At 65.8% G+C, this 56,122-nt stretch carries 57 protein-coding genes (2 of these 57 only partly in view); 29 read left to right on the top strand and 28 right to left on the bottom strand.

The genetic code is table 11. From position 1 onward, the window contains the following. Positions 1–1,393 carry the 5' portion of a phosphoglucomutase (alpha-D-glucose-1,6-bisphosphate-dependent) gene (gene pgm / locus PT015_RS00590; protein ID WP_285188077.1) on the bottom strand. The gene continues 239 nt to the left of window position 1, outside the view, so only the first 1,393 of its 1,632 coding nucleotides appear in the window; the start codon lies at positions 1,391–1,393; its stop codon lies beyond the left edge, outside the window. A 61-nt stretch (positions 1,394–1,454) separates the two neighbouring features. On the opposite strand from pgm, the gene crcB (PT015_RS00585) reads away from it, so the two are divergent. Genes crcB (PT015_RS00585) through PT015_RS00575 form a run of 3 tightly spaced genes read left to right on the top strand, consistent with a single transcriptional unit; the run spans position 1,455 to position 3,297 of the window. Continuing rightward, the gene (gene crcB / locus PT015_RS00585) at positions 1,455–1,862 is read left to right on the top strand and encodes a fluoride efflux transporter CrcB (RefSeq protein WP_285188076.1); all 408 of its coding nucleotides are present in this window, start codon (positions 1,455–1,457) and stop codon (positions 1,860–1,862) included. After that, positions 1,859–2,215 carry a fluoride efflux transporter CrcB gene (gene crcB / locus PT015_RS00580; protein ID WP_285188075.1) on the top strand — a complete coding sequence of 119 codons (357 nt, stop codon included), beginning with the start codon at positions 1,859–1,861 and terminating at the stop codon, positions 2,213–2,215. Before crcB (PT015_RS00585) ends, crcB (PT015_RS00580) begins: the two co-directional genes overlap by 4 nt. Next, positions 2,212–3,297, top strand: coding sequence for a DUF190 domain-containing protein (locus PT015_RS00575; RefSeq protein ID WP_285188071.1), 1,086 nt, complete (start codon positions 2,212–2,214; stop codon positions 3,295–3,297). The genes crcB (PT015_RS00580) and PT015_RS00575 overlap by 4 nt, the downstream gene beginning before the upstream one ends. Here PT015_RS00575 and PT015_RS00570 read toward each other — a convergent pair. Genes PT015_RS00570 through PT015_RS00550 form a run of 5 tightly spaced genes read right to left on the bottom strand, consistent with a single transcriptional unit; the run spans position 3,291 to position 7,995 of the window. After that, entirely contained in the window at positions 3,291–4,241 is a 951-nt protein-coding gene (locus PT015_RS00570) for an LLM class flavin-dependent oxidoreductase (protein WP_285188070.1), read from the bottom strand. The genes PT015_RS00575 and PT015_RS00570 overlap by 7 nt on opposite strands. 14 nt (positions 4,242–4,255) lie before the next feature. Further along, positions 4,256–4,735, bottom strand: a complete 480-nt coding sequence (locus PT015_RS00565) for a VOC family protein (protein WP_285188069.1) — start codon at positions 4,733–4,735, stop codon at positions 4,256–4,258. A 16-nt stretch (positions 4,736–4,751) separates the two neighbouring features. Beyond that, positions 4,752–5,501 (bottom strand): SDR family NAD(P)-dependent oxidoreductase, encoded by a 750-nt coding sequence (locus tag PT015_RS00560; RefSeq protein ID WP_285188067.1) that lies wholly within the window; start codon positions 5,499–5,501, stop codon positions 4,752–4,754. Next, positions 5,498–6,736, bottom strand: coding sequence for an MBL fold metallo-hydrolase (locus PT015_RS00555; RefSeq protein WP_285190846.1), 1,239 nt, complete (start codon positions 6,734–6,736; stop codon positions 5,498–5,500). Before PT015_RS00555 ends, PT015_RS00560 begins: the two co-directional genes overlap by 4 nt. Continuing rightward, entirely contained in the window at positions 6,736–7,995 is a 1,260-nt protein-coding gene (locus tag PT015_RS00550) for a sulfotransferase family protein (protein WP_285188066.1), read from the bottom strand. The genes PT015_RS00555 and PT015_RS00550 overlap by 1 nt, the downstream gene beginning before the upstream one ends. Positions 7,996–8,147: 152 nt before the next feature. Between PT015_RS00550 and PT015_RS00545 the strand changes: the two genes are divergently transcribed. Beyond that, complete coding sequence (locus PT015_RS00545; protein ID WP_390887904.1) at positions 8,148–8,705, top strand: hemerythrin domain-containing protein; 558 nt, start codon at positions 8,148–8,150, stop codon at positions 8,703–8,705. Here the strand turns inward: PT015_RS00545 and PT015_RS00540 are convergent. Beyond that, positions 8,702–10,342, bottom strand: a complete 1,641-nt coding sequence (locus PT015_RS00540; protein WP_285188063.1) for a glutamate--tRNA ligase — start codon at positions 10,340–10,342, stop codon at positions 8,702–8,704. The genes PT015_RS00545 and PT015_RS00540 overlap by 4 nt on opposite strands. Before the next feature lie 252 nt (positions 10,343–10,594). On the opposite strand from PT015_RS00540, the gene PT015_RS00535 reads away from it, so the two are divergent. Continuing rightward, positions 10,595–12,031, top strand: a complete 1,437-nt coding sequence (locus PT015_RS00535) for a protein adenylyltransferase SelO (protein ID WP_285188061.1) — start codon at positions 10,595–10,597, stop codon at positions 12,029–12,031. On the opposite strand, the gene PT015_RS00530 is transcribed toward PT015_RS00535, so the two are convergent. Next, entirely contained in the window at positions 12,007–12,459 is a 453-nt protein-coding gene (locus PT015_RS00530) for a DUF5994 family protein (RefSeq protein ID WP_285188060.1), read from the bottom strand. The genes PT015_RS00535 and PT015_RS00530 overlap by 25 nt on opposite strands. 265 nt (positions 12,460–12,724) lie before the next feature. Here PT015_RS00530 and PT015_RS00525 point away from each other — a divergent pair, with 265 nt between their 5' ends. Then, complete coding sequence (locus PT015_RS00525; RefSeq protein ID WP_285188059.1) at positions 12,725–12,958, top strand: hypothetical protein; 234 nt, start codon at positions 12,725–12,727, stop codon at positions 12,956–12,958. Here PT015_RS00525 and PT015_RS00520 read toward each other — a convergent pair. Continuing rightward, positions 12,901–13,770: an oxidoreductase gene (locus PT015_RS00520; protein ID WP_285188058.1), complete on the bottom strand. Its 870-nt coding sequence runs from the start codon at positions 13,768–13,770 to the stop codon at positions 12,901–12,903. The two genes, PT015_RS00525 and PT015_RS00520, sit on opposite strands and share 58 nt — an antisense overlap. 91 nt (positions 13,771–13,861) lie before the next feature. Between PT015_RS00520 and PT015_RS00515 the strand changes: the two genes are divergently transcribed. After that, entirely contained in the window at positions 13,862–14,440 is a 579-nt protein-coding gene (locus PT015_RS00515) for a TetR/AcrR family transcriptional regulator (RefSeq protein WP_285188057.1), read from the top strand. A 129-nt stretch (positions 14,441–14,569) separates the two neighbouring features. Here PT015_RS00515 and PT015_RS00510 read toward each other — a convergent pair whose 3' ends face one another. Further along, positions 14,570–16,330 (bottom strand): N-acyl-D-amino-acid deacylase family protein, encoded by a 1,761-nt coding sequence (locus PT015_RS00510; protein WP_285188056.1) that lies wholly within the window; start codon positions 16,328–16,330, stop codon positions 14,570–14,572. Between the two features lie 88 nt (positions 16,331–16,418). On the opposite strand from PT015_RS00510, the gene PT015_RS00505 reads away from it, so the two are divergent. The 4 genes from PT015_RS00505 (at position 16,419) to PT015_RS00490 (ending at position 20,112) form a co-directional block, all read left to right on the top strand. Next, positions 16,419–17,744: an aromatic ring-hydroxylating oxygenase subunit alpha gene (locus tag PT015_RS00505; protein ID WP_285188054.1), complete on the top strand. Its 1,326-nt coding sequence runs from the start codon at positions 16,419–16,421 to the stop codon at positions 17,742–17,744. Continuing rightward, positions 17,728–18,333, top strand: a complete 606-nt coding sequence (locus tag PT015_RS00500) for a TetR family transcriptional regulator (protein WP_285188053.1) — start codon at positions 17,728–17,730, stop codon at positions 18,331–18,333. The genes PT015_RS00505 and PT015_RS00500 overlap by 17 nt, the downstream gene beginning before the upstream one ends. A gap of 122 nt (positions 18,334–18,455) precedes the next feature. After that, positions 18,456–19,319, top strand: coding sequence for a fructose bisphosphate aldolase (locus PT015_RS00495; RefSeq protein ID WP_285190845.1), 864 nt, complete (start codon positions 18,456–18,458; stop codon positions 19,317–19,319). Positions 19,320–19,353: 34 nt separating this feature from the next. Continuing rightward, complete coding sequence (locus PT015_RS00490) at positions 19,354–20,112, top strand: AraC family transcriptional regulator (protein ID WP_285188050.1); 759 nt, start codon at positions 19,354–19,356, stop codon at positions 20,110–20,112. 11 nt (positions 20,113–20,123) lie between these two features. Here PT015_RS00490 and PT015_RS00485 read toward each other — a convergent pair whose 3' ends face one another. Then, positions 20,124–20,690: a class I SAM-dependent methyltransferase gene (locus tag PT015_RS00485; RefSeq protein WP_285188048.1), complete on the bottom strand. Its 567-nt coding sequence runs from the start codon at positions 20,688–20,690 to the stop codon at positions 20,124–20,126. A gap of 196 nt (positions 20,691–20,886) precedes the next feature. Between PT015_RS00485 and PT015_RS00480 the strand changes: the two genes are divergently transcribed. After that, positions 20,887–21,402, top strand: a complete 516-nt coding sequence (locus tag PT015_RS00480; RefSeq protein ID WP_285188046.1) for a hypothetical protein — start codon at positions 20,887–20,889, stop codon at positions 21,400–21,402. Between the two features lie 5 nt (positions 21,403–21,407). Here the strand turns inward: PT015_RS00480 and PT015_RS00475 are convergent, their stop codons facing one another. Further along, complete coding sequence (locus tag PT015_RS00475; protein ID WP_285188044.1) at positions 21,408–23,135, bottom strand: N-acyl-D-amino-acid deacylase family protein; 1,728 nt, start codon at positions 23,133–23,135, stop codon at positions 21,408–21,410. 50 nt (positions 23,136–23,185) lie between these two features. Between PT015_RS00475 and PT015_RS00470 the strand changes: the two genes are divergently transcribed. From PT015_RS00470 to PT015_RS00455, 4 genes are all read left to right on the top strand, one after another. Continuing rightward, a complete protein-coding gene (locus PT015_RS00470) occupies positions 23,186–23,812 on the top strand; it encodes a TetR/AcrR family transcriptional regulator (RefSeq protein ID WP_285188043.1) in 627 nt (208 codons plus the stop codon). A gap of 9 nt (positions 23,813–23,821) precedes the next feature. Then, positions 23,822–24,496, top strand: a complete 675-nt coding sequence (locus PT015_RS00465; protein WP_285188041.1) for a P-loop NTPase family protein — start codon at positions 23,822–23,824, stop codon at positions 24,494–24,496. Positions 24,497–24,498: 2 nt separating this feature from the next. After that, entirely contained in the window at positions 24,499–26,403 is a 1,905-nt protein-coding gene (locus PT015_RS00460; RefSeq protein ID WP_285188039.1) for a YhgE/Pip family protein, read from the top strand. A gap of 149 nt (positions 26,404–26,552) precedes the next feature. Continuing rightward, on the top strand, positions 26,553–29,054 hold the full coding sequence (locus PT015_RS00455; RefSeq protein WP_285188038.1) for a glycogen/starch/alpha-glucan phosphorylase: 2,502 nt from the start codon (positions 26,553–26,555) through the stop codon (positions 29,052–29,054). On the opposite strand, the gene PT015_RS00450 is transcribed toward PT015_RS00455, so the two are convergent. From PT015_RS00450 to PT015_RS00430, 5 genes are read right to left on the bottom strand one after another with little or no spacing between them, the layout of a single operon-like run. Beyond that, positions 29,044–29,601 carry a carboxymuconolactone decarboxylase family protein gene (locus PT015_RS00450; RefSeq protein WP_285188036.1) on the bottom strand — a complete coding sequence of 186 codons (558 nt, stop codon included), beginning with the start codon at positions 29,599–29,601 and terminating at the stop codon, positions 29,044–29,046. The genes PT015_RS00455 and PT015_RS00450 overlap by 11 nt on opposite strands. Beyond that, a complete protein-coding gene (locus PT015_RS00445; protein ID WP_285188034.1) occupies positions 29,598–30,008 on the bottom strand; it encodes a carboxymuconolactone decarboxylase family protein in 411 nt (136 codons plus the stop codon). Before PT015_RS00445 ends, PT015_RS00450 begins: the two co-directional genes overlap by 4 nt. 17 nt (positions 30,009–30,025) lie before the next feature. Continuing rightward, positions 30,026–30,901: a dioxygenase family protein gene (locus PT015_RS00440; RefSeq protein ID WP_285188032.1), complete on the bottom strand. Its 876-nt coding sequence runs from the start codon at positions 30,899–30,901 to the stop codon at positions 30,026–30,028. Positions 30,902–30,923: 22 nt separating this feature from the next. Then, positions 30,924–31,853 carry a quinone oxidoreductase family protein gene (locus PT015_RS00435; protein ID WP_285188031.1) on the bottom strand — a complete coding sequence of 310 codons (930 nt, stop codon included), beginning with the start codon at positions 31,851–31,853 and terminating at the stop codon, positions 30,924–30,926. Between the two features lie 11 nt (positions 31,854–31,864). After that, positions 31,865–32,260 carry a DUF4267 domain-containing protein gene (locus PT015_RS00430; RefSeq protein WP_285188030.1) on the bottom strand — a complete coding sequence of 132 codons (396 nt, stop codon included), beginning with the start codon at positions 32,258–32,260 and terminating at the stop codon, positions 31,865–31,867. A gap of 72 nt (positions 32,261–32,332) precedes the next feature. Between PT015_RS00430 and PT015_RS00425 the strand changes: the two genes are divergently transcribed. Beyond that, a complete protein-coding gene (locus tag PT015_RS00425; protein WP_285188028.1) occupies positions 32,333–32,992 on the top strand; it encodes a hypothetical protein in 660 nt (219 codons plus the stop codon). Then, positions 32,989–34,167 (top strand): PrsW family intramembrane metalloprotease, encoded by a 1,179-nt coding sequence (locus PT015_RS00420; RefSeq protein ID WP_285188026.1) that lies wholly within the window; start codon positions 32,989–32,991, stop codon positions 34,165–34,167. Before PT015_RS00425 ends, PT015_RS00420 begins: the two co-directional genes overlap by 4 nt. Positions 34,168–34,185: 18 nt before the next feature. On the opposite strand, the gene ngg is transcribed toward PT015_RS00420, so the two are convergent. From ngg to PT015_RS00405, 3 genes are all read right to left on the bottom strand, one after another. Next, complete coding sequence (gene ngg / locus PT015_RS00415) at positions 34,186–35,997, bottom strand: N-acetylglutaminylglutamine synthetase (RefSeq protein ID WP_285188024.1); 1,812 nt, start codon at positions 35,995–35,997, stop codon at positions 34,186–34,188. Further along, positions 35,994–37,799: an N-acetylglutaminylglutamine amidotransferase gene (locus PT015_RS00410; RefSeq protein WP_285188022.1), complete on the bottom strand. Its 1,806-nt coding sequence runs from the start codon at positions 37,797–37,799 to the stop codon at positions 35,994–35,996. Before PT015_RS00410 ends, ngg begins: the two co-directional genes overlap by 4 nt. 99 nt (positions 37,800–37,898) lie before the next feature. Beyond that, positions 37,899–40,037, bottom strand: coding sequence for a hypothetical protein (locus PT015_RS00405; protein ID WP_285188020.1), 2,139 nt, complete (start codon positions 40,035–40,037; stop codon positions 37,899–37,901). Positions 40,038–40,105: 68 nt separating this feature from the next. Between PT015_RS00405 and PT015_RS00400 the strand changes: the two genes are divergently transcribed. After that, positions 40,106–40,480 (top strand): SdpI family protein, encoded by a 375-nt coding sequence (locus tag PT015_RS00400; protein ID WP_285188018.1) that lies wholly within the window; start codon positions 40,106–40,108, stop codon positions 40,478–40,480. A gap of 6 nt (positions 40,481–40,486) precedes the next feature. On the opposite strand, the gene PT015_RS00395 is transcribed toward PT015_RS00400, so the two are convergent. Beyond that, positions 40,487–40,930 carry a hypothetical protein gene (locus tag PT015_RS00395; protein ID WP_285188017.1) on the bottom strand — a complete coding sequence of 148 codons (444 nt, stop codon included), beginning with the start codon at positions 40,928–40,930 and terminating at the stop codon, positions 40,487–40,489. A gap of 451 nt (positions 40,931–41,381) precedes the next feature. On the opposite strand from PT015_RS00395, the gene PT015_RS00390 reads away from it, so the two are divergent. Together PT015_RS00390 and PT015_RS00385 are read left to right on the top strand one after the other, a co-directional pair. Further along, positions 41,382–42,041, top strand: a complete 660-nt coding sequence (locus tag PT015_RS00390) for a superantigen-like protein SSL4 (RefSeq protein ID WP_285188016.1) — start codon at positions 41,382–41,384, stop codon at positions 42,039–42,041. 805 nt (positions 42,042–42,846) lie between these two features. Next, on the top strand, positions 42,847–43,350 hold the full coding sequence (locus PT015_RS00385; RefSeq protein WP_285188015.1) for a hypothetical protein: 504 nt from the start codon (positions 42,847–42,849) through the stop codon (positions 43,348–43,350). 2 nt (positions 43,351–43,352) lie between these two features. Here the strand turns inward: PT015_RS00385 and PT015_RS00380 are convergent, their stop codons facing one another. Together PT015_RS00380 and PT015_RS00375 are read right to left on the bottom strand one after the other, a co-directional pair. Further along, positions 43,353–45,620 (bottom strand): SpoIIE family protein phosphatase, encoded by a 2,268-nt coding sequence (locus PT015_RS00380; RefSeq protein ID WP_285188013.1) that lies wholly within the window; start codon positions 45,618–45,620, stop codon positions 43,353–43,355. Next, positions 45,610–46,224 (bottom strand): biliverdin-producing heme oxygenase, encoded by a 615-nt coding sequence (locus PT015_RS00375; RefSeq protein WP_285190844.1) that lies wholly within the window; start codon positions 46,222–46,224, stop codon positions 45,610–45,612. Before PT015_RS00375 ends, PT015_RS00380 begins: the two co-directional genes overlap by 11 nt. Positions 46,225–46,564: 340 nt before the next feature. Here PT015_RS00375 and PT015_RS00370 point away from each other — a divergent pair, with 340 nt between their 5' ends. Next, positions 46,565–47,029 (top strand): hypothetical protein, encoded by a 465-nt coding sequence (locus PT015_RS00370; protein WP_285188012.1) that lies wholly within the window; start codon positions 46,565–46,567, stop codon positions 47,027–47,029. A gap of 25 nt (positions 47,030–47,054) precedes the next feature. Beyond that, the gene (locus tag PT015_RS00365) at positions 47,055–47,771 is read left to right on the top strand and encodes an N-acetylmuramoyl-L-alanine amidase (protein ID WP_285188010.1); all 717 of its coding nucleotides are present in this window, start codon (positions 47,055–47,057) and stop codon (positions 47,769–47,771) included. Positions 47,772–47,777: 6 nt separating this feature from the next. On the opposite strand, the gene PT015_RS00360 is transcribed toward PT015_RS00365, so the two are convergent. Then, positions 47,778–48,014, bottom strand: a complete 237-nt coding sequence (locus tag PT015_RS00360; protein WP_390887903.1) for an excalibur calcium-binding domain-containing protein — start codon at positions 48,012–48,014, stop codon at positions 47,778–47,780. Between the two features lie 213 nt (positions 48,015–48,227). Between PT015_RS00360 and PT015_RS00355 the strand changes: the two genes are divergently transcribed. The 3 genes from PT015_RS00355 to PT015_RS00345 all read left to right on the top strand — a co-directional run bounded on the left by PT015_RS00355 (position 48,228) and on the right by PT015_RS00345 (position 50,123). Next, positions 48,228–49,064, top strand: coding sequence for a CDP-diacylglycerol diphosphatase (locus PT015_RS00355; RefSeq protein WP_285188009.1), 837 nt, complete (start codon positions 48,228–48,230; stop codon positions 49,062–49,064). Between the two features lie 120 nt (positions 49,065–49,184). Beyond that, positions 49,185–49,547: a hypothetical protein gene (locus tag PT015_RS00350; RefSeq protein ID WP_285188008.1), complete on the top strand. Its 363-nt coding sequence runs from the start codon at positions 49,185–49,187 to the stop codon at positions 49,545–49,547. A 90-nt stretch (positions 49,548–49,637) separates the two neighbouring features. Further along, positions 49,638–50,123 carry a universal stress protein gene (locus tag PT015_RS00345; RefSeq protein ID WP_285188007.1) on the top strand — a complete coding sequence of 162 codons (486 nt, stop codon included), beginning with the start codon at positions 49,638–49,640 and terminating at the stop codon, positions 50,121–50,123. Between the two features lie 5 nt (positions 50,124–50,128). On the opposite strand, the gene PT015_RS00340 is transcribed toward PT015_RS00345, so the two are convergent. Further along, complete coding sequence (locus PT015_RS00340; protein ID WP_285188006.1) at positions 50,129–51,547, bottom strand: SDR family oxidoreductase; 1,419 nt, start codon at positions 51,545–51,547, stop codon at positions 50,129–50,131. A 135-nt stretch (positions 51,548–51,682) separates the two neighbouring features. On the opposite strand from PT015_RS00340, the gene PT015_RS00335 reads away from it, so the two are divergent. Continuing rightward, entirely contained in the window at positions 51,683–51,922 is a 240-nt protein-coding gene (locus PT015_RS00335) for a hypothetical protein (RefSeq protein WP_285188005.1), read from the top strand. A gap of 5 nt (positions 51,923–51,927) precedes the next feature. On the opposite strand, the gene PT015_RS00330 is transcribed toward PT015_RS00335, so the two are convergent. Beyond that, the gene (locus PT015_RS00330) at positions 51,928–52,602 is read right to left on the bottom strand and encodes a hypothetical protein (protein ID WP_285188003.1); all 675 of its coding nucleotides are present in this window, start codon (positions 52,600–52,602) and stop codon (positions 51,928–51,930) included. Between the two features lie 312 nt (positions 52,603–52,914). On the opposite strand from PT015_RS00330, the gene PT015_RS00325 reads away from it, so the two are divergent. Next, positions 52,915–54,036, top strand: coding sequence for a spore photoproduct lyase family protein (locus PT015_RS00325; protein WP_390887902.1), 1,122 nt, complete (start codon positions 52,915–52,917; stop codon positions 54,034–54,036). 350 nt (positions 54,037–54,386) lie between these two features. Here the strand turns inward: PT015_RS00325 and PT015_RS00320 are convergent, their stop codons facing one another. After that, a complete protein-coding gene (locus PT015_RS00320; protein WP_285188000.1) occupies positions 54,387–54,593 on the bottom strand; it encodes a hypothetical protein in 207 nt (68 codons plus the stop codon). Between the two features lie 69 nt (positions 54,594–54,662). On the opposite strand from PT015_RS00320, the gene PT015_RS00315 reads away from it, so the two are divergent. Beyond that, on the top strand, positions 54,663–55,709 hold the full coding sequence (locus PT015_RS00315) for a glycosyltransferase (RefSeq protein ID WP_285187998.1): 1,047 nt from the start codon (positions 54,663–54,665) through the stop codon (positions 55,707–55,709). Here the strand turns inward: PT015_RS00315 and PT015_RS00310 are convergent. Then, a protein-coding gene (locus PT015_RS00310) for an alpha/beta hydrolase (RefSeq protein WP_285187996.1) crosses the window boundary here: on the bottom strand, positions 55,706–56,122 show its 3' end. 825 nt of this gene lie beyond the right edge of the window; 417 of the gene's 1,242 nt are visible here — the last part of the coding sequence; its start codon lies beyond the right edge, outside the window; its stop codon occupies positions 55,706–55,708. The genes PT015_RS00315 and PT015_RS00310 overlap by 4 nt on opposite strands.

Below are 56,122 nucleotides of genomic sequence, written 5' to 3'. Positions count from 1 at the left end.
CCGGCGACAGCTTCGACAGCCGGGCCTTCTGGTCGCGGTTGGCTGGCGCGTCGAGCCGCGCGTAGGTCGGTGCCCCGTACTTCTCCGTCAGCTCCCAGTAGCGCTGCGACGGGCTCGAGCCGGTCACGGCGAGGATCTCGCTGGCGAGCAGCGCCAGGATGATGCCGTCCTTGTCGGTGGTCCACACCGAGCCGTCCCGGCGCAGGAACGATGCCCCGGCCGACTCCTCGCCGCCGAAGCCGATGGTGCCGCCAATCAGGCCGTCGACGAACCACTTGAAGCCGACAGGTACCTCGACAAGCTTGCGCCCAAGTCCGGCGACCGCGCGGTCGATGATCGACGAGCTGACCGCGGTCTTGCCGACGGCCACGCCGTCGGGCCAGTTCGGGCGGTGGGTGTAGAGGTAGTCGATGGCGACCGCGAGGTAGTGGTTCGGGTTCATCAGCCCGCCGTCGGGCGTGACGATGCCGTGCCGGTCGGAGTCGGCGTCGTTGCCCGTCGCGATCTGGTAGCGGTCCCGGTTGGCGATCAGGGAGGCCATCGCGTTCGGTGAGCTGCAGTCCATTCGGATCTTGCCGTCATGGTCGAGCGTCATGAACCGCCACGTCGCGTCGACCAGCGGGTTGACCACGCTGAGGTCCAGGCGGTGCCGCTCGGCGATCGCGGCCCAGTAGTCGACGCTGGCGCCGCCGAGGGGATCCGCGCCAATGCGGATGCCTTCTTTTCGGATGATGTCGATGTCGACGACGTTCGGCAGGTCGGCCACGTACGCGTCCATATAGTCGTGCCGCTGGACGGTCTGCAGCGCGCGGGCCAGCGGAATCCGTTTGACGGTGTCGCCACTGCGAAGAATCTCGTTGGCGCGCGCGGCAATTGCATTGGTCGCGTCGGTATCGGCCGGGCCACCGTTGGGCGGGTTGTACTTGAAGCCCCCGTCGTAGGGCGGGTTGTGCGAGGGCGTCACCACGATCCCGTCGGCCAGTGCGTCGCTTCGGCCGCGGTTGTAGGTGAGAATCGCGTGGCTGACCGCCGGGGTGGGCGTGTACCGGTCGGCTGAGTCGACGGCCGTGACGACGTCGTTGGCGGCGAGCACCTCGAGCGCCGAGACCCACGCCGGCTCGGAGAGCCCGTGAGTGTCGCGGCCGATGAACAACGGTCCGGTCGTGCCGTGCGCGCCGCGGTATTCGACGATCGCCTGGGTAATGGCCAGGATGTGCGCCTCGTTGAACGCGCCATTCAGCGCCGAGCCGCGATGTCCGGAAGTCCCGAACGCCACCTGCTGAGCGACGTCGTCGGGATCAGGTGTGACCGAGTAGTAGGAGGTGATCAGATGGGGCAGATCGACGAGGTCTTCGGGCTGAGCCGGCTGACCGGCGCGAGGGTTGGCGACCATGACATCGATTCTGCCGAATAAGCTGCCCGAGCACCGCCTGCAACGGAAGGGATTTCGACGAGTGGCAAACTCTGCGTCGCCGCGCGACTACCGGGAGTTGGCCGCGGTGTTCGCCGGAGGCGCGCTCGGCACCGTTGCGCGCACCGGGTTGAGCCTGCTGATGACCGCCGACCCGTCTCGCTGGCCGTGGCCGACGTTCGCCGTCAACATCGTCGGGGCGTTCATGCTGGGCTATTTCACGACACGACTGCTGGAACGGTTGCCGCTGTCGAGCTACCGCCGGCCACTACTCGGCACCGGGGTGTGCGGCGGCCTGACGACGTTCTCCACCATGCAGGTCGAAACGCTGAAGATGGTCGAACATCATCACTACGGACTGGCGCTCGGATACACCTGCGCCAGCATCGTTTTGGGATTGCTCGCCGTGCATCTGGCGTCAGCACTGGTTCGACGGGCCGCGCTGCGATGATCTGGCTCGGCGTGATCCTCGCGGGTGGCATCGGTGCGGTGCTGCGATTCCTGCTCGACGGCGCGGTCGCGCGCCGGGCCGGAAGGTCTTTCCCGTTCGGGACGCTGGCCGTGAACCTCAGCGGGGCCACTCTGCTCGGCTTCATCGGCGCACTGGCGTTGGATCGCTACGCCGCGTTGATCGCCGGCACCGCGTTCGTCGGCTCGTACACCACGTTCTCCACGTGGATGCTGGAGACGCAGCGGCTCGGCGAGGAGCGTCAGGTGCGCAACGCCGCAGCCAACATCGTGGTCAGCGTCGTGCTGGGACTGGGCGCGGCGCTGCTCGGGCAGTGGATCGGCGGCCTGGTGTGAATCAGCCATCGCTCAAGCTCACCGCATATTTCGGCGAGCGCCAGCGCGTCGTGCGCGACGGTCGGCGACCGGGCTTTCTCGCCGACGCGATGCTCGACCTCTTCGACAACCGGGAGGTCGCGACGAGCGTCATGCTGCGCGGCATCGCAAGTTTCGGGCCGCGGCATGTGCTGCGCACCGACGAGTCACTGAGCCTGTCGGAAGATCCGCCGGTGGCGATCGCGGCGGTCGACGTGGAACCCAAGATCAGCGGCCTGGTCGACGACGTGGTTGCGATGACGGGACGCGGCCTGATCACCCTGGAGCGGGCGCGCCTGGTCGGTGACCACGACACCGTCGACGTCGGCGCCGACGACGCCGTCAAGCTCACGGTCTACATCGGCCGGCAGGAGCGGATCGGCGGTCTACCCGCCCATCGCGGGGTGTGCGAACTGCTGCACCGACACGGATTCTCCGGTGGCGCCGTGTTTCTCGGTGTCGACGGCACCGCGCACGGCGAGCGTTATCGGGCCGCCTTTTTCAGCCGCAACGTCAACGTCCCGCTGATGATCATCGCCGTCGGAACGCCGACGCAGGCGACCGCCGTCGTCGCCGAACTCAGCGAACTTGCCCCGCATGCGCTGATCACGGTCGAGCGGGTGCGGGTGTGTAAGCGCGGTGGCGAACTGTTCGACCGCCCACATCGCCTACCCGAGGTCGACGAACACGGCCGCCCGCTGTGGCAGAAGCTGATGGTGCACACCAGCGAGGCCACCCTCCACGACGGCGCCCCGATCCACCGGGCGCTGGTGCGCCGGCTACTCGATTCGGGAATGGCGCGCGGCTCGACGGCGCTGCGCGGCATCTGGGGTTTTCACGGCGACCATAAACCGCACGGCGACAAGCTCTTTCAGCTGACGCGACGGATGCCGGTCGTGACGATCATTGTCGACACCCCCGAGTGGATCGCACGCAGTTTCGAGATCGTCCACGAGTTGACCGCCGAGCACGGACTGGTGACCAGCGAGATGGTCCCGGCGGTGATCACTGTCGACGAAACCGACCGCGACGGTGACGGCGGATTGGCCCGGCACGACTACTGAGCCAGCGCCGGCAGCACCTCGTCGACCAGTAACTGCACCGACCTCCACGCCTCGTCGACCGGCATTCCGCCGACGAGCGGGTGCAGCACCAGCGGGCCGTAGTCCGACGCGCCGCGAATCTCGGCGACGAGGTCGTCGGGAGTGAGGAAGCGATAGCGCCCCGACGCGCGCACCTCGTCGAGGGTCTGCACGCCGGGCAGGTGCATGAGCGAGCGTTGATCGACCGACCATCCCCCGTAAGTGACTGCCTCCCAGAGGATGTGGTCACCGAGTTCGGCCCACGCCCGGTCGGGATCCTGGTGTAGGTAGATCATCCCCCGGTTGACCGGGCCCGGCATGATGACCAGCGGCGCCAGGTCGGCCTCGGCGCACAGGTCACGGTAGTAGGCCGCGACATCGGGCAGGTGATCGGCCAGGCTGAGCGGAAGGCGGAAGCGGGCCGCCCGCCGCGCGGTGACCCTGGCACCGCCACCGATATACAGGGGTGGATGGGGACGACTGTGCGTTCCGATCTGCGACCACACCGCGAGCATCCGCTCGATCACGGTGTCCATCAGCGGGCCGCGTTGGCTGAAATCCATTCCCAGCGAGTCATATTCGACCGTGCGGTAGCCCAGGCCCACCGTGGTGTGCAGGCGACCGCGACTCATATTGTCGACCAGAGCGATGTCCTCGGCGAGCCGCACCGGATTCCACAACGGACCAAGTGCACAATCCACGCTGGCGATCATCGTCGAGGTGCGGGCCAGAAACATGCCCGCGGCCAGGATCGGGTTACAACTCCAACCCTGGCCGGTGGCGTGATGCTCGTCGACGCTTACGGTCAGAACACCCCGCGACTCGCCCCAGTGTGCCAATTCGAGTGCGGCGCGCAGCAACTCGCCCTGAATACGCGGATCACCACCTGGCGACGCGAAGTTGAACCGCAGCACCGGCAACACCATATCGAGACCTCAGGTCACTCGCCGGGCGGCGTCACCGCCGACTTGAGGAATGCGGGAAAATCGGGAAAGAGCTTGCGGTCGACGATCTCGATGCGGGTGCCGAACGCGTCGATGTAGTAGGCGAACAACGCCAGATCCGGCGGGGAGACATCGGCGGTCGCTTCGAACGCGAAGCCGTTGGCCTCCAAATCTTTCGCGGTCGCAGCCAGGTCGTCGACGAAGTAGCCCAGGTGGTGCACCGAGTTACCGGCGGCGGCCGTCCACGGGCTTTCCGGTACCTGCTGGATGAGTTCGACGTGCGGCGCCTCCAGCGAGTACACGAATGTCGATGTGAGCTCACGGGTTCCGTTGACCGTGCGGAACGGCAGGGTGTACGTCAGCGGAGCGATCCAGGTGTAGCCCGCCACCGCGCTGAGCCGCTGCATCGCCACGTCGAGATCCGGTACCACGATGCCGGTGTGGTAGTAGTCCTCGGGCTTCAGTGCGAATGTCATTGTCTCCCTATCATTGTCAGACGCAGTCCGATGCGCCGTCGACGACGAATACTGCTCCGCTGGTGTAGCTGCATTGTTCGGTACACAGGAAGGCGATGGTGGGCGCGATCTCCGCGACGGACCCGAACCGGTGTAACGGGATGTGCGCCAACTCGGTGTCTAAGATCTCGGTGACGCCCTGCATGGGTGCGGTCATCGGGGTGTCGATCGCGCCGGGCGCGACGGCGTTGACGCGGATTCCCTTGCTCGCCCACTTGACCGCGAGATTTCGGGTGATGTTGATGACGCCGGACTTGGCGGCGCTGTAACCGGGCACCATGGCCACCGAGCGAAGGGCCGACATCGAGGCCAGGTTGACCACGCTGGCTCCCCCGCTCGCGGTGGATGCTTTCAACGCGCGATACAGGCCCACGGTCAACCGGTACGGCCCGGTGAGATTGACCGCGACCGACGCCTCGAATCCGTCGGGCTTCGATTCGTCCAGTCCGCCGGGGAAATTTGCGCCGGCGTTGTTCACCAACACGTCGAGTTGGCTGAACTCGGCGGCCAGCGCGTCGACCGACTCGTGGTCGGTGATGGCCAGCTGGTGATAGGCCATTCCGGCCAGGTCGGCATCGTAGTCGGCGGCAGCCGGCTTCGTGCCCGTGATGGCGACGTGCGCGCCCGCGTCGCGAAACAACGTCGCTGTCGCGTAACCGATTCCGCTGGTGCCGCCGGTCACCAGGACCGTGGTGCCGGTGAAGTCGAAACTGACCGTAGCCGTCATGCGTTCTTCTCGATCTGTTCGGTGAGCCAGGCTCGTTCCCAGAAGTTCGTACTCTCCCCCAGCAGCATTTCGTGGGCGCGCTTCAGCACGTCACGCGCCCCGGGGTGATCGGCACCCACCAACTCGGCGAGATGGATCGCGTGCAAGGGTCGTCCGGCGTCCAGGTGCTCGCCGGAGCGCGAGACGAGGGCGTCGGCTCCGGCCAGGTCGACCACGTCGGCGGTCACCTCGTCGAACCCGATCGGGTACAACTCGGTCGTCGAGCGGTGATGGAACCAGCCGGAGTAGTTCTCCCAGATCGCTCGAACATCCCAGGCGACCTTGCCATAGCCTTCGCCCACTTCGTATTCCGCGGGCAGAGCCACGTCGCGCATCAGCGTGCGAACATCCCTGCCGGCGTTCATGCCCTCGACCGTCCGGTCGTGGATGTAGCGCAGGGCGTCGCGCAGCCGACTCAGCTCGGCGTCGATGCGGTCGGCGCCGGTGACCGGAGCGAAGTGGCCGGTCACCAACGTCTCGGGTCGCAGCGCTCGGACGCGCTCGATCGAGTCGATCGCGGTCAGTGCGTCGCGATACCGGTCGCCCCGCATCGTCACCAGATTAGGGATATGCCCGAATATCGGGCCGAAGGTGTTGCCGCACAGACAGATTGCCTCGTCAGGCAGCCATACGACCAGCGAGTCGTTGGTCTCCCCGCCCGGCACGGCGATGAGTTCCATCCGCCGACCGCCCACCTCGAGCGTCAGCGTGTCGTCGAAGTCGAGGTCGACGACCGGCACGCTCTGGCCGGGTAGGCGTTTGGTACCGAGTCGACGCTGAATGGCCTGAATGCCGTCGGCCAAAGTGTGCTTGAAGGCGAATGCGCTGCGGTTGGCCCGGTACGGGATGAGCCGCTCGTTGTCATCGCGCCACAGCGTCCAGTTCGACTGTGCGACAACGGTTGTCTCGGGGTCGCGGACGCTGTCGAGGCCGCCGACATGGTCCACGTGGCCCTGCGTGAAGACGATGTAGCGCACCGGCGAGGAGTCGACGGCGTCGAAGTTCGCGCGGTGCACCGGCCCTTCGAAACCCATTCCGGTGTTGACGATCACCCGGCCGTCGTCGGTCGTCAGCAGGTAGGCGTTCGACAGTCCGGGCGAGCACCACAGCCCCGGGGCGATCTGCTCGGCCGCGTCGGCGGACGCCGGACGCAGGGCGTCCGCGCCCGGACGGCTGCGGTAGATCGGCTCGTCCATCATTCGGGCCGCACGTCAAAACGATCGAAGTAGAAGTCGAACCTGCGCCGCAACTCGTCCGGCGCGACGCCGAAGTGCCGTTCGAGGTTGTAGTTGATGCTGCCGTGCTTGCCACGCGGATTGCTCTCGAGGTACTGCTGGAACCGCTGGCGCACCTTGGGCGTCAACTCGGCGCCGCCACAGCCGTAAAGCTTGTCGAGCAAGGGCATTTCGTTGCCATTGAGGTGATGGAAGCCGATGTCGATGCTGCGGTCGGCCGGCACCAGTTCGCGGTCACGCACGCAGGCGCTGAGCAGTCGGTGTACCCGGTCGGCCCAATAGTCGAGCAACCACTCGGGGTCGATGCTGGTGCGACGCAGCCGATCCGAATAGGCCATCATCGTGATCGCCGACTGGATCACCGCGACGGGATCGCGGTGGGTGAAGGCCACCGTCGCATCGGGGAAGGTCGCCATCAGCGGACCGAGTTGCTCGCAGTGCTGCGGACTCTTCAGGATCCACGTCCGCGGGCCGCGCAGGAACGTCAATGCCTGCAACACCTTCTTCAGGTAGCCGTAGTGCCGATGCTGATCGAGGCCGAGGTAGTAGTCGCGCCAATCCGGCACGCGCGCATGCCATTCCAGGACGTAGCCGGCCAGGTCGAGGTCGAGGAGTTCGACCTCCTCCTCGATGGCCTCCGGGAAGCGGTCGTGCATCGCGGCGACCAGTGGGGCGCTGGCCATCAGTGCCTCGTGTTCGGCCTTCGCCCGCGCGTAGCGGGGGTCGACGCCGAAGGCGTCCGGTCCTTCGCCGATCGCGGGGATCGGATCCTGGCTCTCCCAGTACGGCAACGCGCGCCGGCGCGGGTCGGCGGCGATCAGGTTGACCAGATGCGTGGTGCCCGACCGCGGCATGCCGACCACGATGAACGGCTGCTCGATCGGGATCGACTCGATCTCGGGGTACCGCTTGAGCAGATCGGTCAACGACAGCCGGTTGCGCAACAGTCGAACGACGCGCTGCCGCAGCGACGAACGTGTGAGCTGCGTGAGGCTGGTATCAGACTCGATCGCGGCGACGTGCGCGGCCAGCCGGTCGCGAAAGCCGTCGGTGTCGTCGAGGTCGTCCACGCCGGCGTGTTCGACGGCCTCGGCGAGCATCGCGTCGAGGTCGAACTCGACGGGCCTGGCCTCGGTGTACTCGAGGATCTGCCGTTGGATGTCGGTGAGTCGAGGGGATGTCAGATCGTCGAGATCAAGATCGCGATCCGAAGAGCTCACGCGGCGGCCCCTCCTCGTCGACGTAGCGCCGCATGCAGATTAGCGCCATCGGGTAGTGCGTTTAGCGGCATTCTTCCTGGGTACGCCCAACTCGACTGGTCAACGGTCTTTATCCGTCGAAGTGCGAAGCGCTGGGGGTTGATGTGCCCGAGATGATCATCGCGTCGCCTGATGACGTCGTCGCCTTCCTCAAGGCGCAGCACAACGTCATCGAGGACATGTTCGACCAGGTCCTGCACGCGACGGACCCGCACGCGCGGGAGAAGCCATTCGTGCAGCTGCGGCAATTGCTCGCGGTGCACGAAACCGCGGAGGAAATGGTGGTGCATCCCCGAGCGCGACGCGACGTGGAGTCGTTCGACTCAATCGTCGACGCTCGGCTCGAGGAGGAGCACGACGCCAAGAAACTGCTGTCGCGAATCGAGAAGCTCGACATCACGTCGACCGAGTTCATCGACGAGCTCACGACTCTGCGAGATGCGGTGCTCGATCATGCGCTGCACGAGGAGACCTACGAGTTTCCGAAGCTAGAGAAGCAGCTCGATGACGATGAGTCCAAGCGGTTGACGGCGGCGGTGCGCGCGGCGGAAGCTATCGCCCCCACCCGTCCGCACGCGGGTGTGGAGTCGCCGCTGTTGAACTTCGCCGTCGGGCCGTTCGCGTCGATGCTCGACCGCGCCCGCGACCTGATCGAACACGGGCTCGACTAGACGGTCAGGGCACCGATCCGCCGTAATACCTCGTCGCGACCGAGGGTCCGCGCGATCTGGAACAGGTCGGGGCTCCTCGTCGAGCCGGTCAAGCCGACCCGGATCAGCTGAGACGCCTCGCGGATCGAGCCGGGGTACGCGTCCGGATTCTTCTTGTATTCCTTGGCGTTGGCGGCGAAGCCGAACTTCTCGGCCAGATCGCGGATCTGCTGGAACCACTGCGCCGGGTCGTCGATGTCTTGGTAGGAGGCGACAAAGTCGCCCGCGAACGAGCGGACCAGATCGACCGGCAGTCCGCCCAGTCGGTCGTCGTCTTCGCCGACCGGAGTGAACAACTCGGCGAAGAAGAAGCCGTAGGCGGGACGAAAGTCCGACCACTTGCGAAGGTCCTTGCGCGGATTCTCGGCGCCGTCGCGCTCGACGGCCAGCGCGGCCAGCGTGTGGTCCGGATGCGCCTCGATCACCGCATGCACCTCGGGATCGAACTCGGCCGCCCACGTCGTCAGCGCCGCGTAGATCTCCGCGCCGCCCAACGTCGCGACGTAGTCGGCGCTGATGTCTTCCAGCTTCACCAGATCCACCAGCGGGCCGGCCCCGCCGCAGTCGGCCAGCGAGATCGGCGCTGCCAGCGCCTCGGGCAGCGGCATCTCGGCCAGCCGCCCATTGGCCAGGCCGCGCAGGTAGTAGAGCACCGCGTCGGCGGGATAGCCGGAGCGGATGTAGAAGTCCACGTCGGCTTCGGGGTCTTTGCGCTTGGACAGCTTCCGCTTGCCGCCGGGGATCTGCTTCATCAGCAGCGCGATGTGCGCGTACACGGGCGGCTCGAAACCGAGCGCCTCGAACAGTTGCAGGTGCAGGGCCGTCGACGACAGCCATTCTTCGCCGCGGATCACCAGGTTGCAACGCATCAGGTGGTCGTCGACGGCGTGGGCGAAGTGATATGTCGGAAGCTGAACGGCCGCAGACGATTTCAGGATCACCACGTCGTTGTAGTTGTCTTCCATGGACACCTGGCCGCGGATCGCGTCGGTGAAGGTCGCCCGGTTCTCGGTGCGGCCGGGCGAGCGGAACCGCACCACGAAAGGCGTGCCCTGCTCCAACTGCTCGCGGACGGCCGCGTCGTCGGCGTCGCGCCACAGCGCCCACTCGCCGTAGTAACCCGTCGGCCGCTTGAGTTGCTGCTGCTTCGTGCGAATCTCGGTGAGCTGGTCGGCGGTGGCAAAGCACAGGTAGGCCTTGCCGGAGCGCAGGGCCTCGCGCGCGTAGCTCAGATAGATCGTCGACCGCTCCGACTGCCGGTACGGTCCGTGGTCGCCGCCCTCTCCGACGCCCTCGTCAGGGATGACCCGGAAGTAGTCGAAGGCACGGCTGAACTGTTCGTAGGCGCCCTCGACCTCGCGCGACTGGTCGGTGTCCTCGATCCGGACGAAATAGCGGCCGGCGGTCTCGCGGGCGACCGACAGGTCGATCATCGCGGTGTAGATGCCGCCGAGGTGGATGAAGCCCGTCGGCGACGGAGCCAGCCGGGTCACCTGCGCGTCAGCGGGCAGGTCCCGCGGCGGGTAGCGCCGTTCCCACTCGCCCACTTCGGGCAGGTCGGCGGGGAAGAGGCGATCGACCTCGTGCGGCTCGAGCATTCCGGTGACGGCTCCTTGTGACGACGGTTTGCCTGGTCGATGTTAGTCAGAAGCCGAATGTGCCGACCCGCTGCGCCCGGCTCCCGCCGCGCTGGCGATCGGCACGCGCCGAATGTGCCGACCCGCTGCGCCCGGCTCCCGCCGCGCTGGCGATCGGCACGCGCCGAATGTGCCGACCCGCTGCGCCCGGCTCCCGCCGCGCTGGCGATCGGCACGCCGGTTACGGGCCGTACCGCCCGTACGCTGGGTGAGATGAGCGTCGTCCCGGATACCACCGTTGCTCTGCAGGACCGCTTCGCCACGGACCTGCCCGAGCTGGTCGTCAGCTGGCAGGCCGAGACCTTCCCCGACCCGCGGCTGCTGGCGTTCAACGAGCCGCTGGCCGAGGAGTTGGGCCTCGACCCCGAATGGCTGCAGGGAGCCGAGGGCCGGCGCTTCCTCGTCGGCAACCACGTGCCCGACGGCGCCGCGCCAGTCGCGCAGGCCTACGCGGGCCACCAGTTCGGCGGATATATCCCGCGGTTGGGCGATGGGCGCGCGTTGTTGCTGGGCGAACTCGCCGACCCCGACGGGCGGCTGCGCGATATCCACCTCAAAGGTTCGGGACCGACTCCGTTCGCCCGCGGCGGCGACGGCTTGGCGGCGGTCGGGCCGATGCTGCGGGAGTACATCGTCAGCGAGGCGATGCACGCCCTCGGGGTGCCCACCACCCGCTCGCTGGCCGTCCTGTCGACCGGCCGCCTGGTACAGCGCGAGACGGCGCTGCCGGGTGCGGTGCTCACCCGCGTCGCGGCGAGCCACCTGCGGGTGGGCAGCTTCGAATTCGCGTCCTCGACCCGCGACCTCGACCTGCTGCGACGCCTGGCCGATCACGCGATCGCCCGCCACTACCCCGGCGCCGCGATGCTCGACAATCCCTACCTCGCGCTGTTTGAAGCGGTCGCCGCGGTGCAGGCGTCGCTGGTTGCGCAGTGGATGCTGGTCGGTTTCGTGCACGGCGTGATGAACACCGACAACATGACGATCTCCGGTGAGACGATCGACTACGGCCCGTGCGCCTTCATGGAGGCCTACAACCCCGACACGGTGTTCAGCTCGATCGACCAGTGGGGCCGCTACGCCTACGACAACCAGCCCACGATCGCCGGCTGGAACCTGGCCCGCTTCGCCGAGTCGTTGCTGCCGCTACTGGCGGACACCGTCGACGAAGGTGTTGCCCTCGCGCAGAGGGCTTTTCAGGTTTTCCGCGACCAGTACGACAGCACCTGGACCGACGGGATGCGCGCCAAGCTCGGCCTGCCCGAGGACGTCGAAGCCCCAGCCGTCGCCGAACTCTCTGAAGATCTGCTCACGCTATTGAAGGACGGCCGCGTCGACTACACGTCGTTCTTTCGGCAGTTGAGCACCGGTGCCGACCGCCTTGAGATCGCCGGCATCGACGCGTGGGTCGCGCGTTGGCGATCGCTGAATCCGGATGCGGCGCTGATGAACCGCAGCAACCCGATCTACATCCCGCGCAACCATCTCGTCGAAGAGGCGCTGTCCGCTGCAACCGCCGGCGACCTGGATCCGTTGCGGCAGTTGCTCATTGCGATCAGCGCCCCGTTCGACGAGCGGCCGGGCCTGGAGCGCTATGCCGCCGCCGCGCCGGAGGAGTTCGGCGACTACCGGACGTTCTGCGGCACCTGAGCGGCCGCGGCACACTGATTCAACGCGGCTTGCAGGATCGAGCCGGCGGTCACGAATGAAGGCTTGTCACGGTCGGCCGGGATGATCGTGAGACCGGCCGCGCGTCGCAACAGCATGAGCGCCAGGCCGCTGTTGGTGTTGTACGCGACGACCAGTAAATTCACCCGCGCCCGTTCGCCATTGACGGTGATCACGTGTTGCGGCTTGAGTTGCCAGGTCGGCCAATTCAAGTCCGGCGGCCGCTGCAGATGAGACCAGTTGACGTTGATAGAGGTCACGCTCCCCAGCAGCGGGGTGAGGGCCGACACGAGACCGGGCAACTCCATCGTCATGCGGTCGACTCGCGGCCACCAACCTCCGTCGATGGGCCCACCCAGTCGATCGGCAATCGCGACCCGGACGGGATTCGCCGACCGCCAGTCGTTCATCCGACGGCGGATCGTTGTGGCGCACAGGCATAGCTCGTCATCGGAAATTCCTCCCGGGCAGGCGTCGCTTCCCGCAGGCACAGAAAACGGAGGAATCTCATTGCTCGGCAATATTTCTCGTGCGCATGGCGGCACGCCTTGCCCACAACGAAACGGCTCGATGCAACAGTACGCCACAACAGGCGGTTTGTAACTTCACCGAGGTCGCGGCAGCGGTCGAGGCGCCGTCGAGAGCGTAGAGTTGCGGAAAAGACCGGGGGACTCAATGGCCATTCAGAACTGGTGCGACGCACCTGAGATCCATCCGTCCGAGATTCGCGTCGGTGACGTCATCGGGACGCGTCGCGAAACGACAGTCCGTTACACGGTCAAAATGATCAGCGTCCCGCAGAGCAGTCCGCGGCGGTGGACCTTTTTCGGCCGCGACGCCTCCGGTCACGACTATGCGAAGGCGTTCGGCGAAGAGGATTTCGTCCGGCGGTACGCGCAGGCATCCTGAGCGCGCAGATTGTTCGCCTTGCGAATTCCCTTGTCCAGCACGGCCGTCGGCGCGAACCGCTTCAGAAGCGTCAACTGACGGGCCAGCGGCCCGGCCGGGTAACGCAGCTTCGGCGTACGAGCCAACGCCGCGTTTAGCACAACTTGCGCCACCACCGACGGGTCGTCGCCGGCACGGACCGCCTTGATCAGCCCCTCCTTGACATGTTCGCGCAGGGCCAGGTAACTCTCGATCGGCGAATCGGGCTCACCGGCGTTGGTGTCGAAAGACGTGTCCGTGTAACCGGGTTCGACCACCGACACCCGCACCCCGAATTCGCGGGTTTCGTGATCCAGCGACTCCGAATAGCCCTCAACGGCGTGCTTGGAGGCCGAGTACAGCGCGCCGTAGGGCGCCGGCAGAAATCCCAGCACGGATCCGATGTTGATGATCCGGCCGTTGCGCTGAGCCCGCATGTGCGGCAGCACTTCGTTGGTCACCCGGATCAAGCCGAAGAAGTTGGTGTCGAAGAGTTCCTGCGCCTGTGCGACCGAACTCTCTTCCGCGGCACCGAAAATGCCGATGCCGGCGTTGTTGACCAGGACATCGATCCGGCCCGCGCGCTCGATGACGGTCGATACCGCAGCGCCGACTGAGGTCGGGTCGCTGACGTCCAGCGGCAGGAGTTCGACGCCAGTGATGGAATCGCTGTTGTGCGGGTTGCGGCTGGTGCCGAACACCTCGTAGCCCTTGGCCGCGAATGCGCCGGCGATGGCCCGCCCTATTCCCGACGAAGTGCCGGTGATCAGAACCACGGGCGATCGCTGTGTCATGCTCACTCCTAGTAAACCGATTGGTGTACGTGCGTCGGCGTCAGGCTACACACGCCCGCCCGGTATGTAAACCGTTCGGTATACTCGCGACATGAAGACAGTTGCGCCGACCAAGGGCGGTCGGGGCGCGCGTCAGCGCATCCTCGAGGCCGCTGCCGAATTGTTCTACCGCGACGGCATCAACGCGACCGGTGTCGAAAAGCTGGCCGCCGCTTCATCGGTGTCGAAACGCACGCTCTATCAACACTTCCCGAGCAAGACAGCGGTCGTTGAGGAATACCTGCGCGGCATGGAACGACGCGTCGACGAGTCCGTGATCCATTCTCACGAGGGTCAGGCACCGCGCGAGCGGATGCTTGCCGCATTCGACGGCCACACCGCCGGCGGCGAGACGTTTCGGGGCTGCCCGTTTCACAACGCGGCCGTCGAGTCGGCCGGGGCCATGCCGGGCGTTCAGGACATCGTGCGGACCGCCAAGCTCGGCTTCGCCGACTGGCTCGCCCAGCTGGCCGCCGAGGCGGGCGCCGCGAATCCGCGACAGCTCGGCGGCCAACTTGCCGTGCTCTACGAAGGTGCCGGCGCCCTGGCGACCTCGCTGGATGACCCCGAACCGTGGGCCCGCGCCAAAAGGGCAGCTGAGGTGCTGATCGACCACGCGCTGCCCGGCTGATCACCTCCGCGCGGAGCCGACACGCCATTTGCCCGCCTTCGAGCGAATTTCATGAGTCGGCGGATGAATTCGCTCGAAGGTGGGCACAACGGACACCCAGACCCGTGCAAACGGGCGTGACTGCAGGGCTCAGCGGGCGCCGCGGACCAATCGGCCGGGCCGCGCACCGGTATCGGCGCCGTGGCGCCGGGTCACCACGCCGTTGACGATCGTCGCGTCGTAACCCGACGCCCCCTGGATCAGCCGCTTTCCCCCGGCCGGCAGGTCGTAGGCCATCACCGGCCGATGCAGGGTGATCGCGTCCATGTCGATGATGTTGACGTCGGCGCGCTTGCCGATCTCGACCACGCCGCGGTCCGACAGCCCGAACAGTTGCGCGGTGTCGTAGGACTGCTTGCGAATGACGTACTCCAGCGGCAACTTCTCCCCGCGACGCCGGTCCCGCGACCAGTGCGTGAGCAGGAAGGTCGGGAACGACGCGTCGCAGATCATGCCGCAGTGCGCACCGCCGTCGGATAGACCCAGCACGCCCGCAGGGTGCAGCAGCATCTCGCGGATCGCGTCGTGATTCCCGTGGGCGTAGTTGTAGAACGGCAGCATCAGCATCGACGTCGCGTCGTGCTCGAGCATCAAGTCGTACAGCGTGGACAGCGGATCTTCGCCGCGCTCGGCCGCGATCTTCTCCACCGTGCGCTCGTCGGTGGGCTCGTAGTCCGGCGGATCACCCATCGCGTAGGTGCGACCGAGGGCGTACTGCGCCAGTGCGAACATGTTGTCGAACAACAGATTTGGATCCGGCGGCAGGTCGTCCTCGGCGAGTATCGCGGCCTTGACGGCGGGGTCGGCGAGTCGCTGTGCGAGCTCCTCGCGGCTGCACTCGCCCTTGAGCCGGATGAAGGTCGGGCGATGGGTGAAGGCATGGTGGCCGTCGAAACCGAACAACATCCCGAACGGTCGCGCGGCGATCTGCGGGTACAGCCGGCTCCCCGCGGCGTGGGCGGCCGCCGAGACCTCCAGCTGTTCGCGCCAGAGGTCGGGCGCGGCGTCGACCTGGATCATGCCGAACGAGATCGGGCGGTCGATCTCGGCACCCAGCCGCTGCATCCACTCCAGCTCTTTCTTCGGCGCGATGATGTCCTCGCCCGCAACGCCCTGCGGAGCAAGCTCGAACACCGCCTGTCCACCGGCGGCCATCGCGCGACCGAGCCCGAACAGCTCGTCCTCGGCGGCGTAGGTGCCCGGCACCGGCTCGCCGTCGATCGCGCGGTGACCGATCGTGCGTGACGTCGAAAAGCCCAGCGCCCCAGCCTCGATCGCTTCCCGGACCAGTCGCGCCATGGCCTCGATGTCGTCCGGCGACGCCGGCTCGTTGCGAGCGCCGCGATCCCCCATCGCGTAGGCGCGGACCGCGCCGTGCGCCACCTGGCTGCCCACGTCGACGGCGAACTCCTGGCGCCCGATGACGTCGAGATACTCGGGGTAGCTCTCCCAACCCCACGAGATGCCCTCGGTGAGCGCGGCGCCGGGGATGTCCTCGACGCCCTCCATCAGACCGATCAGCCAGTCCTCCTGGCCGGGGCGGACCGGGGCGAATCCGACCCCGCAGTTGCCGGTCACGACGGTGGTCACGCCGTGACCGCTGGAAGGCTCCAGCAGCGCGTCCCAACTGACCTGGCCGTCGTAATGGGTGTGAATGTCGACGAAACCGGGCGCGACGATCTTGCCGGTCGCGTCGATCGTCTCGGCAGCCTCGCCGTCGAGCGGCGCACTACCGGGACCACGCCGTCGCACCTCGACGATCTTGCCGTCCTTGACCGCGATGTCGGCGGCGAATCGGTCCGCGCCGGTCCCATCGACGACGGTGCCACCGGTGATTTTGAGATCGAACACGATTACTCCCTTGGCTGCGCTGCCGACTGGCTACAGTGACCTCTACAACGGAATGTAACACCGTTACAGAGACTTCGGGAGCACTTCGATGACCACCCACCCGACCAGCGACGTACGCCGCGAGGACGCGATCGGCACCCCGCCGCCGCGACCGACGCTGGTGCCGGCTGACCGGTACTACTCCCCGGACTTCGCCCGGTACGAGGTCGAGCGGATGTGGCCCAAGGTGTGGCAGGTCGCCTGCACCCTCGACCACGTCGCCGAGCCCGGCGACTATTTCGAATACCGTTGCGGCCCATACTCGGTGCTCATCGTCCGCGATCACGACGGCACGCTGCGAGCGTTTCAGAACGTGTGCCGGCACCGCGGCAACTCGCTGTGTGCGGGCTCGGGTTCGGAGCTCCGCGAGTTGCGCTGCGGCTATCACGGCTGGACGTGGGACCTGGCCGGCGCGCTCAAGCGCGTGCCCAACCGCAAGGGCTTCGGCGCGTTGTCGATGGCCGACTACCCGTTGCTTGCGGTCCGCGTCGACACCTGGGAGCGCCTGGTCTTTGTCAACCTCGACCTCGGCGCGCCGCCGCTGGCCGACTATCTGGAGGCGATGCCGGCCGACATTGCCTGGCTGGGAGTCGGCGACTTTCGCTGTTACGCAACCATGACCGTCGACGTCGAGGCGAACTGGAAGACCATCGCCGACGGGTTCAGCGAGACCTATCACATCCAGACGCTGCACCCCGAGTTGCACCGCTGCATGGACGACGTCTTTGCGCCACAGGTGATTTGGGGCCACACCGGCAAATCCGAGCAGCTGTACGGACTGCCGAGCCCACACCTCAAGCAGCCGGTGACCGACGCCGAGGTATGGGACGCCTACGTGACCACCCAGGGCGCGCTGATGGGTATCGCCGAGGGCACGCCGTTCCCGGACGGCGGCCCCGTGATGGAGGTTATCGTCGAGCGAATCAGGGCTTTCGCTGCATCCCGCGGCGTGGACATGAGCTGGGCGAGCACCGATCAACTGATGAAACTGCATCAGTACAACGTGTTTCCGAATTTGACGGTGCTGGCCAACGCCGACCACCTCACGGTGATGTGCGCTCGCCCCGGTCCCGACCCCGATCACGGCGAACTGGTGATGATGCTGTGGATGCGCATGCCGCCCAATGCGCCGCGCGGCACTCCGGCCGACGTTCGACTCGCCGCGAACCAGGCCGAGCCGGGTCTGGTTCTCACGCAGGACATTTCGGTCCTGGCCGGCCTGCAACGCGGTCTGCACCAACCCGGGCTCACTCATCTGACGCTGTCCGCGGAGGAACGCCGGGTGATCAACCTGCACCGCAACCTCGACCGGTATCTCGATCTGCCCGAGTCAGAACGGACAAGCGGAGGTGAGACCGATGCCGGAATCCCTTAATGCGGAGACGATCCTGGACACCGCCGCAGGCCTGATCGAAGGTCAGGGCGTCGAGTCGTTCACCATGCGGCGGCTCGCAGAGGAACTCGGCGTCGCGGTCACGTCCATCTATTGGCATGTCGGCGGCCGCGACAAACTCTTCGACAGCCTGGTCGACCGGTTACTGCGCGAGATGGCGCATCTGCCCTCGGTGGGTGACAGCGCGATGGAACGCATTGCCTCACTAGCCCGTTCGCAGCGCCGCGTCCTGATCGACCGGCAGCACCTGTTGGCCATTGCACACGAGCGCGACAGCACTCCGACGCTGTTCCTGCCCATTCAGCAGAAGCTGGCCGCGCTGCTCGCCGACGTGGGCGTGACCGGCACCGACGCAGCACTCATCCTGCGTGCGATTCAGGTCCACGTCATCTCCTCGGCGGTGATGCAGTTCTCGGCGGTGCGCGGCGCCAAGCACGACGAAGAGGATCCCTCCCTGTGGGACGACGACTGGCCCGACCGGGCTCTGGTGCAGGCGCTGCAGTCCCCCACCGACTACGACGCGGTGTTCGAGTACGGTCTCGACGCGCTGTTGGCGACGCTCCCCGTGTGACCGATGGTTTGCCGGATCACCGGAAGTGGTAGCCGCAACCCTAACGCTGCGCGATGCTGGATGCGGCGGGTCGGCAGACGGATGGTGGAGGAATCGCAGTGAACGACGAGCAACTCAACGAAATGGGCTCTGGACGTGGCTTCATCGCCGCGCTGGACCAGAGCGGCGGTAGCACCCCCAAGGCGCTGGCGCTCTACGGGATTCCCGAGGCCGCATACGGCAACGACGCGCAGATGTTCGACCTGATTCACCAGGCACGCGCCCGGCTGATCGAGAGCCCGAACTTCACCAACGAGAGAATCCTGGCCACCATTCTGTTCGAGCAGACGATGGACCGGACCATCAACGGCGAGGACACCGTTGCCTATCTGTGGAAGCAGAAGCACATCGTGCCGTTCGTCAAGGTCGACCAGGGGCTTGCCGACGCGCGGTACGGCGTGCAACTCATGAAGCCGATGACGAAGATCGACGACGTGCTCGAACGTGCCGTCGAGAAGGGCATTTTCGGCACCAAGATGCGCTCGTTCATCAAGGAGCCCAACGACGGCGGGATCAGGGCCGTCGTGCAGCAGCAGTTCGACTGCGCCGCGAAAATCGCGCGCCACGGATTGATTCCCATCATCGAGCCCGAAGTCAGCATCAAATGCCCCGACAAGCCCACTGCCGACCGGCTTTTGGTGACCGCGATCATGGAGAAGCTGGACGATCTCCCCGACGATCGACAGGTCATGCTCAAGCTGACGCTGCCCGACGAGGCCGACCTCTACGAACCGCTGATCGACCATCCGCGGGTGCTGCGCGTCGTCGCCCTGTCCGGTGGCTACACGCTGACGCAGAGCGCCGAGATCCTGGCCCGCAACCACCACCTGATCGCGAGCTTCTCCCGGGCGCTGACCGAAGGACTCACCGTCGACCAGACCGACGACGAGTTCAACGACAAGCTCAAGGCCAATATCGACGAGATCTACGCCGCGTCGGTGACCTGACACGACTGTCGGTCTTTCAATAGACTGACCCTCGATGTTGAAAGTCCGCCAACGGCCAGACGCCCCCACCAGCACGCTGCGGCTGGCATCCGGCGACCGCATCCCCGCCCACCGGCACCACGACCACCAGATCGTCTACGCCGGCCGCGGGGTGCTGGCCGTCACTACGGACAAGGGGTCGTGGGTCGCCCCGGCAACGAGAGCGATCTGGATTCCCGCGGGCACCTTCCATGCACATCGGGCCTACGGCGAACTCAAGCTGCACACCGTCGGGCTGGGGGCCGCCGACAACCCGCTCGGGCTCGATACGCCGACGGTACTGACCGTGGCGCCGCTGCTGCGCGAGCTGATCATCGCCTACACCCGCAGCGACGCAGACACCCCCGCACGTGATCGGCTGCGCGCGGTGTTGCTCGACGAGTTGCGCACCTCCCCGCAGCAGCCGCTCCATGTGCCCACACCGAGCACGCCGCTGCTCGCTGCGGTGTGCGACATCCTGCACGCCGACCCCGGTGACGGTCGCACGCTCGCCGAACTCGGCCGCGCAGTCGGAGCCAGCGAACGCAGCCTGTCTCGGCTGTTCCGTGAGGATCTCGGAATGACGTTCCCGCAGTGGAGAACCCAGTTACGCCTCCACCGCGCGCTCGTACTGCTGGCCGAGCGAACACCGGTGACCACCGTCGCGCACCAGTGTGGCTGGTCGTCGGCAAGCGCGTTCATTGAGGTGTTCCGGCGCAGCTTCGGCCACACACCCGGCGCATCACTCCGTTTCGACGAACTCGAAACCGATTGAATCCCAGCCCCTTAGGGCTTGGCAGCGCGCCACCGCAGCCGAGTCCCGGCCGTGTCGATGCGAATATCGTCGAAGCCGATCCGCCCCAGCCGCTGTCGCAACCCGTCCGGTTCGACCGGGTTGTAGGTGTCGCGAAGGTGAATCAACCTGAACAGCAACGAGCCCAGTCGGTCGCTGCCGGCGAACACGCCGCCCGGCCGTAGGACCCGAAAGGCCTCAGCGAACAGCCGGTCCTGCAACTGATCGGTCGGCACGTGGTGCAGCATCGTGAAACACACCACCGAGTCGAAAGCTTTGTCCGGCAGGCCCGTATCGCTACCGTCGCCGTGCAGCACGCGGGCCCGGTCGCCGTACAGGTGATTCAGCCGCTCGGCCATGGGCTCGTCGACCTCGACCGCGGTGACCGCCCCCGCGCGGTCGACAAGCGCACGCAGCGTTGCACCATAGCCGGGCCCGATTTCGAGTGTCTGCTCGCCCAAATCGACACCGGCGAGCGCCCACGGCAGTAAGTCCTCGCGAACCATGTTGGCCCAGCTCGCCGAACTACACCGCCGCTGATGCAGCACATTCATCGCCATGGTCTGACGCCTCTCTGTCGAAAACTCGTGCAGACAGGACGCTAATGGACGGTCGCGGTTGCCGGCTTCCGAAAATATGCCGCTTTATGTCGGAAAACCGCCATCGCCGCAAGCATCCTTCGAATCGACCGGAATATAAGTTCGCGCAGGTCCGTTGCGCCCCTCGTAGAACGATCCGGCAGTGAGAGGCGCGGCCATGACGACGACGGAACACACCCGGGAAAACTTGCTCGTGCAGGGACTCGGGAGGCCGGTGGCCCTGAACGCCGTCGACTGGAAGATCAAGCACGACAACCCTTCGGCGTCCGTGTCCGACATACAAGACGAGACGCTCGGGGTGATCCGCGCCCTGGTCGACGACGGCCTGTTCACGCTGGGCTCGGTGCGCAGACACCGATTTGTGTCGTCGAGGCGTTCGCTGAATCGCTCCATGCACCGCATCTCGCACCAGTACGTCGACCATTACGACGACCCCAAGCGCTGGATGTTTTCGGCGTGGATGAAGCTGACCAACAAAGGTCAGCGGCTGGCTCAGTCGCTGGAACAGCGGGCGATCGATTCCTACCGCGACAGCTGGGCCGGCAGTGACCGCTGCGAAAACGTGTTGCCGCATGACTTTTCGACGCACGACATCGCCGAGCTACGATACCTGCGCGCCGAGATCGCCCAATGGCAGACCGCGGGAGCAGGTCTGATTCGCGACGTGGCCTGAGGCCGTCAGCGGGTGCGGGCCTGCAAAAAGCGACCAACGTGCAGGTCAGTGCCGAAACCAGGCGCGAATTCGCCGTTGCGGTAGACGATCTGGCCTCCGACGACCGTCGCGCTGACGAGCTTGTCGTTGCGGTTGACCATCCGCTGCACGTCGGGCGCTCCCGGATAGGGCGCCTCGGCGTAGGCGGCGCTCGAGCCGTCGAACCCGGCGGGATCGAGGACGGTGATGTCGGCTCGCTTACCCGTCCTCAGGTAGCCGGCGTCCAGCCCGTACCAGTCGGCAAGCTCGCCGGTGAGGCGGTGCACCGCGGCCTCCACGGGCATCGACCGACGGTGGTGAACGCGTTCCAACATGCGGAGCCCGGAGTTGTAGAACGCCATATTGCGCAGGTGCGCACCGGAATCCGAGAAGCCGATCTGCACGTTGGGTGAGCGTTGCATGCGATCCAGGACGTCCTCGCGGTCGTTGGCGACGACGACCCGCCAGCGCAGGCGGTCGCCGTGCTCGACCGCCAGATCGAGCAATGCATCGGGGGCTTCGATGCCACGGCTCGCCGCGACGTCGGCGAACGACTTACCGACGACGGAATTGTCTGGGCAGGCAATGATTTCGGCGTCGCCGAGGTCGCGGCTCCACACCCGCGGGCCGAACTGCTTGGCCATGTCCTTGCGGAACTGGCGGCGATAGGACTCGTCGGCGAGCAGCTTTCCGCGACTCATCTCGTCGCGGAAGTTGAGTGCCGCAGAGCCGGAGCCGAATTCCTCGAACACGATGAGGTTGAACCCATCGGCGTACATCTCGAACGGCACCGGCAGGTGCTGCCAGCGGAAGTCGCCACCCGCCCGGTTGGTGAGGCCGGCGGCCAGCAGCGTCAGCCGCGCTGCCCGCCGGTCGGCCTTGACATCCGCGGCCGCGATCAGCGTGGTCTTGAGGGGTCGCCGGAATCCGCGGCCGATACTCTGCGCGAGGTAGCGCGACACCTCCGCCTGACGGGCCAGGTTCGGGGTGCTCTGGTGCACGCGCCCTCGTTGTCGCAGAACACTATTCAGCGCGGCGAACTCCGACCAGGTGGCGTAGGTCGAGGGCAGTTGACGCGCCGGGAAGCGGGTGCCCTCGAGCTTGGAGAAGGAACTGCGCAGCGTCGACAGCCCGACGAAGCCGGCGTCGAGCGCATCGGACAGCATCTGCTTCATCTGTCCGATCTGCGCGCGGGTGGGTCGATAGTCGGCGTCGACCGACTGGCCCAGGCCCAGCACAGCGGCGCGGATGTCGGAGTGGCCGATGAACGCGGCCACATTAGCCCCGAGCGGCAACGAGTCGATCGTCTTCGCGTATTCGGCTGGGCCACTCCAGGTTCTGGCCTCTTTGACCGAGTCGTGCACGATCTGCCAGGGCAGCGCCTCGACGCGGGCGAACATGTCGGCACAGTCGTCGGCCTCGCTGTACACCGTCGACAGCGAGCAGTTGCCGAGGATCACCGATGTCGTACCGTGCCGCACGGACTCCCCGAGCCCGGGGCTGAGCAGCACTTCGGCGTCGTAGTGAGTGTGTACATCGACAAGGCCCGGCATGACCCACCGGCCACCGGCTTCGACGGTGCGGGCGCCCTCCGGTAGACCCGGCGCAACCGCGGCTACTTTCCCGTCCCGGATCCCGACGTCGGCGGTGACGGGCGCCGCGCCGGTCCCGTCGAACACCGTGCCGCCACGGATGACCAGTTCAAAGTCCGCCATCGTTCACCCATCTTTCGATACTCTTCGGTATCCAGTCGATACCGGGGAGTATGCTCACCGGCATGTCGCCTGTCAAGCCGCAGCGGACCCGCCCCACCCGGAGCGAGGTCCGGGACCGGATTCTGGATGCAGCCTCGAAGGTTTTCGCTGCTGAGGGGTTCGCCGGCGCCACCATCGATGCGATCGGTCAAACCGCGGGATTCACCAAGGGCGCGGTCTACTCCAACTTCGGATCCAAGGACGAACTGTTCCTGGCCCTGCTCGATCGCGAGTTCGAGCTTCGCGGCGAGCAGATCGCCACCGCGCTGGAGGGCGGCGGCAACATCGCCGCCGCCGCGGACACCTTGAGCCGCTCGGTACTCGACTCGGTGCACGACCACGCCGACTACTACGTGCTGTTCGTCGAATACTGGCTGCGCGCGGTGCGTGACCCGGAACTGCGTGACCGGCTGATCGCACGGCGTCGGGCCGCCGCAGCCGACCAGGCCGACAACTTCGCCGAATCCGCGGCCGCGGTCGCGTCCGGCCGGCCGCTGACCGACCTCGCCCAGCTGGTGGTCACCATGAATCTCGGCATCGCGATGGAAGAAGTCCTGCGCCCTGGAACCATCACCCCCGACCTTCTCGCGCGGTTGATCACCGCACTGCTCGAATCCGTTGCAGTGCAGGGCGATTAGGAGCAGCACATGGACACACAAGACAACGCGGAGGCTCCCGCGGTGATCACCGCGGTCGGGTTGGGCGTGGATGGCGAACACGAGCCACTGTTCTCCGGAATCGACCTGGCGCTTACCAAGGGATTTCATGCCATTCAAATGCCGGGCGGTCCGGGCCAGACCGCGCTGCTGTTGACGTTGTCCGGTCGTTTCAAGCCGTCCCACGGCACCGTGGCGGTGCTCGGCGACAGCGCGCCGCGCGCCATTCGCCGGCACTGCGCGATCGCGGCCTTCCCCGATATCGACGAGCTGGAAGATTCGGTGACGGTACAGACGGTGCTGGCAGAACAACGGCGGTGGCTGGCCCCGTGGTACGCGCAGATTCCCCGCGAGGCCGGCAAACACAAGCTGACCGAGGTGTTCGGCGAGACTCCCCCGCCGTCCACCGACACCTACATCGTCGAATTGTCCGACCTGGAACTGTTTTTGCTACGCATCGCGCTAGCGACGATGTCCAACCGCCCGATTCTGGTGGTCGGCGACCTCGAGCAGGTGCGCGACAACGCACGCCGCGAGATCGCGGTGCAACGCCTGGGCGCACTCGCGGAGAACATCACCGTGGTGGTCGGCGTGACCAACCCGCTCGGCGCACAGGCGCCCGAGCATGAACTACATGATCACCGCATCCTGACCGAAGGGGACTGACGATGCTGGCTGGACTCGCATTCGGCTCGGAAATCAAACGTTTCGGCCGTAGCCGGATGACCCGAGTGGCGATCGTCGTGCTGATGCTCCTGCCGCTGGTATACGGGGCGCTGTACCTGTGGGCGTTCTGGGATCCCTTCGGCCATGTCAACAAAATGCCGGTGGCGCTGGTCAATTCGGACCGCGGCGCGGTCGTGTCCGGGCAGCAGTTCAACGCGGGCGCCGAGATATCGAAGAGCCTGACCGCCGACCACAGCCTGGACTGGCACGTCGTCAACGCCCAGGAAGCGCACGACGGCGTCGAGCACGGCAAGTACTACTTCATGGTCGAATTGCCCCCGGACTTCAGCGAGGCCATCGCCTCGCCGGTGACCGGACAACCCAAGAAGGCCAACCTGATCGCCGTCTACAACGACGCCAACAACTACATCTCGACCAGCATCGGCCGTACCGCTATCGGCCAGGTGCTCAACGCGGTGTCGTCGCGCATCTCCGGGCAAGCGGTGAATCAGATGCTCTCCGTGGTGGTTTCGTCCGGGTCGGGCATCAAGCAGGCCGCCGACGGGGCCGCTCGACTAGCCGACGGCACCGGTCAACTCACCGCCGGCCTCGACACCGCCCGGTCAGGCTCGGCCACGCTGACCACCGGCGCGCGGCAACTCTCCGACGGCATCAACTCGGCCACCGAACCGCTACTGGCGGTCAGTAAGGCGGTGTCGGCCATCGGGGGCAACACCGACCAGCTCCAGGCCGGCGCCAACGCGCTGCAACAGGCCAACGACCAGATCGGCGGCATTGCCACCGCCCAAGACGCCGCGGCCAATTCGCTGTCGACGGTGATCGATCAACTCTCGGCCCGCCAGGATCCGTTGGCGAACAACCTGCGCGGCATTCAAGATCAGCTTCGTCAGCATCAATTCACCCCCGAGATCCGGCAGCGCCTCACCGACGCCCGCAACGCGGCGATCAACATGACATCGGGACTGCGCTCGCCGGGCAGCCCGCTGGGATCTGCGCTCGACCAGGTGGGCAGCAAGGGACAAGAGCTGACGAACAAGCTCACCCAACTGCGGGACGGTGCCAAGCAGGTTGCCGACGGCAACGCCCAGTTGGCAAGCGGCATAGCCAAGCTCGATGATGGCGCCCAGCAACTCAAGGCAGGGTCCGCCGAGCTCGCGACCAAGCTGAGCGACGGCGCCAAGCAGGTGCCGGACTGGACCACCCAGCAGAAGGACGCCGTCGCCGACACCATCGGTGGTCCTGTGCAGCTGGAGACCTCGCACGAAAACGCGGCCCCGAACTTCGGCACCGGCATGGCGCCGTTCTTTCTGACGCTGGCGCTGTTCTTCGGCGCGTTGGTGTTGTGGATGGTGTTGCGGCCCCTGCAAAGTCGCGCGATCGCTGCGGAGGTGCTGCCGATCAGGGTCGCGCTGTCCAGCTACCTGCCCGCCGCGGTGATCGCCCTCTTCCAGGCGATCATCCTGTACGCCGTGGTGCGCTTCGGACTCGGCATGCACGTCGTGCATCCCGCCGCCATGCTCGGCTTCATGGTCCTGATCTCGTTCGCGTTCGTCGCGGCAACGCAGGCGATCAACGCGCTCGTCGGGCCGGCGGTGGGCCGGGTTCTGATCATGGCGCTGCTCATGTTGCAACTGGTCAGCGCCGGCGGGATGTATCCGGTGGAAACCACCTCGAGACCGTTCCAGATCCTGCACGGCTTCGACCCGATGACCTACGGCGTCAACGGTCTGCGGCAGCTCATCCTGGGCGGCATCGACAACCGGCTCTGGCAGGCGATCGTGGTGCTGGTAGGCATCTGGGTGGTGTCCATCCTGGTGTCCTGCCTGTCGGCCCGCCGCGACCAACTGTGGAATCTCGAGCGGCTGATCCCGGCGATCAAGATGTAGCCACGCCGGCCGGACAGGCGCTCGTAGCGAGCCTGTGAGCTTTCGTTAACGAGCCGGTCGTCAATTACGCGCCTGCCGTGCAGACGTCGCTGCCACAATGACGACCTGCGCGCCCGCCGGCGCGCGGTGCCGACCGAACAGGACTCCGAATGACCGAAGTCGAGCAGTCAGCCAGCGGCGTACGGGCCGACCTCGCCGAGCACTCCCGCACCGGCATGGGCGCCCCCGCGCTGCAGCGGGCGATCACCGATCACCTGCGCTACTCGATCGGCCGGCCCGCGGCCGCGTTGCGACCAGAACACTACTACCGCGCCTTGGCACTGGCCGTGCGCGACCGGATGCAGGACCGCCGGGTGGCGTCGACGCAGACCTCGCTCGACCTCGGCCGCAAGGTGACCTGCTACCTGTCCGCAGAATTCCTGATGGGCCCGCAACTGGGTAACAACCTGCTGAACCTGCGGCTGGAGCAGGCGGCCAAGACCGCGCTGGCGGCGATGGGCCAAGACCTCGACGAGGTGCTCGCCTGCGAAGCAGAGCCAGGCCTGGGCAACGGCGGCCTCGGCCGGCTCGCCGCCTGCTACCTGGATTCGCTGGCCACGCTCGAGCGTCCGGCGATCGGCTACGGGATCCGCTACGAGTTCGGCATTTTCAACCAGGAGATCCGCGACGGCTGGCAGGTCGAGAAGACCGACAACTGGCTGGTCAACGGAAACCCTTGGGAGATCGCCAAACCCGACGTCAACTACCTGGTGAAGTGGGGCGGCTACGTCGAGCACTACACCGACGACGCCGGCCATGACCGGGTGCGGTGGATTTCCGGGCGGCTGCTCAAGGGCGTCGCCTACGACACCCCCATCCAGGGCTACGGTGTCAACACCTGCAACGTGCTGACCCTGTGGAGCGCGCGGGCCGTCGAATCCTTTGCGCTGGAAGCGTTCAACACCGGCGACTACTACAAGGCCGTCGAAGACGAGGTGACCTCGGAGACGGTCACCAAGGTGCTCTACCCCAACGATGAGCCCGATGCGGGTAAGCGGCTGCGCCTGCTGCAGCAGTACTTCTTCGTGTCCTGCTCGCTGCAGCACGTGCTGCACATCATGGATGACCTCGCCGATGCCGGCGTCCGCGAGCTTCCCCAGCGATTCGCGTTGCAGCTCAACGACACTCACCCGTCCATCGGTGTCGCCGAACTGATGCGTCTGCTGATCGATGAGCGCCGCCTGGACTGGGATGAAGCGTGGGAGATCACCGTTGCGACGTTCGCCTACACCAACCACACCCTGCTGCCCGAGGCGCTGGAGAAGTGGCCGCTGACGCTGTTCGCCGAATCGCTGCCGCGCCACCTGGAGATCATCTACGAGATCAACCGGCGCTTCCTCGACGAGGTCCGCGCGAAGTTCCCCGGCGACGAGGAGCGGATCCGTCGCATGTCACTGATCGGTGAGGACGGCGGCAAGAACGTCCGGATGGCGCACCTGGCCACCGTCGGCAGCCACGCCGTCAACGGTGTCGCGGCGCTGCATTCGGAGTTGCTGAAAGACAGTGTGCTGAAAGACTTCTACGAGCTGTGGCCAGAGCGGTTCAGCAACAAGACCAACGGCGTGACGCCGCGACGCTTCCTCGCCCTGGCCAACCCGGGCCTGCGCGAACTGCTCGACCGGACCGTCGGCGACGGTTGGCTGACCGACCTGGGTCGTCTGCGCGGGCTGGAGCCCTTCGTCGACGACGCCTCGTTCCGGGCCCAGTGGCGCGACATCAAGCGCAGCAACAAGTCCCGACTGGCCAAGTACCTGCGCACCGCGACCGGGATCGAGCTCAACCCGGACTGGATGTTCGACATCCAGGTCAAGCGGATCCACGAGTACAAGCGTCAGCATCTCAGCGTGCTGCACATCGTCGCGCTCTACCACCGGCTCAAGCAAAATCCAGGTCTGTCGATTCCGCCGCGCGCCTTCATCTTCGGCGGCAAGGCAGCGCCGGGCTATTTCATGGCCAAGCGCATCATCAAGCTCATCAACGCCGTCGGCGAGACGATCAATGCCGATCCCGAGATCAACAAGGTCCTCAAGGTCGCGTTCGTGCCGAACTTCAGCGTCAAGAACGCGCAGCTGATCTACCCGGCCGCCGACCTGTCCGAGCAGATCTCCACCGCCGGGAAGGAGGCGTCGGGCACCGGGAACATGAAGTTCATGATCAACGGCGCGCTGACCATCGGCACGCTCGACGGAGCCAACGTCGAGATGCGCGACGAGGTCGGCGCCGAGAACTTCTTCCTGTTCGGCCTCACCGAGTCCGAGGTCGAGAGCGTCAAGGCGAACGGCTATCGTCCGGCCGATTACATCGACGGCAACGAGGAGCTGCGGGCGGTACTGGATCTCATTGCAGGGGGCCAGTTCTCGCACGGCGATACCGAGGTGTTCAAACCGCTGGTCGACAACCTGCGCTACGACGACCCGTTCCTGGTGTGTGCCGACTTCGCGTCCTACGTGGCCGGACAGGAGGAGGTCAGCGTGGCGTGGCAGGACAAGGACGGCTGGACGAAGAAGTCGATCCTGAACACCGCGCGCAGCGGCAAGTTCTCGTCGGATCGCGCGATCGCCGAATACTGCGACGACATCTGGAAGGTGTGGCCGCTCACCGTTACGATGTGACGTCGCGGTTGGGCGGGATCGGCAGTCGGGCCGTGGTGTCGAGGTCGACGTCGAGCGCGTTGAGCATCAGCGCCAGGCCGGCGTAACGGTTGATCACCATCAACACCTCGACGGTGGCCTCGGTACCGAGTTCGAGGTGCACGCGGTCGAAGGTGTCGGCCGCGACGGTGTGGGTGGTCAGCAATTCGGTCGCCAACTGCAGCACCGCAAGCTCGGCCTGGTCGAATTCGCTTGTCTGCCAGCCGCTCTCGGACAGGATCGCTTCGATCTCATCGCCGCTCACGCCGACGGTACGCGCGACGTCACGATGCTGGCCGAGTTCGTACGCGCTGCCTATCAGGTAGGCGGTGCGCAGCACGACGAGTTCACGCAACCGGGTCGGCAGCACCGGGCTGGTGAGCGCGGCATTGCCCGCCTCCATCCAGCCGGTGAATACCTTCTCGGCGTTGGCCAGCACCCGGTAGACGTTGAGATTGCCTCGTGCAGCGGTCAATTCACGGGCGCGCGGCGACATGCCGTCCGGTTCGCGGTAGCTGATCCGGGTCATCGCGCGTCGACCGCGTCAGACACCAGCGTCAACCCGAAGTAGTAGCTGACCAGCATCAGCAATTCGGTCAGACGCTCGTCACCGAGCAATTCGTGCGCGGCGGTGAAGGACTCGTCGCGCAGCCGATGCGTGGTGCACAGCTCCGTGACCACATCGAGGAGCAGGCGTTCGTCGGTGGTGAGGTCGGCCGGGTCAGCCTCGTGGGCTACCCGCCCGGCGACCAGTTGTCGCATGCGGTCGCTGAAGGTCGGGCTGTCGACCAGCTCGTCCACCAACTGGGCCCACCCGGCGAATACGGCCGGTGCGTTGGCGAGCACCCGGTAGATGTCGGGCGTGCCGCGCCGCCGCATGAAGTCGCGAATGGGCTCGGGCTGCTCGTCGACCACGACCATCGGAATGCGTGACATCGGTTCTCCCCCTTTGGTTATGTGACGCCCGCCGCGAGCGTCAGCGTCCAGTCCAGCGTCACGAAGGGCTGATCGACGTTGCTGCCATCGGGTGCAATTCCCGGCGGGTGATGGTCGAAATCGGCCTTCAACGATTCCTGCACCGCAAAGACGGCGTCGCTGTCGATGTACGGGTCGTCGCGTAGGAACACCTGCGTAATCAGCGGTTCGTATCCGTCGGCGTGCACCCAGAAGTGAACGTGCTGCGGTCGCATCGGCGACCGGTTGGCCGCACGCAGGATTTCGCCACACGGGCCGTCGGTCGGCACCGGATAGTAACGCGGCGTGATGGACCGAAACCAGAATCGCCCGTCGTCGTCCGTGGTGAGCAGCGCGCGCATTGCGAGATGGTCGTGCAGCCTGGCGGCCTGCTGCACGTCGTAGAAGCCCTCGCCGTCGCTGTGCCAGGTGTCGACTTTTGCACCGGCGATCGGACGCCCTCGGTCGTCGACGATGCGTCCGGTAACGAACATCGTTGTGCCGGTGACATCTTCGGCGATATCGGAGCCATTGTCGGCGGTGGGACGCTCTTCGAAGTAGAACGGGCCGAGGAGCGCGGAGTCGGTGGTCGACGACTCGGTGTGCTGGTTGATCTTGTCCAGCAGCATGCTCAATCCGAGGATATCGGAGAGCAGCACGACTTCTTGCCGCGTCGGGGTCGAGATCTTGCCGACTCGCTCGAGGAAATCCATTGCGGCGAACCATTCTTCGCCGGTGAGACGCACGTCGCGGGCGAAGTCATGCAAGTGCTGCACCAGGCTGCGGAATACCTCCCGGAAGCGGGCGTCGGCCGCGTTGTCGAACGTCTGCTGCACGGCTTCGGTGAGGGTGTGTTCGGTCAGGTCGGACGCCATGGACGGGGTTCCCTTCGGATCGTCAGGGTCGGATGACGACGCGGCCGGCGGTGTTGGAGGCGACAGCCCGGTACGCCGCAATCCCGTCCTCGAGCGAGTAGGTGCCGGTGATCGGCAGCGGGCGAAAGGCGCCGGATTCGAAGTGAGGCGCCATCTTCCGCAGATATTCGGCCGAGTCGACGATCGTCAGCTTCCCACTGTCGACCCCGAGGATGCGAGTCTCGTTGCGGTACAAGGCACGGATGTTGACCTCGACGAGCGGCGAGCCGATCGCGCTGATCACCACCAGTCGGCCCCGGCGCGCGAGCGCGGCCAGCGCCGTGGGTGTCGTCGAGCCACCCACTGCGTCGTAGACCACGTTGGCGCTGATACCGGCGGCGGCGTCATAGGTGACGAACTCGTCGATCGCCGCCGCGGCAGGAGTCTCAGCCGCCGGTGGCCGTCGCCCTACACCAATCACGTTGGCGCCGAGGGTATGCGCTATCTGCGCGACCGCGCCGCCGACTCCCCCGGTGACACCGAACACCGCGACCGTCTCACCCGCGACCACCTCGGCGGTCTCGACCAATCCGTACCAAGCCGTGACGAAGTTGACGCCGACGGCGGAGGCTTCTTCGACGCTGAGCCGTTCGGGTTTGCGCGCCAGGGCCGCGACGGGAACTGTCATCAGCTGAGCGTGCGAGCCGTCGCGGCTGAAGCCGGTGTCACCGCCGGTTCCCCAGACCGCCGCGCCTTTCCACTCACCCGGGCCACTGACCACCACGCCCGCAAAGTCACGACCCGGCGTGCGAGGCAGGACCGTCCAATCCATCGCGCCGGCAACATTTTTCACGTCGGACGGATTGACCGACGCCGCATGGACGCGGACGATCGCCTCCTGCGCCGTCGCGACTGGATCCGCGACATCGACGACGCGCAGCACGTCCGGGTCACCGAATTCGGTGAAACGCAACGCCCGCATGATCAGTCGCCGGTCGGCGCCGACACCTCAGGCTTGTGGCGCGCCGCGCCCCACAGACCGGTGGCGATGCCGACCACCGCGCCGCCCAGTCCGACGAGCTGCTGCGAGGGTTTCATCTGGTGGTGCACACTCATGCCGCCCAGCAGGTCGGCGGCGTCGGCACCGGCTGACGCCACAAACCAGCCGCGGGTGTTCTTGCCGCGCAGTGCCGATGCGGCCAACAAGCCGCCGATCAGCGCATCGCGATAACCCATCGATCGCAACAGCAGTTGCGCTGTGGGGGTCGGTGTGTCGGGATCACCCCAGAGTTTGTTCGCCCGGAGAGGGTCGACGAGAAAGGACAGGCCCGAGGCGAGACGGATGCCGCCCACCGCCAGCGCCGCGCGATCGATTGTCATCTTGCGAGCCTAAACGCTTCACCAGCGTCAGCGTGATGCCAGAATTCATCGAGCCCACGAGGAAGTGAGACCATGACCGAAGTGTCCCCTCCGGCCGCAGCGCCGAGGTTCGAACCCGACGAGGGTTGGGTGCCCGCCGACGAACGACGCTTCGGCCTCGACCGGCGCACCCTGCGCCCAACGCTGGTGGTATTCGCGCTGGTGTTCCTGATGTCGGTGGTCCTTCCGGTCATCAACGCGACGGTGCCCTACCACGACATCGTGCGTCCCGGCGATGTGATGCAAGTCGAGGGCGACGTCACGTTCATTCCGGAGGCCGGTTGGGGCGTCACCTCCGGGGTGCGCGCCGGGCACGCCCCGATCTCCGGACAGTACCCCGCGGCCGCGACGGTCGAGGACGGGGCACTGAAGTTCACGGTGCGGACCGGCGAGTTTCACGGCGACGCCGATCAACTGCTCGACCAGATCGAGGCGACGTCCGAGGCGCTCAATCAGGGCCGCGGCGTACACATCACAGGCGCGCCCAAGACAATCGTCACCGCCGCCGGCAAAGAGGGTGCGACGGTTCGTGTCACCGGACCACACACCGCCGGTCTGATCGCCGCTTTCGTCTTCGACGACCGCGGCGTCGAGGCGATCGCAACCGGACCGACCGACGCCGGCACCGAGCCCAGTGCCGCCGTGCTGCGGATGATCGGCAGCATCAACGAGGCCAAGAAGGACAAGCGATGACCACGCTCACCGACCTCGATCAAGCGCGCGACGTCGCGCTCGACATCTCCGGCTGGGGCCGCAAGTTCGTTTTCTACCAACCGCGTAACTTCGCGTTCTGGGGATATGTCGCCCTCGTCGGCATCGGCGTGCTGACGTTCTTATCCGTGCTGGCCCGTGAATACAACGCCTACGGCGAAGCGATCGGCCTCGCGGTGACGTCGTTCGCCATCTACGCGGCGTTGTTCTGGTGGTTCAACGATCGGATCGACCACTACGCCAAGCTCCCGCACAAACTGATGGTGGTGGCGTTCCTGTGGGGTGGGTTCGCCGCGACCGGGGTGATGGCCGCCAACGCCAACGACGCGCTGCTGGCCTTGTACGGCAAGCACTTTGGTCAGGTCTGGGCGCTGAACTGGGGCGCCGGGCTCGCCGCACCGTTCACCGAGGAACTGGCCAAGGGCTCCGGGCTGTTGCTGTTGATCGCGCTCGCGCAACGCCACGTCCGAACCGCGTTCGACGGATTCATCCTCGGCGCGTTCATCGGCCTGGGATTCCAGATCGTCGAAGACATCACCTACGCCATGACATCGGCCGGAACGCAGTTCGGCGCCAACCAGATTGGCGCGTCGGTGGGCACGATCATCTTGCGCATGCTGACCGGGGTCGCGGCGCACATCCTGTACAGCGCCATCTTCTGCGCGGGCGTGGTCTACCTGATCGGCCGGCCGGCCGAGCCGCGCAAGATCTTTCGGGGTCTGGCGCTGGTCGCGATTCCGATGCTGTTGCACGGGACGTGGGATTCGGTCGCGGCCATCGCGGGCCAGAACGCCCTGCTGCTCATCGGGTTGCTGATCGGCACGATCGTCGTCGCGCTGATCATCGTCGCCCGGGTGTACAAGCTGACCGTGTCCAGGGAGCGCGATTTCGTCCGCGCCGTGATGGCCCCCGAGCAGGCCCGTGAAGTCATTACGGTGCCTGAACTCGACGCGATGGCCGGTAACCGCAAGGCTCGCAAGGCCCTTCGCAAAACCGGCCTCAATCGTCAGGAACGACGGCGCGTGCGCTACATCCTCAACGCCGCCTACTCGCTCGGCGACGAGTTGGCCGCCGCGCGGGGCGCCGACACCGATCGAGTGCGCTTCGCGCGTTCGGAGGTCGCGCGCATTCGCGCGGGCATCCCGTCACCGTGGTGAGCCGTTGCCGCCCGGACGCTATCTGACGACTGAATCGTCGGGGTTGCGCGGCGATTCCTCGGGTGTCCAGGCAAACGGCTGACCTGGCTGGCCGGGAAACAGGTAGTCGACGAAAGCCGCTGCCGTGGGCTGTGGTTCGTGATTTGCCAGGCCGGGCCGCTCGTTGGCTTCGATAAAGGCGTACTCCTGGCCGGTGACGTCGGGGACGAGCAGGTCGATGCCGGTGACCGGAATGCCGATCGCCTCGGCGGCCGCCACCGCGACCCGGCACAGCTCCTGGTTCACGTCGGGCGTGACGTCGTGGATCGTGCCGCCTTGATGCAGGTTGGCGGTATGGCGTACGCGGAGCCGCATCCCTTGCGGCAGAATGTCGTCGAACTTCCAGCCGTATTCGGCGACGGTCGCCTCGGTGACAACATCAAGCGGAATTTTGGACTCGCCGCCCGTGGCGGCAGAGCGGCGGCGGCTCTCGGCGATGATCAGGTCGCGCACGGTGTGCTCACCGGTGCCGATCACCTCCGGTGGCAGTCGCAGCGCCGCGGCGACCACGCGACCATCGATCACCACCAGTCGCAGGTCGTCGCCCTCCACCCGCTGCTCGATCAGCACCTCCGGGAATTCCTCCCGTGCGCGTGCCACCGCGGCGGCCAGTTCGCCGGGACCGTGCTCGACGCTGACGCCGACCGTGATGCCCTTACCCTGTTCTCCGCGAGTAGGTTTGACCACCACCTCGCCCACGTCCTTCAGGAATTCGAAGTCGCCCTCGTCGAAGGTCGCGAGCCGGGCGCGGGGCACGGTGATCCCGGCTTCGGAGACAAGGCGACGGGTCAGTCGCTTGTCGTCGCACCGGCACATCGCGATCGCTGAGGTGAACTCCGACAACGATTCTCGGGTCACCACGTTGCGTCCGCCGTGGCTGAGACGCATCTCGCCAGTCTCGGCGTCGAGTACCTCCACCCAGATGCCGCGGCGTATCGCCTCGTCGGCGATGATGCGCGCGTACGGGTTGAGGTCGTCGACCGTCTCCGGCGGAGGCGTGAACAACGGCACGTTGATCGCGTTCTTCCGTTTGATCACCAGCACTGGGACGCGGCGGAATCCCAGCTTCTCGTACAGCCGGATCGCGGCGGTGTTTTCGTGGGTCACCGACAGGTCCATGTAGGCGCGGCCCGCATCGCGGAAGCCCGCGGCCAACTTTCGGGTGAGCGCGATCCCGATGCCTGGCAGACCGGCGCCCGGGTCCACCGCCAGCGTCCACAGACTCGACCCGCGCTCCGGATCGGAGAACAGCAGTTCGTGGTCGACGCCCGTAACCGTCCCCACCATCGCGCCGTCGTCGTCGCGTTCCGCGATCAAATACGTCACGGCAGGTTGGTTCAGGTGGTTGTCCCAGATCGCCTCCACCGGCGCGGGGACCATGCCACACCGGACGAAAACGCGGTTCATCAAGTCCGCATCGGACTTGTCCTTCAGAGCGCGCACCGTCACGCCGATCGGACTGGGCGCCGGGTCGTCGCCCGTGAGCGCGTCGCTGAACCGGAGGCGATAGGTGTGGCTGGGATCGATGAAGAGTTCGGACGGCGCGCCCGCGACGACGACGTGTGACTCGCGCGCATAGATGCAGATGTCGCGCCGTCCCGGCGCCTCCCTACGCATCGCCTCGGCGAGCACCGCGGGGTCGGCGAACGTCTGGCCGAAAATAAGTTTGCCCCAACCCAGTTCGAGCTCGACGTCCTTGGCCATGGCGTCGATCAAGTGTGGCGGTGACGCGTCGTGCAAGCTGAGCGTGATCGCCTCGGGGTGGTCCTCGGAGGGACCAGTGGAGGTCATGCGGCCGGCCCGGTCACACCATGATGTTGTAACCACAGCTCGAGCAGGGCGATCTGCCAGAGCTCATTTCCGCGCAGCGGGGTCAACCGACCGTTGGGGTCAGCCAGTAGCGCATCCACCGCACCAGTATCGAACAGGCCTCGCTCCTTGGCGACCGGAGCGTAAAGGGCGTCGCGGACCATGTCGAGATACGGCCCTTGGAGATGAGTCAGCGCGGGAACCGGGAAGTAACCCTTGGGGCGGTCGATGACCTCCGACGGAATGACCCGCCGCGCAGCCTCTTTGAGCACACCCTTGCCGCCGTGGGCGGTCTTCAGCTCCGGCGGGCAGGTGGCTGCCAACTCGACCAGTTCGTGGTCGAGGAATGGGACGCGGCCCTCGAGACCCCAGGCCATGGTCATATTGTCGACCCGCTTGACCGGGTCGTCGACCAGCATCACCATCGTGTCGAGTCGCAACGCACGGTCGACGCCGGTTTCGGCGCCCGGATTGGCGAAGTGCTCGGTGACGAAGCGTTGACTCGGATCACCTTGTGCCACATAGCCTTCGGCAAGCAGTGCGGCTAGGCCCTCCTCGTCACGGTCGAAGAACGCCGCGCGATACTCCGCGACGGAGCCTTCGATGGACGCGGCCGCAGGTGCACCCATCGGCGGGTACCAGTGGTAGCCGGCGAACACCTCGTCGGCGCCCTGGCCGGACTGGACCACCTTGACGTGCTTGGCGACCTCCTGGCTGAGCAGGTAGAAGGCGACGCAGTCGTGGCTGACCATCGGTTCGCTCATCGCGCCGATCGCGCCGCCCAGCGCGGGCAACATCCGCTCGGTGCCGATGCGGATCTGGTGGTGGTCGGTTTCGAAGCGCTGGGCCACGATGTCGGAGTACTGGAACTCGTCGCCCTTGATGTCGCCGGCGGACTCGAAGCCGATCGAGAACGTCGACAGTCCGTGCTGACCGGCCTCGGCGAGCAGCCCGACGATCAGGCTGGAGTCGACACCACCGGAGAGCAGGCAGCCGACCGGAACGTCGGCGACCAGGCGGCGCTCGACCGCGGTGCGCAATGACTCCAACACCGCGTCTTCCCAATCGCGCTCGGACCAGTCGGCGCGGTCGTCGTGGCGGGTGAAATCCGGCGACCAGTAGGTGGTGGCGACCCGGCGGCCGTCGGGCTCGATGGCGAGCAGCGACCCGGGCGGGATCTTTCGCACGCCGCGCAGGATGGTGGCCGGTGCGGGCACGACGGAGTGGAACGTCATGTAGTGGTGCAGCGCGACCCGGTCGATGCGGGTGTCCACGCCGCCGCCGGCCAGCAGCGCAGGGAGCGTCGAGGCGAACCTGATCCGGTGGTCGTCCTCGGTGATGTAGAGCGGCTTGATGCCGAGACGGTCGCGGCCGAGCAGCACGCGGCCGCTGTCACGCTCGACGATCGCGAAGGCGAACATGCCTTTGAAGTGGCTGACGAAGTCGTCGCCCCAGCGGTGGTACGCCTTGAGCAGAACCTCGGTGTCGCTGGTCGAGAAAAAGCGATAGCCGTAGCCCTGAAGCTCGGTGCGCAACTCTTTGTAGTTGTAGATGCAGCCGTTCCAGGCGATCGTCAGGCCGAGGTCGGAATCGACCATCGGCTGCGCGCCGTGCTCGGTCAGATCGATGATTTTCAGGCGACGGTGACCGAGTGCGACTCGACCTTGTGACCACACGCCGACCCCGTCGGGACCCCGCGGCGTCATAACGGCAGTCATCGCTGCCACCGCCGCTACATCTGGCGCTCGATCGTCGAGGCGCACCTCACCGGTGGCTCCACACACGTCGATAACCCTACAGAGGTCGATTCGGCCGCGCGCAGCGCTGACCCGCGCCAGCGCGGTGTACGAGAGGCACGGCCCGCGTTCGTTCCACGTGAGGACTCACTTTCCGGTGGCGACGTTGTCTTGACCACACAACCGCGGAAGACGCTGCAGTTTCTCGGCGTCCTCGTTTTGAACCTGGAGGTAACGACGGCCATCGTCGGCGGTGAGGACCTGGATGGCCGGGCCGTCGCCACTGACGCTGTCGGGTTCCATGAAGAGCTGCAACTCCCCCGAACCGGCGTAGAGCATCGCATCGTCGTTGGACAGCTTCCACGGGTGGCCATCGGTGGGCCAACGGCCGCCGACGAGTCGCACCTCGGGCTCGTCGGCGTCCTCGTCGTCGAGGGCGACGCCGCCGATCCACAGCTTCGACGGCAGCGGACGGAAGTACACGGCGAGGCGCTGGCGATTGAGATCCACCGCGACCGGGATGCCGATCGGCGGCAGCGACGTGCCCTCGGGCCGGTCGTCGAGTGACTGCTTCACCTGCCGAGACCCCAGGCCGACGCCGAACCAGTCGATCGTCAGCACGGTCGTCAGGTATTGCACGATCGCCAGCGTCAGCAGGCCGCCCGCGCCGGCGGCACCCACCCCGGCGGCCCCGGCCACCCAGGTCACCGGCAGGGCGAGCAGTCCGACGGTAGCGGCTGCCCCGGCCGCGGCGGCCACCTTGCCGGGCACCGTCAGCTTGAAGTTCGGGTTGACGTCCGCCTCGGGTGGGTTCTGCGTCGGCCGGACACCGACGGTCTTGGGGAGGTCGTCGAGCCGCTCGTGCACCCTTTTGACCTCCGCCTCGTAGTCTTCGGTGGCCAACTGACCGGCGCGCTTCCTGTCGCGCGCCGCGCTGAGGGCCTGCTCGAGACTCTCGATGGTCTCCAAGTCGCCCCGCCGGGTCTCGTTGCCGTCGGGGTCGCGCGGAATGTCGTCGAGACCCATCTCGTAGACGACCTTGAAGGTGGCGTCGAAGTCGTAGAGCGTGGTCTCGGCGCTGACGGTGCCGTCGACGACGAGCCGGCCGTCCTCGGTTCGCGGAACGATGTCGGCGTCCAGCGCCTCCAGGCAGCGCTCCTGCCCGCCGATCGTGATGGTCTTCGGTCCCGCGAGAAGGCAGGGGACGTCGGCGTCGAAGTCGTCCTCGTGCAGGTCGAAGGTGTTCATCACGGTGTCGCGAACTTGGCGCAGAATGCTCCACCCCGCGACCGCCAAACCCGTTTTCTCGCAAGGGTTCTCGGCCAGTATGGACAACGGGAGTTCTTCGCCGCCCGGCAGCTCGCGCACGGTCTGCAGCTGAATCAACATGGACTCATGGGCGACTCCGTCGATGTCGAACCGCTGCACCACGGCGTCGAGCGCTTTCACCGTGACGTCGTCGCGCGACTCGGCGTCCACGTCCAGCGGGGCCGGCATCAGGTCCATGACGCCGCCTTCGCCCATCTCGGCGAGCTTGGGGCGGACGGCGTCGGAGATCTGGGCGGCCAACGAATCGAGTACCCGGACCCTGGCGTCCTCGTCGGAAATGGTTGGGTGTTGCAGCTTTTCGAGACTGACCATGAGTTCGCCGGCGATGCTGTGCGTGATCCAGTACGCCTCGGCGTAGTCGAGTTCCCAGGTGATGCGCGGGTCTTGGTCGGTGAAGGCGATGCCGCCGTCCGGGCGACGATCGATATGCGCACCGTAGAGACGCGGCGCAAAGTCGTCGTCAGAGGGGGGCGCCAGCAGCGTGGGCGAATCCTGCACGTTGAAATCGAGGGCGATGGTCTTTTTGCGGGGTTCGGTGTCGCGCGGCTCGAGCTGGTCATGCACGGTCAGACGCCCGAACAACGGGACTTCGTTGTAAGGGATCTCGTGTGACTCGTTGGCGCGGGGGCCGTCCGGGATGGTGATGGTCGCTGGAGGCAGCGATACCAGCGGGATGCACGTCACCGAGTCGATGGTGATCTTGGAGTCGAAGATCGCCAGGTCGATCGCGAAATGCCGGAGTGGATCGCGGGTTTCGCCGTCGACCTGCTCCTGCCACAACCGCTGCTGCGCGTCGAAGAGGAACCACACGCGGTCGAGCGTCAGATCGAGAGTGGCCGTTGCCGAATAACCGGGCCCGTCGACCGCCTCGGTGTAGCTATCGCCGGCAAACATCTCGACGGTTTGGTCCTGAACACGTTCGCGGTGAATCTCGATCATGGTGTCGGGCCGCTGCATGCCGATCTTGTACCCAGAACGTGCGAACTTAGAACAGCCGAAGCGGCCCACTCGCTAACTTGGTCAGGGTGGGATCTGACATCGCCGTGTTGACCGGGTTCATGGCCGCGACCTTTGGGTTCATGACCGCGCTGCTTATCGCCGTCGACTGGGCCGCAGTGAAGGGGCATCTGCGTCGCAACCAGTTCGTCGGGATCCGCACCCCGTCGACGATGCGTAGCGATCAGGCCTGGGTGGCGGGCCATCGCGCCGCGCTGCGCCTGACGCCGGTGCACCTTGTCACCGGTGTGACCGTGTCGATCGCCGTCTTCAATGCGCGCAGCATCGCCGGCCTGAACCTCGTCGGGGTCTGCGGCACAGTCGTTTTCGTGGCGGTTGCGGTGGCGACTGCGATCGTCGCGGGTCGGGCGGCGAAGGCCGTGGAGCACGATGCGGAGGGGTAAAACGCTTCAGGGACTCGCGGCCCACCACTCCGGACCACCCATTTCGAGAACTCCTGCGTGCGCGACGGGGTAATACTTCGCGATGCGATCCCTAACCGACTCCAAGAATTGATCCGTCGTCGGAAATTTCACCGACAGCTTGTCTTCGACGATCTCTTCGAGAGGGACACCTTGCCGTAACGCAAAGCGCGGTAGGTACTGCCACTTGCCCGAATGATCATAAAGGCCTACCACGTTCGCCGCGTCGAGCGGAGCGATCATGCAATTGATCTCGCCGCCTCGAGACGACTTGTAAATCTGAATCTTGCAGTCATCGGAGCGGTACACCAGCACGGCCGCCGTTGGGCCGCCCTCGTCGACATCCCCGGTGTACTGCTCGAACTGGAACCCCAGCTCGGTCAACAACGGCTCGACGATCGACTGAACCGCAGCGACGAATTCGTGTGTCATTTGGCCCCATCTGCGACTCGCACCCACGAGTTGCCAACCTGCTGATAACCGTACATTTCACCGTGTTCCTTCCCTTCAACATCTGCTCCCACGACTGCAGAACCCCCGGTGAGCCGGGACCGCCCTGGCCGAATAGTTCCTTGATGCCCCGCTCGGTTGAAAACCACCGATCTGCGAATACCTCGGCCAACCCCGGTGGCGGCGGCTTGGGTCCCTCTGGCGCAACATAATTCGACGCACCGGCATCCAACCACTGCTGAGTGTTGGCCACGATCGCTTGAAGCTTTCGACTGCCTCGGTGTGCCCTTCACCTTTTTGCAGGCAAAGGCACCAGGCCAGAGGCGGTTGAGGCCGCCGTCGAGACACCGCCGAACGGTAGCGTCGAAAAGCGCACTATTTGAGTTCGCTATGACCAATAATTCGTGCATCGCATCCCAACGAAGGGAGCGGCATGGCCCCCGCGATGCACGACGACCTGCGGTGCTCGACATTGCCGCGACGGCTGCGGTCCGTCGGAATCGCGATCGCGGGGGTTGTCGGCGCTGCCGCTATGGCGATCACCGCACCCGCCGCTGACGCGGATCCCGCCTACCAGCCCGCGCTCGACCAGCTTCTCGACGCGATGCAGCAGGCCGCCGCGTACGACGCGGCGCTGCCCTTCGCGACCGCGGACGCCGACGTCATGCTGATGACAGGGCTGCAGAACACCAACTACGAACTGCTGTCCGCCGGATTGTCGCGCGTCACCGAACTCTTCAACGGGGTGTTCTTCCAGTCGCCCGAAGCGGTGGCGACCGATGCGGCCGACTCCCGTCAGTACTTCCAGTTCTTCACCCCCGACATCTATTACCACGCGACGGCAGGACTGGCTCCCGGCGCGACCTACGAACTCACGGGGACCATCGGCAAAGGAACCGAGGCCTTCGCGATCGCGACCGAAGCCATTACCGGCTCGGCGGCGTCAGCAAAGAGAGCCTCGAACTCGACCACGGACTGGTCGTCAATCCCGACGGGTCGTTCACCGTCGAGATCGGCCCGACCGCGCCGACCGGCGCCGTCAACTTCATCAACGACACCAGCGCGACCACCAATGGCGATGCCTCACTGCTGATTCGCGACGTACTGGGCGACTGGGCGCAAGGGCCCGGCAACATCAGCATCCACTGCGTGTCCGACTGTCCGGCGTTTTTCGCGATACCGACCACCGGCATCTTTCCCAGCGGAGACGAGGCCGCAGCTGAAATCGGTTCCCTGGCAGGGACTTCCACAGGGCAGATCACTTCGGTCGATTCGCTGCTCACCACGCTATTCACTGCGTTCAGCAATATCGTCGGGCCGTTCAACGGAGAGAACATGGGCCTCGCCCAAGTGGCCGGCATCGACCTGCCGCATAACACCATGAGCGACTTGACCGCCGAGACAAGCGTCTTCGCAACGGGTCTGCCGAGCGCGGCCGTATCCGGCGGAAACTTCGATCTACTACCCGGGCAGGCAATGATCGTGCAAGTGCCGGACGTGCCATCCGGCTACAGCGGCATCGAGCTGATGAATGTCTTCGGTGCGGCACTACCGTTCACCCTGGCGCAGACCACGTTGAACAACACCACGGCGTTCGCGGACCCCGATGGCTACACCTACTACGTGGTCAGCGCGACCAACCCCGGTGTCGCGAATTGGCTTGACAGCAGCGGTGTCAGCAGCGGCGAGATCTTCGCACGTTTTGAAAACCTGCCGGACGGCACGGACCCGATCGGCCTGCCGGTGACGACCGAGGTTGTGCCGGTCGCCGACGTCGCCAACTACCTGCCCGCCGACACCCCCACCGTCAGCCCGGCCGAGTATGCCGCCGACATGTCGCAGCGGGTGTTCTCCTACGACTACGCGTTGGACCTTTCGCGCGAGCATGCTCAACCCGATTGGGTGCTGCAGGAATTGCTCCTGCACGGCCTGCAGGGCGTGATGGGTTCGGACAATTTCGCCGCAGTATTCGGCAGCGACCCGACCATTCCGCTGGAATTTCGGTTCACCCCAGCCTTCGACCGGATTGGGCCGCAGTCGATCACGACCTACTCACCAATCCGATCGGCAGCCTTGAGGCGATCTTCAACAATCTGTCCCTGGCGGCCAGCGACATCAACCTACCCACCGAGCTGGCGTTCGGCCAGACATTGCTGTCGCTGCTGCTCCCCCAGCAGTTCGCCACGCTGTTCAACGACACAGTTCTCGATCCGAACACCGGCATCATCGCCGGCTTCCTCAACGCCCGCGACGACCTGGCGACCGCAATCCTGGCCGCCAACAACGACTTCCCCACCGAACTGGGCGCCACGGCGACCGCGGAATGGGCGAACATGAGCGACCTGGTTCAGTCGACCTCGAGCACGCTGCTGGCCGAACTCGGCACGCTGCTCAACCCCTGAGGTCAGGGACGTCGAAGGGTGACGATCGTAACGTCGTCGTGCGCATCGCCCCACTCCATCACCTCACGAATCCGCGACGCCGGCGCATCACCGGGACGCATCAGCGTCTCGCGAAGCCGGTTGATGCCGTCGTCGATCGCCTCGCCGCGCCGCTCCACCAAGCCGTCGGAGTACATCACCATCCGGTGTCCGGGCTCGATCGTGAAAGCGCTCGGCGCGTAAGTCACGCGCTTGAGACCGATGGGCGGCGAAAGCTGAATCGGCGCTTGGAAAGCCGTCTCCGCATTCGTCAGGTATGGGATCAAATGCCCGGCGCATGCGGCTTCCACCTCGCCGGTCATGAGGTCGATCCGCGCGACGACCACCGTGGCGAACGCCCGCGGCATCATGTGCTCGCAGAATTCGTTCAGCTCGTTGAGCGCTTCCGCAGGGCTGGTGCCGACGAACAGTTGCGCGCGTAGCGCATTGCGCAGCTGCGCCATTGTCCCCGCGGCGGTAATGCCATGTCCCGCAACATCACCCAGCACCACCACCAGCCGGCCGTCGCGCAGCTCGAACGCGTCGTACCAGTCGCCGCCCACGCGGCCGCCCGCCGCCGGCTCGTAGTGCGCCGAGAGCTCCCAATTGTCCAGAGTCGGAATCGAATCCGGCAGCAGGCTGAGCTGCATGGTCTCGGCCATCCGCAGCGCGCTGCGGGTGCGGCGATACAACGACTCGACCAGGTGGCGACGAAGCGCCTCGGCCGACTCGATCTGGCTCGACGTCCAGGGGTCGCTGCGCTCCCGCACGATCTCGCGCCACCGATCGAACGACTTGCGTGGGCTCAGCCGGATTTCATCGCCCTCGCTGACCGCGATCGCCTTGTTGTGCGGGTCGCCGCCCCAATCAACCGACCGCTGCACCTCACGGCGAAACCAGATGGCGTACTGGCCGTCCGGCAGATTGAGGGCGAACGCCCCGGCGGCCACCTGCGGGTCGAGGTTCAGAGCGGGAATGTCACGGGACAGGTGCTCGGTGCTGGCGATCTCGTCGCCGGCGCCGCGCGCCCACGTAGCTACCTCGGATACGACGTCGGGCGGCGGGACCGATCCGCGCACCTCGGTTTCGCCGTCGATCTCGACGACGACACCGTCGGCGGGCACCAAGTCGAGCAGGTCGGGCGCGCCCAGCAGCGCCGACGCAATCGATTCGTCCTCGCCCAGGGTCGCGGCGGTGAGCTTGGCCAGCACGGCCTGCGACGCCAGACGCTTGTGTAGCTGGTCGTCCTCGAACTGGTCTACCAGTCGCAGGGACAGGGTCGAGCCGAGGAACTCCGCGGCCGCGCGGGTGCCGAACGGCGGCAGGTGCGGGCCGGCGTAGTGGTGACAGGCGATGAGTCCCCACAGGCGCCCGCGTCGCAGCAGCGAGATCGACATCGACGCGTGCACGCCCATGTTCTGCAGGTACTCGACGTGGATGGGTGAGACGCTGCGCAGTGTGGCGTAGGTCAGATCACGCGGCGTCCCGGTGTCCGGGTCGACGGTCGGCACCAGCGGTGTCGGCGTGTAGTTCACGTCCGAGATGAGCCGGATCCAGTTCTTCTCGTACAGCGCGCGCGCTTGAGCGGGGATGTCGGTCGACGGATAGTGCAGGCCGAGAAACGAATTCAGGTCGTCGCGCTTGGCTTCGGCAACGACCTCCCCGTTGTAGTGGTCGTCGTAGCGGTACACCATGACGCGGTCGAAGCCGGTCAGGTCACGCACGGCACGCGCGCTGATGTTGAACAGATCGGTGAGCGTCGAGGCCTGGTTCAGCTCCTCCACCGAACCGCGGACCGCCTGGTAGGTGTTGGGGAAGGAGAAAGGCCGCTCGCCGTAGGCGATTTCGAGTTCGACGAGCAGCACGCCGCCGGGCTCACGCCGCAGGATGGCGTCGAATGCGCGCAGCTCTCCGGCGACCTCGATCTGGCATTCGAGCGGGTTGCGTTCGCGCAGCTCCCCGAAGGCCGAGGCCGCCTGCTCGATGCGCGCCGCTTGGTCGACGCCGATCAGTGCGGAGAGGTGTCGTCCCAGCACGTCGTCGACGGATCGTCCGAGGAGTTCGGGGACATTGGCGCTGACCTGACGGATCTCGAAGGACGGCTCCCGGACCACCGCCAGCGCACCGCGCGGCTGGATACTGCCGGGGATGTGGATCGGTTCGCGAGCACAGTTTTCCAGGTCGATGGGCGTGCCGACGGGGACGAACTCGTCGGCCGGGCGACCGTCGGGCGTCGATGACTCACCGATCACGCGAACCACTCACGCCGAAGTCGGTGCCGAGTTCGTCGAGCAACGCCTGATTGAGCCGGAAAGCGCACTTGACCTCGCTCAGCAAGATCTCGACCTGCTCGGACTGAAGAGTGAGGGCGTCGAGGCGTGCACGATAGCCATCCTTGTAACGCTTGGGCTGAACAGGAAACGCGTAGAACGCGAGGCCGACTCCGCCGAGATTGAAAATTCGATCGAGGGTGCGGCCGATTGCCTGACCGCCGGATAGGTCGCCCAAATAGCGCGTGTAGTGGTGGGCCAACAGCGCGACACCACTGTCGAGGCTTTCCAGTCGCCGCCGATATGACTCGGCCGCGGACGAATCGGCCGCCACCCGTGAGCCGTTGGCCCAGCATTCGAGATCGGCGTCGATCGCGTCGAGACGCTCGAGCGCAGGGTCATATACCGCGGCAATGACAGGGTCGTTGCGCTGGCCGCGCACCGCCTCTTCGAGTGCGGCGTAAATCGTGCGCAGCCGAGTGAGGTAGGCCGTGTAGGCGTCCTGCCGGAGGCCACCTTGGAGCAGTTCGGTGATGAACGGCGTCTTCTCTGCGGCGTCGTGCTCTTGCTGGGAGGCGGTTCGCATCGCAACGGACAACTGCGACCCGGCTTCGGGAACAGCAGCAGCATTCACCAACGTGCTCCATGTGTCGAGGCTCACGGTGACGGACAGAGGGATATGGGGCCGATGCCGACAGTCTGTCAGACATCCACCCGCGGTTCACTGGTCAGGGCAGGTGTTTTACGCGCCAATGTGCCGACTGTCGCCGCGCGCAATGCCACCCGCAACGACCCTTTCAAGATCAGAATCGTGTCTTTTTCGTTAGGGATGTTTAGCCCTAACGTGATTGTGGGAATTACATGCGTGTGATTATCCGTTGCACACGTTGAGGCAGTCCAGCCCAGTACCGAAAAGGACAAGCGACATGAACACGATCCTCTACTTCAATCCGGATGGCGTCGTCTACGAAACTCGTGCCTACAGCAACGCCGATATCGTCGCGCTGGTCCACGATTATGGGCTGGAAAGTCTGACGAGTGCGGATCGGCAGTTCGATTTCTGGTTCACCCCTTCGACGCGTCGGTGCCGACGAAAGATCAATCGCAATGCCACCGAAATGCTCCTGGCAACCACGGACTTCACCGCGAAGACGGTGCCGCTGCTTTATGGCGCCGTCGTGGTCGCCACGCACGATTCCGTCGGCGACCTCGACGGCCTCAGCTGGAAGCAATTGGACCTGCTGAGTAAGCGCGGAGCCACCTTGACCCGCCGCGACGACCGAATCCTGAACCGGCGGATCAAGCGGGATGCTCAGCGGATGGAGAGCCAGGCCACGGCCAACGTCGTCACCGGCCGCTACGTCGAGCAGCGGATCGTCACCGGAAGCTGACCGGCTCACGCGTTAGCGTGAGCGCATGGATGTGCTCCGTGACGTGGTCAGCCGCCGTCAATTGCTCCGGCTGGCGGGCGGGACGGCTCTGGTGTCGACGATCGGCGGGTGCGCGGTTTCACCGGCACCGACGATCGCGACCCGCCTGACCAGCGCCGCAGCAGCCACCTTGCTGTGTCGCGAGGCTTGGGGGGCATTGCCCGCCCGTCCCGGCGGTAAGCGGCACACCATCACCCGGATGACCCTGCACCACGAGGCGGTGGTGCTCGGCGACAACCGACATGCGCCGGAACGTCTGCGCAAAGATCAGCGCTATCACCTGGACAAGGGCTGGATCGACATCGCGTACCACCTCGCCGTCGACCGTAGAGGAAATCTCTACGAGCTTCGCAGCACGGAGTTGGTGGGCGACACCGCGACCGACTACGACACCACCGGGCACTTCCTGGTTCTGTGCGAAGGAGACTTCGACCGGGAAAGCGTGCCGGAGGAACAACTGCACGGAGCCGCTCTGGCATTCGCTTGGGCGGCTCAGAATTTTCATGTCAAGACCGATACGCTGGCCGGCCATCGGGATTTCGCTCAGACCTCGTGCCCGGGCGCGAACCTGTATGCGCACTTGTCATCCGGGGACCTGAAACGACGAATCGACGCCCTGCTCGCCGGCGGCGGGGTCAATCTCGAGCGCATTTGCGGACCTGATGCGATCGCGCGGGTCGCCGCCATCGAAGCCGGTAATTAGACGCGGTTACCGCCTGGATCGATGCGCCTTCGAGGGTTCGCAGGCGAGACCATCGCCGTCCAGATCGAGGTCCGGGTTGTAGGCCGGGTCGGTGTACGGGATGCTCGACCGGCCGTCGGCGCGGGCCTGGCTGCAGTCTTCGTAGGGCGGGTCCGCTGAGGCAACGTAACCTTGCCCGAGCCAGACACCGACGACCAGCGGTAGCGCGGCGAATGCCGTCCGCAGGGTGCGAGTTGATGTCACGTCTGCCAGTTTAGGCAGTCACGCCGCCGCGAGTGTGGATAAGTGCCCACCGCATATTCCTATGTTGCACCTGACTATTTCACATTGATCTCATGTGCCGACGTGACGGTCTATTGAATTTATGTCTAATTGACTTTGGCATTTTGTCCCGACACGTGCTGACCTGCCGTTAGGCTCCTCGCACTCGCAGACCGAATGAGCGGAGGGCGGCCAATGGCGCAAGAGAGTTCGACCAATCAGGGCGTCAGTCGCCGCCTTTTCATAGCGACGTCCGCCGCCGTGGGCGCCAGCGCGGCTCTTGCGGGAACCGGAATATGGCCTGCTTTCGCCGACCCGGCGGGCGGCAACTGCGGAAGCGACAACGACGATGTGTCGTTGTGGAAGGACGTCAAAGACGCCACCCCGCAGGCACCCGGGTCCAACAAGAAGGTCGAATTCCCCACCAATCCCAAGAATCCGGAACGCAAGGACGGCTACGCGGTACACACCGGCGGTCCCGGATTCGGCGCCTGGGATTGGTTGATCCTGCCGCTCATTCGGGCGACCGGAATCGAATGCCACAAGTCGTGGGCGCCCGACCAGATGTTGAACCTCTGGCCGTGGGCCGGAAAGTGGGCCAACGACTCAGATAGCCACTTGGCCGGGCAGGACTGGGTGCTGGCCATTAATTCCGGCAATACCCACAAAATCCCGCAACTGCATATCCACGTCACGAAATTCGACAACAAGATCCGCAAAGAACTCACCGCCGCACTGAAGACGACAAAACCCGCGACTACCGCGTCCGACTGGTCGAAGCACACGGTGACACTCGACAACAGGCTCTATCGCTGGCTGCAATTGGGCTCGCTCGACCATCAGCTATTCACCGAAGTGCGTAACTACGTCGCCAAGAGCGATGGCGCGATGGCCGACCAGATCATCGCCGTCGTTCAGGTCGACCACACCAAACCGGGAAGCGGCTTCTACATCCTCAACAGCGATAAGGCGCTCAGCAGCCACGCCCCATTCGGTATCGACTACGTCGAGAACCTCATGTACCGCGGGTAAAGCAAGTAGGCGTCACTCGTCAGAGCAAGGGAAAACCCTGTATCGCCTGGCGGATTCCCCGCCATAGCGTCGGTGACCAGAGCCCGGAGGCAGTCTCAGGGGCGACGCGAGGAGATGGAAATGACCTGTATCAACCGTGTGATGGCGCTGGGCGCCATCCTCGTCGGTGCGGCGATCGGCCTGGCAACGCCAGCGTCCGCCGCGCCGCCGCCCGACGGGAACTACGTCGGAACCGTGACCGAAACCAGCGACCCCGGCCAAGCCCGAGTCGGCAACACCACCACCATGCACCTCTCGCCCTGCGGCGACGGCTGCGTACACATGCAAGGCAGCAACTGGGCCGCCGACCTTCACCCGGAGGGCGCCGTGTGGAGTGGGCCCACCTCGAGCGGCGACCACGTCTGGTTTGACGAGAACACCCTCGCCGGCGGTATGGACTGGAGCAACGGCGTCCACCTCAAGACCCAGATGAAGCGCGTATAGGGCTGGCATGTTGCGGGCCTAACCGGCCGCGAACCGGGAGCTGGGCCGCTAGGGTCTTGGTGTCCTCGTTGACCGGCTGATGGAGGCTCGATGAGCTATCGGACAATCGTCGTCGGAACGGACGGCTCGGAGTCGTCGTTCCGTGCGGTCGATCGCGCTGCGGCGATCGCGGCGCAAGAAGGCGCGAAGTTGGTCATCGCGAGCGCACACAACGACACCTCGGAGAAAGGCGGCTGGTCACGGGCGCCCTCCCCCGACCGCGTCAGCGATGGTAAAGCCGCCGACAGTCTCGGCGGCGACGCGTACAGGGTGCACGGCAGCGCCTCGGTGTACGCGATTCTTCAGGATGCCCGCGACCGTGCAAAGTCGGCGGGAGCAAAGGACATCAAAGAGGAAGCGGTCACCGGCGCACCGGTCAACGCGCTGCTGAAGTTGGCCGATGACGTGAAGGCAGATTTGCTCGTCGTCGGCAACCTGGGATTGGGTACCGTTGCCGGCCGGCTGCTGGGTTCCGTGCCCGATACCGTCGCGCGCAAGGCCAAGGTGGACATCCTCATCGTCCACACCATCGAGTAGCTGAGCTACCAGCTGCTCGGGGAGTAATCCTTGAGGAAGCAGCCGTAAAGGTCTTCCCCCGCCTCACCGCGGACGATCGGGTCGTAGACCCGGGCCGCGCCATCGACGAGATCGAGCGGGGCGTGAAAGCCCTCGTCGGCCAGTCGCAGTTTGGTCGGATGCGGACGCTCGTCGGTGATCCAGCCGGTGTCGACGGCGGTCATGAGAATGCCGTCCTGCTCGAGCATTTCGCCGGCGCTGGTGCGAGTCAGCATGTTCAGCGCGGCCTTCGCCATGTTGGTGTGCGGGTGGCCGGGGCCCTTGTACTTGCGACCGAACTGCCCCTCCATTGCCGACACATTCACGACGTACGTCCGGCGAGCGGGCGACGCGGCCATCGCCGGTCGCAGGCGGCTCACCAGAATGAACGGCGCGGTCTGGTTGCACAGTTGGACCTCGAGCAGTTCCATCGCGTCGACCTCGTGCACGCGTTGAGTCCAGCTGTTGACCGACGCGGTGTCGGGCAACAGGCCGCCCGCGTCGATCGCGACCCCCGCGGCTATTCGCTCCGGTGACGCGCTGCGGGCGGTGAGCGCGAGTTCTGTTATGGCGTGCGGGGTTTGGTGCTCAGCGAGACTTCCGGCCAAGGCCGCCGGGTGGGCGTCGCTGACCCGATCGAAGGTGAGGACGTCGACGAGTTCGGACGCCGGGGCGCGCTCGGCGTCGACGAGCGCCGCGTAGGAGCCCGGTGCGCGACGCACGGTCTGGGCGGCGTTGTTGATCAGGATGTCCAACGGCCCTTGCGCGGCAACCGTGTCCGCGAGCGCGACGACCTGAGCGGGGTCGCGCAGATCGATGCCGACCACCCGTAGCCGGTGCAGCCAGTCGCCGCTGTCGGGCATCGTCGCGAAGCGGCGCACCGCGTCATTCGGGAAGCGGGTGGTGATGGTCGTGTGAGCGCCGTCGCGAAGGAGTCGCAGCGCGATGTACATGCCGATCTTGGCGCGACCGCCGGTGAGTAGGGCTCGCCGACCGGTGAGGTCGGTGCAAGCGTCGCGCTTGGCGCGATTCAGCGCGGCGCACTCCGGACAGAGCTGGTGGTAGAACGCGTCGACCACAGTGTGGTGTTGCTTGCAGATGTAGCAGGCACGTGAGCGGAGCAGCGTTCCCGCGCTCGCGCCGACCGCGGTGGACACCAGCGGCAGACCCGCGGTCTCGTCGTCGATACGGCCGGGGGCGCCGGTGGCCGTGGCGGCGATGACGGCACGGTCCGCGGCGGCTACCGCGTCGCGCTTGGCGGTTCGGCGGGCCTTGCGAACCGATTTGAAGATGCGCGCCGTTGCGCGACGCACCGCGACCGCGTCGGGGTGCTCGGGCGGCAACGCCTCGATGTCGGCCAGGACCTGTAGGCAGGTAGCAAGCTTGCCCGGGTCGATCGCATTCACGAAGGAAGACTACGGCGTCGAACATGCCTATCCGCCAATTGACCGATACGACATCCGGCCCCAAGCCACGTACTATGAGTCACAGGTTGGGGGTTTTCGCATTCGAGGGGAACGCGTAGACCTATGAAGTCGGGGATGGCGATACCGCTGCAGTCGATCGAGACTGTGGACGAATTGGCGGCGCTGCCGCTCAAGTCGATGGTGCGTGAGATGTTCCGTCGACGGTCGGCCGCGGCCGACAACGGCAGCGTCTGGGAGCGCCGCCGTTCCGGCTGGCATCAGATCTCCGGCATCGAGAGCAGCCCACCGGTCGACCAGCCGGCACTTCCCGTACGGCTGCTCTGGCACCCGAAGTGGCGCGAGATTCTGCCCTGAATGCGCTAGAACAAGGTGGAGAATTCAGCCGCTAGGGCGCTCAGGTCGGTCATCCCGCCTGCACCGATCGCGTCGAGGCCGGTGGACATCGCAGTTACGGCCTGGGTATCGAAAATGGGCAGCCACGTGTTGAAGATGTCCACTTCGAACACTGTGCCCGTCGGACCGGTCGAAAAATAGTCACCGATCTGCCCGAATAGTTCGAATATGTTCGCTGACGACCCGTCCGGGCTGCTCATATACGAATCGATAAAGGCCAACTGCGCGGGCCCAGGCAGCGCCCCAGAGCCGAAAGCAACTCCGTTCCACTCTGTTCCGACAGTCGGCGCCAACCCCGTGCTGTCGGTGACCACAGCCGAGTTTTCAGTCAAGGCAAGGAACGGAAGCAAACCGACGACCCCGCCGACCTCGTGGGTGTCGTAGGTGCCAACCGTAGTTGCGTTTTCCGAGATTGAGTACGGGACGGTCTGATCTTCAAAGTTGTATATGAAGGGAATCGACGAGGCTTCGATCGTCGTCGGGTAGCCCTCAGAGCCAGGCGGGCCGAAATCCAGAAGCGAAGGCACTGGGGGCGGGTCTGTGGTGGCGTCAGCCAACGGGCTGTTGATGAGCGCGGCACCCAAGGCTGCGGCGCCGATGGCGCCGACAACTGCCGCTCGTGAACCAACACGTCGAGTCATGATCGCGATCCCCTCTTGGTGGCTGCTGCGAGCAGCTTAACTGAGAAATACACATGCAAATCACACAAATTTCCTATTTGGACCAGTCGTCAGAAGAACCGGATGCGCACCTCCGGCGAGGCGATGCCGGTTTCCAACAGCGTCCGGAGAACCTCCGCACACGACCGATGTCACGCCGGTCGTGAAGTCAGACGAGGGCACGCGATTCCGGTAGGCGCATCCGGATCAACGCCGAGAATCTTGCCGCGCCATATGCGTAATACGTTGAAATGCAGCGGAATTGCGCCGGCCTACGTGCTGTTGTTGTGAGCAATGGTTAGAGAACAGTCCACCGCCGTTCAGACCGCGACTCGCGAGTCCAGGGCCCCGACGATATGGACGCCGCACCGGGTGTTGGTGACACGTTCGGCGTTCGAGTTGCCGCATGGCGCGAACATCGCCGCACGCTGCGAAGCGGCTGGTGTCGCCGATATCGAGGTGCTCGCCGGCGATCGGCTACCTGCACTGCGGGCCGACAACGATCGGGCCGCTTACGCCTTGGCCAAGCGCACACTCGCCGTTGTAGTCGCCCCACCCAGCAAGCGCCGTCTCCAGCCCATCCCGCCCAGCGCCGATTGGCGTGTCGACCTTGCTCAGGGATGTCCAGCACACTGCCAGTACTGCTATCTGGCCGGGTCGCTGGCCGGTCCCCCTATCACCCGCGTCTACGCCAACCTCCCCGAAATCCTGGCCGAGATGGATCGTCACGTTGGACGCGGCTCCATCACCTCTGCGTCCGCCGAAAGGTCCCATGAGGGAACTACTTTTGAAGCATCGTGTTATACGGATCCGCTGGCGTTGGAGCACTTGACGGGTTCGCTGTCGGCGACCATCGCGCACGTCGGGACGCACGACTGGCCGGGTCCGGTCGGACTGCGGTTCACCACCAAGTTCGACGATGTCACACCGCTGCTCGGCTTACCCCATGCCGGCCGCACCCGCGTGCGACTTTCGGTCAACGCCGAGCAGGTCTCACGGCGCTTCGAGGGTGGCACGGCGAGCGTGACGCGGCGCATCGCGGCCCTGCATGAACTAGCGGATGCCAGCTATCCGATCGGGCTGACGATCGCGCCGATCATGCCTATTCCGGAGTGGCGCAACGGCTATGGCGAATTGTTGCGACATGTTGCTGACGCCGTTCGCGACATCTCGGACGTCGACCTGACCGTGGAGTGCATCACGCACCGCTTCACCCCAGCCAGCAAGGCGGTGTTGTTGGACTGGTATCCACGAACCAAGCTCGAGATGGACGAGTCCGTTCGGACGCGCAAGTTCGGCAAGTACGGTTCTGCGAAGTACGTATACCCGAAAGACGTGATGGCTCAGATGCGTTCGTGGTTCGAAGCTGAACTCGCCGCGACGCTTCCATCAGCGCGCATGTTGTACTGGACCTGATTGTCGGCGACTGGTTACACGTTGTCCGCGGCCTCGTGCACCGCGGCCGCCCGCTCGTCAGCTTCGCGGGCACGCTCCGCACCAGGGCTCGCTGGGTGAAGTTTCGCCTTCGCCGCCGGCGTCGTCGTTTGAGGGGCGGTCGCTGCTGGTCATGGTACTGAGCTAACCGCTCAAGCCCGCTTCGAACTGGCGCACCATCGTCGGCGTCGTTCCCACATGGGGCGCGGGGAGCAGCTTCGCGGCTGGTGTTGTGTGGTGTTTTGTCAATCACACACTTCGGTCGCCGAACGCAGTTTTGCCCCGCAACTGCCAGGGAACGTCATACCGGAAAGTCTTCTAATCGGGCAGCGTCATGGGATACGGGCCAACGGTTTAGGCAGGATCGGCAGGAGAAAGTCAACGTGGCCACTTATGCGTTGGCCGCCAGCAGCATTCCAGGCCACGTCGGCCCCCTCGCCGCTATCGGCGGTGATCTCGTCCAGCGAGGTCATGACGTTCATTTTCTGGCTGACGAGCGTTACCGCGACGCAATCCGCAGTGAACAGATGAGTCACCATGCGCTTACGCCGGCTGCGGCTCCCCCGGCACCGCTACCGGCCCCGGCGTGGCCGGGTTTGATACAGCGCTTGCTGACCGGTCGGCACGACCTGGCGTCTGTGTTCATCGGTCCGATGGTCGCGCAGTGGAATGCCCTGCAGCGACTGGTGACCGAGCAGCGTCCTGACGCGCTGCTGTGCGATGTGGCATTCACCGGCGCCGTCCCCTTGCTGCTGTCCTCCCAACCGAGGCCACCGGTCACCGTCTGCGGAGTCGGCCCGCTGATGCTGTCCAGCCCTGACACCCCTCCGTTCGGAATGGGCTGGCAACCGCGACCGGGTAAGGACTACCGCGCCATGAATCAAGTGGTGAGCGGCGTGTTGTTCCGTGATGTGCAGGCGCGGTTCAACGAGGCGCTGCGTTCTCTCGGCGCACCACGCTCACCGGCGTTCGTCACCGACTGGCCCTTGTTGGCCGACCGCGTCGCGCAGTTGTCCATCCCGGAACTGGAGTATCCGCGGACGAATCTGCCGCCGTCAGTGAGCTTCGCCGGGCCGGTTCTGCCGCCGCGGTCGACACTCACCAAGACCGAGCACCCGCACCGACGGGCGAAGACGGTTGTGCACGTCACTCAAGGCACCTGGGACAACGCTGACCTGACCGAGCTCGTCGTGCCCACCGCGCATGCCCTCGGGTCACGGAACGATGTCGCAGTCGTCGTGGCAACCGGGCGAACCGGCCAGACGACACTGCCGATGACCATGCCGCACAACGCTTTTGTCACCGATTACGCCCGGTACAGCGAACTGCTCCCAGCGGTGGACGTCATGGTCACCAACGGTGGGTTCGGCGGCGTGCACCACGCCTTGTCCTTAGGGATACCCCTGGTCGTCGCGGGCGCCGCCTCCGACAAACCCGAGGTTGCTGCCCGTGTCGCGTATTCCGGCGCCGGCATCGACCTCCGGACATCGCGGCCCACCGCCCGCGACGTCCGCGACGCGGTGGATCGGATCCTCACGCAACCGTCGTACCGCCGCTCGGCTCGCAGGCTGGCCCGAGAGATGCAGCGCTACAACGCATTCGACCATATTGCTAATACGCTGATAGCGGACCAGGACAACACGCGCGTGGGCTAGTCCGGTCGCGGATCGCGGGTGCCGAGCGACGCGGCCAGCCACGGCAGCGCCGTCTCGAATGCCGCGGCGGCAAACGGCCAGGTGTGGCGTCCGGGAAGTACTTGCACCGAGCAGCGAATCCCCTGCAAGGCCGCCGCGCTGCAAAGCCGTTGTGCCACCTGATGATCAAAGTTCGCCGACGCCGGCGCCATGAACAGTCCCGCGGTGTCGGCATACTGGCCGTGCTTGGCAATGACCGTGGCGGGATCGAATGCGGCCTGCGCCCGCTGATCGCCGGCGAAGAGGCGCTGGAGTGTGCGTGTAGGGTTGCCGGCGCTGGGCCGCTCGTCGCCCGCGATGTCGACAAATCTGCTGAACAACTCGGGATGCATTGCCGCCAGGTCGACGGCACAGGTACCTCCAGAGGAGAACCC

The organism is Candidatus Mycobacterium wuenschmannii, assembly GCF_030252325.1.
Taxonomy (GTDB): Bacteria; Actinomycetota; Actinomycetes; order Mycobacteriales; family Mycobacteriaceae; genus Mycobacterium; species Mycobacterium wuenschmannii.
The sequence above is the reverse complement of the archived record's forward strand: the minus strand, read 5'-3'. Positions and strand labels throughout refer to the sequence as shown.

Bases quoted from the DNA above. Each gene is read 5' to 3' on its own strand.
- PT015_RS00455 (WP_285188038.1), top strand. From the start codon at position 26,553: ATGACCGAAGTCGAGCAGTCAGCCAGCGGCGTACGGGCCGACCTCGCC.
- PT015_RS00450 (WP_285188036.1), bottom strand. From the start codon at position 29,601: ATGACCCGGATCAGCTACCGCGAACCGGACGGCATGTCGCCGCGCGCC.
- PT015_RS00545 (WP_390887904.1), top strand. From the start codon at position 8,148: ATGATCATCGCGTCGCCTGATGACGTCGTCGCCTTCCTCAAGGCGCAG.
- PT015_RS00465 (WP_285188041.1), top strand. From the start codon at position 23,822: ATGGACACACAAGACAACGCGGAGGCTCCCGCGGTGATCACCGCGGTC.
- PT015_RS00445 (WP_285188034.1), bottom strand. From the start codon at position 30,008: ATGTCACGCATTCCGATGGTCGTGGTCGACGAGCAGCCCGAGCCCATT.
- PT015_RS00365 (WP_285188010.1), top strand. From the start codon at position 47,055: ATGGATGTGCTCCGTGACGTGGTCAGCCGCCGTCAATTGCTCCGGCTG.
- PT015_RS00485 (WP_285188048.1), bottom strand. From the start codon at position 20,690: ATGGCGATGAATGTGCTGCATCAGCGGCGGTGTAGTTCGGCGAGCTGG.
- PT015_RS00470 (WP_285188043.1), top strand. From the start codon at position 23,186: ATGCTCACCGGCATGTCGCCTGTCAAGCCGCAGCGGACCCGCCCCACC.
- PT015_RS00530 (WP_285188060.1), bottom strand. From the start codon at position 12,459: ATGAACGACTGGCGGTCGGCGAATCCCGTCCGGGTCGCGATTGCCGAT.
- PT015_RS00515 (WP_285188057.1), top strand. From the start codon at position 13,862: ATGAAGACAGTTGCGCCGACCAAGGGCGGTCGGGGCGCGCGTCAGCGC.
- PT015_RS00565 (WP_285188069.1), bottom strand. From the start codon at position 4,735: ATGACATTCGCACTGAAGCCCGAGGACTACTACCACACCGGCATCGTG.
- PT015_RS00320 (WP_285188000.1), bottom strand. From the start codon at position 54,593: ATGGTGACTCATCTGTTCACTGCGGATTGCGTCGCGGTAACGCTCGTC.
- PT015_RS00500 (WP_285188053.1), top strand. From the start codon at position 17,728: ATGCCGGAATCCCTTAATGCGGAGACGATCCTGGACACCGCCGCAGGC.
- PT015_RS00560 (WP_285188067.1), bottom strand. From the start codon at position 5,501: ATGACGGCTACGGTCAGTTTCGACTTCACCGGCACCACGGTCCTGGTG.
- PT015_RS00540 (WP_285188063.1), bottom strand. From the start codon at position 10,342: ATGCTCGAGCCGCACGAGGTCGATCGCCTCTTCCCCGCCGACCTGCCC.
- PT015_RS00420 (WP_285188026.1), top strand. From the start codon at position 32,989: ATGACCACGCTCACCGACCTCGATCAAGCGCGCGACGTCGCGCTCGAC.
- PT015_RS00345 (WP_285188007.1), top strand. From the start codon at position 49,638: ATGAGCTATCGGACAATCGTCGTCGGAACGGACGGCTCGGAGTCGTCG.
- PT015_RS00405 (WP_285188020.1), bottom strand. From the start codon at position 40,037: ATGCAGCGGCCCGACACCATGATCGAGATTCACCGCGAACGTGTTCAG.
- crcB (WP_285188075.1), top strand. From the start codon at position 1,859: ATGATCTGGCTCGGCGTGATCCTCGCGGGTGGCATCGGTGCGGTGCTG.
- PT015_RS00335 (WP_285188005.1), top strand. From the start codon at position 51,683: ATGGCGATACCGCTGCAGTCGATCGAGACTGTGGACGAATTGGCGGCG.
- PT015_RS00330 (WP_285188003.1), bottom strand. From the start codon at position 52,602: ATGACTCGACGTGTTGGTTCACGAGCGGCAGTTGTCGGCGCCATCGGC.
- PT015_RS00390 (WP_285188016.1), top strand. From the start codon at position 41,382: ATGGCCCCCGCGATGCACGACGACCTGCGGTGCTCGACATTGCCGCGA.
- PT015_RS00325 (WP_390887902.1), top strand. From the start codon at position 52,915: ATGGTTAGAGAACAGTCCACCGCCGTTCAGACCGCGACTCGCGAGTCC.
- PT015_RS00440 (WP_285188032.1), bottom strand. From the start codon at position 30,901: ATGGCGTCCGACCTGACCGAACACACCCTCACCGAAGCCGTGCAGCAG.
- PT015_RS00535 (WP_285188061.1), top strand. From the start codon at position 10,595: ATGAGCGTCGTCCCGGATACCACCGTTGCTCTGCAGGACCGCTTCGCC.
- PT015_RS00370 (WP_285188012.1), top strand. From the start codon at position 46,565: ATGAACACGATCCTCTACTTCAATCCGGATGGCGTCGTCTACGAAACT.
- PT015_RS00520 (WP_285188058.1), bottom strand. From the start codon at position 13,770: ATGACACAGCGATCGCCCGTGGTTCTGATCACCGGCACTTCGTCGGGA.
- PT015_RS00555 (WP_285190846.1), bottom strand. From the start codon at position 6,736: ATGGACGAGCCGATCTACCGCAGCCGTCCGGGCGCGGACGCCCTGCGT.
- PT015_RS00495 (WP_285190845.1), top strand. From the start codon at position 18,456: ATGGGCTCTGGACGTGGCTTCATCGCCGCGCTGGACCAGAGCGGCGGT.
- PT015_RS00375 (WP_285190844.1), bottom strand. From the start codon at position 46,224: ATGCGAACCGCCTCCCAGCAAGAGCACGACGCCGCAGAGAAGACGCCG.
- PT015_RS00425 (WP_285188028.1), top strand. From the start codon at position 32,333: ATGACCGAAGTGTCCCCTCCGGCCGCAGCGCCGAGGTTCGAACCCGAC.
- PT015_RS00460 (WP_285188039.1), top strand. From the start codon at position 24,499: ATGCTGGCTGGACTCGCATTCGGCTCGGAAATCAAACGTTTCGGCCGT.
- PT015_RS00430 (WP_285188030.1), bottom strand. From the start codon at position 32,260: ATGACAATCGATCGCGCGGCGCTGGCGGTGGGCGGCATCCGTCTCGCC.
- PT015_RS00505 (WP_285188054.1), top strand. From the start codon at position 16,419: ATGACCACCCACCCGACCAGCGACGTACGCCGCGAGGACGCGATCGGC.
- PT015_RS00355 (WP_285188009.1), top strand. From the start codon at position 48,228: ATGGCGCAAGAGAGTTCGACCAATCAGGGCGTCAGTCGCCGCCTTTTC.
- PT015_RS00525 (WP_285188059.1), top strand. From the start codon at position 12,725: ATGGCCATTCAGAACTGGTGCGACGCACCTGAGATCCATCCGTCCGAG.
- PT015_RS00395 (WP_285188017.1), bottom strand. From the start codon at position 40,930: ATGACACACGAATTCGTCGCTGCGGTTCAGTCGATCGTCGAGCCGTTG.
- PT015_RS00350 (WP_285188008.1), top strand. From the start codon at position 49,185: ATGACCTGTATCAACCGTGTGATGGCGCTGGGCGCCATCCTCGTCGGT.
- PT015_RS00570 (WP_285188070.1), bottom strand. From the start codon at position 4,241: ATGGTGTTGCCGGTGCTGCGGTTCAACTTCGCGTCGCCAGGTGGTGAT.
- PT015_RS00490 (WP_285188050.1), top strand. From the start codon at position 19,354: ATGTTGAAAGTCCGCCAACGGCCAGACGCCCCCACCAGCACGCTGCGG.
- PT015_RS00475 (WP_285188044.1), bottom strand. From the start codon at position 23,135: ATGGCGGACTTTGAACTGGTCATCCGTGGCGGCACGGTGTTCGACGGG.
- PT015_RS00480 (WP_285188046.1), top strand. From the start codon at position 20,887: ATGACGACGACGGAACACACCCGGGAAAACTTGCTCGTGCAGGGACTC.
- ngg (WP_285188024.1), bottom strand. From the start codon at position 35,997: ATGACCTCCACTGGTCCCTCCGAGGACCACCCCGAGGCGATCACGCTC.